At 72.7% G+C, this 57,671-nt stretch carries 47 protein-coding genes; 23 read left to right on the forward strand and 24 right to left on the reverse strand.

Features of this window, described 5'->3' with window-relative positions:
- The first annotated feature begins 158 nt into the window (after nt 1-158).
- Nucleotides 159-395, forward strand: a complete 237-nt coding sequence (locus BUE45_RS08470; protein WP_073377193.1) for a DUF397 domain-containing protein — start codon at nt 159-161, stop codon at nt 393-395.
- A 280-nt stretch (nt 396-675) separates the two neighbouring features.
- Here BUE45_RS08470 and BUE45_RS08475 read toward each other — a convergent pair whose 3' ends face one another.
- On the reverse strand, nt 676-2,037 hold the full coding sequence (locus BUE45_RS08475; RefSeq protein ID WP_084737030.1) for a KamA family radical SAM protein: 1,362 nt from the start codon (nt 2,035-2,037) through the stop codon (nt 676-678).
- Between the two features lie 397 nt (nt 2,038-2,434).
- Between BUE45_RS08475 and plsX the strand changes: the two genes are divergently transcribed.
- From plsX to BUE45_RS08490, 3 genes are all read left to right on the forward strand, one after another.
- Complete coding sequence (gene plsX, locus BUE45_RS08480) at nt 2,435-3,541, forward strand: phosphate acyltransferase PlsX (RefSeq protein ID WP_073377196.1); 1,107 nt, start codon at nt 2,435-2,437, stop codon at nt 3,539-3,541.
- Between the two features lie 51 nt (nt 3,542-3,592).
- Entirely contained in the window at nt 3,593-5,338 is a 1,746-nt protein-coding gene (gene argS / locus BUE45_RS08485) for an arginine--tRNA ligase (protein WP_073377198.1), read from the forward strand.
- 264 nt (nt 5,339-5,602) lie between these two features.
- Nucleotides 5,603-6,205, forward strand: a complete 603-nt coding sequence (locus BUE45_RS08490; protein ID WP_073377200.1) for a YceI family protein — start codon at nt 5,603-5,605, stop codon at nt 6,203-6,205.
- A 61-nt stretch (nt 6,206-6,266) separates the two neighbouring features.
- Here BUE45_RS08490 and rbsK read toward each other — a convergent pair whose 3' ends face one another.
- On the reverse strand, nt 6,267-7,166 hold the full coding sequence (gene rbsK, locus BUE45_RS08495; protein ID WP_073377202.1) for a ribokinase: 900 nt from the start codon (nt 7,164-7,166) through the stop codon (nt 6,267-6,269).
- Nucleotides 7,163-7,996, reverse strand: a complete 834-nt coding sequence (locus BUE45_RS08500) for an exodeoxyribonuclease III (RefSeq protein ID WP_178378479.1) — start codon at nt 7,994-7,996, stop codon at nt 7,163-7,165. The genes rbsK and BUE45_RS08500 overlap by 4 nt, the downstream gene beginning before the upstream one ends.
- Nucleotides 7,997-8,448: 452 nt before the next feature.
- Between BUE45_RS08500 and BUE45_RS08505 the strand changes: the two genes are divergently transcribed.
- The gene (locus BUE45_RS08505) at nt 8,449-9,675 is read left to right on the forward strand and encodes a winged helix-turn-helix domain-containing protein (RefSeq protein ID WP_073377495.1); all 1,227 of its coding nucleotides are present in this window, start codon (nt 8,449-8,451) and stop codon (nt 9,673-9,675) included.
- Between the two features lie 61 nt (nt 9,676-9,736).
- Here the strand turns inward: BUE45_RS08505 and BUE45_RS08510 are convergent, their stop codons facing one another.
- Nucleotides 9,737-10,879 carry an acetyl-CoA C-acetyltransferase gene (locus BUE45_RS08510; protein ID WP_073377204.1) on the reverse strand — a complete coding sequence of 381 codons (1,143 nt, stop codon included), beginning with the start codon at nt 10,877-10,879 and terminating at the stop codon, nt 9,737-9,739.
- A gap of 148 nt (nt 10,880-11,027) precedes the next feature.
- Between BUE45_RS08510 and BUE45_RS08515 the strand changes: the two genes are divergently transcribed.
- The gene (locus BUE45_RS08515; RefSeq protein ID WP_073377206.1) at nt 11,028-11,327 is read left to right on the forward strand and encodes a hypothetical protein; all 300 of its coding nucleotides are present in this window, start codon (nt 11,028-11,030) and stop codon (nt 11,325-11,327) included.
- Between the two features lie 260 nt (nt 11,328-11,587).
- Here the strand turns inward: BUE45_RS08515 and BUE45_RS08520 are convergent, their stop codons facing one another.
- The gene (locus tag BUE45_RS08520; RefSeq protein WP_073377209.1) at nt 11,588-13,615 is read right to left on the reverse strand and encodes an MDR family MFS transporter; all 2,028 of its coding nucleotides are present in this window, start codon (nt 13,613-13,615) and stop codon (nt 11,588-11,590) included.
- Between the two features lie 176 nt (nt 13,616-13,791).
- On the opposite strand from BUE45_RS08520, the gene BUE45_RS08525 reads away from it, so the two are divergent.
- Complete coding sequence (locus tag BUE45_RS08525; RefSeq protein ID WP_073377497.1) at nt 13,792-14,934, forward strand: acyl-CoA dehydrogenase family protein; 1,143 nt, start codon at nt 13,792-13,794, stop codon at nt 14,932-14,934.
- Between the two features lie 36 nt (nt 14,935-14,970).
- Nucleotides 14,971-15,138, forward strand: a complete 168-nt coding sequence (locus BUE45_RS32435; RefSeq protein ID WP_178378480.1) for a hypothetical protein — start codon at nt 14,971-14,973, stop codon at nt 15,136-15,138.
- 151 nt (nt 15,139-15,289) lie between these two features.
- Here BUE45_RS32435 and BUE45_RS08530 read toward each other — a convergent pair whose 3' ends face one another.
- From BUE45_RS08530 to BUE45_RS32440, 8 genes are all read right to left on the reverse strand, one after another.
- A complete protein-coding gene (locus BUE45_RS08530; RefSeq protein WP_073377211.1) occupies nt 15,290-16,054 on the reverse strand; it encodes an NPP1 family protein in 765 nt (254 codons plus the stop codon).
- A 222-nt stretch (nt 16,055-16,276) separates the two neighbouring features.
- On the reverse strand, nt 16,277-17,059 hold the full coding sequence (locus tag BUE45_RS08535) for an amino acid ABC transporter ATP-binding protein (protein ID WP_084737032.1): 783 nt from the start codon (nt 17,057-17,059) through the stop codon (nt 16,277-16,279).
- Complete coding sequence (locus BUE45_RS08540; RefSeq protein WP_073377213.1) at nt 17,056-17,904, reverse strand: amino acid ABC transporter permease; 849 nt, start codon at nt 17,902-17,904, stop codon at nt 17,056-17,058. Before BUE45_RS08540 ends, BUE45_RS08535 begins: the two co-directional genes overlap by 4 nt.
- A 1-nt stretch (nt 17,905) precedes the next feature.
- The gene (locus BUE45_RS08545) at nt 17,906-18,769 is read right to left on the reverse strand and encodes an ABC transporter substrate-binding protein (RefSeq protein WP_073377215.1); all 864 of its coding nucleotides are present in this window, start codon (nt 18,767-18,769) and stop codon (nt 17,906-17,908) included.
- A gap of 226 nt (nt 18,770-18,995) precedes the next feature.
- On the reverse strand, nt 18,996-21,275 hold the full coding sequence (locus tag BUE45_RS08550; RefSeq protein ID WP_073377217.1) for a SpoIIE family protein phosphatase: 2,280 nt from the start codon (nt 21,273-21,275) through the stop codon (nt 18,996-18,998).
- Nucleotides 21,276-21,418: 143 nt separating this feature from the next.
- Nucleotides 21,419-22,120 carry an iron-dependent transcriptional repressor DtxR gene (locus BUE45_RS08555; RefSeq protein WP_073377219.1) on the reverse strand — a complete coding sequence of 234 codons (702 nt, stop codon included), beginning with the start codon at nt 22,118-22,120 and terminating at the stop codon, nt 21,419-21,421.
- A 361-nt stretch (nt 22,121-22,481) separates the two neighbouring features.
- Entirely contained in the window at nt 22,482-23,135 is a 654-nt protein-coding gene (gene pdxH, locus BUE45_RS08560; RefSeq protein ID WP_073377221.1) for a pyridoxamine 5'-phosphate oxidase, read from the reverse strand.
- Between the two features lie 58 nt (nt 23,136-23,193).
- Entirely contained in the window at nt 23,194-26,628 is a 3,435-nt protein-coding gene (locus tag BUE45_RS32440; protein ID WP_073377223.1) for a hypothetical protein, read from the reverse strand.
- 232 nt (nt 26,629-26,860) lie between these two features.
- On the opposite strand from BUE45_RS32440, the gene serC reads away from it, so the two are divergent.
- Nucleotides 26,861-27,982 (forward strand): phosphoserine transaminase, encoded by a 1,122-nt coding sequence (serC, locus tag BUE45_RS08570; RefSeq protein WP_073377225.1) that lies wholly within the window; start codon nt 26,861-26,863, stop codon nt 27,980-27,982.
- Nucleotides 27,983-28,111: 129 nt separating this feature from the next.
- On the forward strand, nt 28,112-29,146 hold the full coding sequence (locus BUE45_RS08575; RefSeq protein WP_073377228.1) for a glycerophosphodiester phosphodiesterase family protein: 1,035 nt from the start codon (nt 28,112-28,114) through the stop codon (nt 29,144-29,146).
- Between the two features lie 123 nt (nt 29,147-29,269).
- On the opposite strand, the gene BUE45_RS33770 is transcribed toward BUE45_RS08575, so the two are convergent.
- The gene (locus tag BUE45_RS33770) at nt 29,270-29,401 is read right to left on the reverse strand and encodes a hypothetical protein (RefSeq protein WP_281256333.1); all 132 of its coding nucleotides are present in this window, start codon (nt 29,399-29,401) and stop codon (nt 29,270-29,272) included.
- Nucleotides 29,402-29,523: 122 nt separating this feature from the next.
- On the reverse strand, nt 29,524-30,615 hold the full coding sequence (locus tag BUE45_RS08580; protein ID WP_073377230.1) for a lytic transglycosylase domain-containing protein: 1,092 nt from the start codon (nt 30,613-30,615) through the stop codon (nt 29,524-29,526).
- A gap of 361 nt (nt 30,616-30,976) precedes the next feature.
- Here BUE45_RS08580 and BUE45_RS34060 point away from each other — a divergent pair, with 361 nt between their 5' ends.
- From BUE45_RS34060 to BUE45_RS08625, 9 genes are read left to right on the forward strand one after another with little or no spacing between them, the layout of a single operon-like run.
- Nucleotides 30,977-31,402 carry a DUF6668 family protein gene (locus BUE45_RS34060; protein WP_394328511.1) on the forward strand — a complete coding sequence of 142 codons (426 nt, stop codon included), beginning with the start codon at nt 30,977-30,979 and terminating at the stop codon, nt 31,400-31,402.
- Between the two features lie 19 nt (nt 31,403-31,421).
- Nucleotides 31,422-31,727 carry a hypothetical protein gene (locus BUE45_RS08590; RefSeq protein ID WP_073377232.1) on the forward strand — a complete coding sequence of 102 codons (306 nt, stop codon included), beginning with the start codon at nt 31,422-31,424 and terminating at the stop codon, nt 31,725-31,727.
- A 19-nt stretch (nt 31,728-31,746) separates the two neighbouring features.
- Nucleotides 31,747-32,496 (forward strand): DUF8175 domain-containg protein, encoded by a 750-nt coding sequence (locus BUE45_RS08595; RefSeq protein ID WP_073377234.1) that lies wholly within the window; start codon nt 31,747-31,749, stop codon nt 32,494-32,496.
- Between the two features lie 39 nt (nt 32,497-32,535).
- Nucleotides 32,536-33,987, forward strand: coding sequence for a TrbL/VirB6 family protein (locus BUE45_RS32445; protein WP_084737033.1), 1,452 nt, complete (start codon nt 32,536-32,538; stop codon nt 33,985-33,987).
- 4 nt (nt 33,988-33,991) lie between these two features.
- Nucleotides 33,992-35,479 (forward strand): SCO6880 family protein, encoded by a 1,488-nt coding sequence (locus tag BUE45_RS08605; protein WP_178378482.1) that lies wholly within the window; start codon nt 33,992-33,994, stop codon nt 35,477-35,479.
- Complete coding sequence (locus BUE45_RS08610; protein ID WP_073377236.1) at nt 35,476-37,065, forward strand: ATP/GTP-binding protein; 1,590 nt, start codon at nt 35,476-35,478, stop codon at nt 37,063-37,065. Before BUE45_RS08605 ends, BUE45_RS08610 begins: the two co-directional genes overlap by 4 nt.
- Nucleotides 37,062-38,741, forward strand: a complete 1,680-nt coding sequence (locus tag BUE45_RS08615) for a type IV secretory system conjugative DNA transfer family protein (RefSeq protein ID WP_073377239.1) — start codon at nt 37,062-37,064, stop codon at nt 38,739-38,741. Before BUE45_RS08610 ends, BUE45_RS08615 begins: the two co-directional genes overlap by 4 nt.
- 47 nt (nt 38,742-38,788) lie before the next feature.
- Nucleotides 38,789-40,132: a hypothetical protein gene (locus tag BUE45_RS08620; RefSeq protein ID WP_143173295.1), complete on the forward strand. Its 1,344-nt coding sequence runs from the start codon at nt 38,789-38,791 to the stop codon at nt 40,130-40,132.
- A gap of 38 nt (nt 40,133-40,170) precedes the next feature.
- Nucleotides 40,171-40,581 (forward strand): DUF4913 domain-containing protein, encoded by a 411-nt coding sequence (locus BUE45_RS08625; RefSeq protein WP_084737035.1) that lies wholly within the window; start codon nt 40,171-40,173, stop codon nt 40,579-40,581.
- A 92-nt stretch (nt 40,582-40,673) separates the two neighbouring features.
- On the opposite strand, the gene BUE45_RS08630 is transcribed toward BUE45_RS08625, so the two are convergent.
- The 3 genes from BUE45_RS08630 to BUE45_RS08640 form a co-directional block, all read right to left on the reverse strand.
- Entirely contained in the window at nt 40,674-41,996 is a 1,323-nt protein-coding gene (locus BUE45_RS08630) for an ICP22 family protein (protein ID WP_073377244.1), read from the reverse strand.
- 114 nt (nt 41,997-42,110) lie between these two features.
- Entirely contained in the window at nt 42,111-44,123 is a 2,013-nt protein-coding gene (locus tag BUE45_RS33250; RefSeq protein WP_245832894.1) for a MinD/ParA family ATP-binding protein, read from the reverse strand.
- A gap of 475 nt (nt 44,124-44,598) precedes the next feature.
- Nucleotides 44,599-45,153 (reverse strand): hypothetical protein, encoded by a 555-nt coding sequence (locus tag BUE45_RS08640; protein WP_073377246.1) that lies wholly within the window; start codon nt 45,151-45,153, stop codon nt 44,599-44,601.
- A gap of 393 nt (nt 45,154-45,546) precedes the next feature.
- On the opposite strand from BUE45_RS08640, the gene BUE45_RS08645 reads away from it, so the two are divergent.
- Nucleotides 45,547-47,622: a hypothetical protein gene (locus BUE45_RS08645; RefSeq protein WP_143173296.1), complete on the forward strand. Its 2,076-nt coding sequence runs from the start codon at nt 45,547-45,549 to the stop codon at nt 47,620-47,622.
- A gap of 42 nt (nt 47,623-47,664) precedes the next feature.
- Here BUE45_RS08645 and BUE45_RS08650 read toward each other — a convergent pair whose 3' ends face one another.
- Nucleotides 47,665-47,940, reverse strand: coding sequence for a hypothetical protein (locus BUE45_RS08650; RefSeq protein ID WP_073377250.1), 276 nt, complete (start codon nt 47,938-47,940; stop codon nt 47,665-47,667).
- Nucleotides 47,941-48,330: 390 nt separating this feature from the next.
- Entirely contained in the window at nt 48,331-49,410 is a 1,080-nt protein-coding gene (locus BUE45_RS08655) for a hypothetical protein (RefSeq protein WP_073377252.1), read from the reverse strand.
- A gap of 108 nt (nt 49,411-49,518) precedes the next feature.
- Between BUE45_RS08655 and BUE45_RS08660 the strand changes: the two genes are divergently transcribed.
- A complete protein-coding gene (locus BUE45_RS08660) occupies nt 49,519-50,244 on the forward strand; it encodes a 3-keto-5-aminohexanoate cleavage protein (RefSeq protein ID WP_073377254.1) in 726 nt (241 codons plus the stop codon).
- A 140-nt stretch (nt 50,245-50,384) separates the two neighbouring features.
- Here the strand turns inward: BUE45_RS08660 and thpR are convergent, their stop codons facing one another.
- The 3 genes from thpR to BUE45_RS08675 form a co-directional block, all read right to left on the reverse strand.
- Nucleotides 50,385-50,978, reverse strand: coding sequence for an RNA 2',3'-cyclic phosphodiesterase (gene thpR, locus BUE45_RS08665; RefSeq protein WP_073377512.1), 594 nt, complete (start codon nt 50,976-50,978; stop codon nt 50,385-50,387).
- A gap of 499 nt (nt 50,979-51,477) precedes the next feature.
- Nucleotides 51,478-52,866 (reverse strand): MFS transporter, encoded by a 1,389-nt coding sequence (locus BUE45_RS08670; RefSeq protein WP_084737036.1) that lies wholly within the window; start codon nt 52,864-52,866, stop codon nt 51,478-51,480.
- A 239-nt stretch (nt 52,867-53,105) separates the two neighbouring features.
- Nucleotides 53,106-54,566 carry an NCS2 family permease gene (locus tag BUE45_RS08675; RefSeq protein WP_084737038.1) on the reverse strand — a complete coding sequence of 487 codons (1,461 nt, stop codon included), beginning with the start codon at nt 54,564-54,566 and terminating at the stop codon, nt 53,106-53,108.
- Nucleotides 54,567-54,787: 221 nt separating this feature from the next.
- On the opposite strand from BUE45_RS08675, the gene BUE45_RS08680 reads away from it, so the two are divergent.
- Both BUE45_RS08680 and BUE45_RS08685 read left to right on the forward strand, forming a co-directional pair.
- Nucleotides 54,788-55,072, forward strand: a complete 285-nt coding sequence (locus BUE45_RS08680) for a DUF2530 domain-containing protein (protein ID WP_073377258.1) — start codon at nt 54,788-54,790, stop codon at nt 55,070-55,072.
- Nucleotides 55,073-55,133: 61 nt separating this feature from the next.
- The gene (locus tag BUE45_RS08685) at nt 55,134-56,630 is read left to right on the forward strand and encodes a DUF7059 domain-containing protein (RefSeq protein ID WP_073377260.1); all 1,497 of its coding nucleotides are present in this window, start codon (nt 55,134-55,136) and stop codon (nt 56,628-56,630) included.
- Nucleotides 56,631-56,814: 184 nt separating this feature from the next.
- Here the strand turns inward: BUE45_RS08685 and BUE45_RS08690 are convergent, their stop codons facing one another.
- On the reverse strand, nt 56,815-57,477 hold the full coding sequence (locus tag BUE45_RS08690; RefSeq protein ID WP_073377515.1) for an SRPBCC domain-containing protein: 663 nt from the start codon (nt 57,475-57,477) through the stop codon (nt 56,815-56,817).
- Nucleotides 57,478-57,671 lie beyond the last annotated feature (194 nt).

A 57,671-nucleotide genomic window follows, 5' to 3' on the forward strand; every position in this document is an offset into this window, starting at 1 on the left:
CTTTGGGCGCGCACCGGGGACGGAACGACTCAATGGGGAAGATCTCTCCCCAAACCCCCACCCGGCCCGTGGCTCCGGCACGCATGACCCGACGTGCCGGTGGCCCCCCGCGCGTGGACACCCCGCTCACACGTCCCCCGAAGTTCCAGGAGGTCGAGATGCATTCCATCTACAACGGCGTTCCAGCAGGCCGTTTGCCCAAGGTCGAGTGGACCAAGAGCAGCTGGAGCAATCCGGATGGGAACTGCGTCGAGGTGGCGACCCTGCCCGGAGGGGAGTTCGCGGTGCGCAATTCGAGGGACCCCCAGGGGCCGGTGCTGGTCTACACCCACGCCGAGCTGGAGGCCTTCGTCCGCGGTGCCAAGACGGGCGACTTCGACGCCCTCCTGAGGTAGCCGCCCCCCGAACCCCGCCCGGTCCACGCCGGCGCCGCGCCCCCGGGCCGCGGACGGCGCCGGACCGGGGGAACACGACCCTCCCGGAAAGCCGTCCGCACCGATGGCCACCGCACCGGACCCCGGCCGCGCGGTGACCGCCTTCCGTCCACGGTGCGGGCGCACGGGGAGCCCGGCGCCCCTCGCGGGGTGCCGGGCTCCTCGTCTTGCGGGACGGGTGGCGGGAACGCGGATCAATGCCCTGCGCGGGCTCGGGAGTGCCCCGCCGCCCCGGGACCCGCTACAGGCGGGTGGGGTCCACGCCGCCGCCCGCGCCCACCGGGGGCGTCTCCCACGGGAAGTGGGTGGCGCCCAGCGCGGGCTTGAGGTCGAACAGCCACGCCGCCTTCTCGTCGTACTTCGCGAAGAACGGCCGGCCCACCAGGTCGGGGTCGCGCGCCTGGATGAAGTGCAGCGCGAACACCTTCTCGCCGGCGATCTCGGTGACGCCGTCCACGCACACCTTGCCCGGGGTCGCCGACATGGACGGGCCGCGGACGGTGCGGGCCAGGCCGGAGACGTTCGTGTAGGCCCCGCGGAAGATGTCGTAGGCCTCGGCCAGCGGGACGGCGAAGTAGTCCTGCGGGCCGGTGTCGCGCTCGACGAACATGTAGTACGGGACCATCCCGTGGCGCAGGTGGGTGCGCCACATGCTCTCCCACGTCGCGGAGTCGTCGTTGATCGTGCGGATCAGCGGCGCCTGGGTGCGGATGACCGCCCCGGTGGCGCGGATGCGCCGCACGGCGTCCTGGACGATCTCCGGCTCCATCTCCTTGGGGTGGGAGAAGTGCGCCATGAACGCCAGGTTCTTGCCCGAGGCGACGACCTTCTCGAAGAGCCGGAGGGTGTCGTCGGCGTCCGGGTCGGTCACGAAGCGCTGCGGCCAGTAGGCCAGCGCCTTGGTCCCGATCCGGATGGCCTCCAGGTGCTCGATCTCCAGCAGCGGCTCGATGTACTTGGAGATCACCCCCTCGCCCATGATCATCGGGTCGCCCCCGGTGAACAGGACGCTGGTGACCTCCGGGTGCGAGCGGACGTACTCGACCAGCTGGTCGATCTCGCTGGAGGCGAACTTCAGGTCGGCGTCGCCGACGAACTGGGCCCAGCGGAAGCAGTACGTGCAGTACGCGTGGCAGGTCTGCCCCTGCTTGGGGAAGAAGAGCACGGTCTCCCGGTACTTGTGCTGGAGGCCGGGGATCGGCTCCTCGCCCACCTTGGGGACGTTGAGGTCCATCTGCCCGGCGGGGTGCGGGTTGAGCCGCGCGCGGACGGCGTTGGCCGCCTCGTTCAGCTCCTTGCGCGCCGCGCCGGCCTTGATCAGGTCGGCGATGCGCGCCACGTCGCCCTGCGGAAGCATGTCCGCCTGCGGGAACACCAGCCGGTAGATCGGGTCGTCGGGCGCGGCGTCCCAGTCGATCAGCTCGTCAAGGACATAGGCGTTGACCCGGAAGGGCAGGACGGTCGCCACCGCCTGTACCGCGAGCCGCTCGTCGGCGGCGAGTCCGGCACGAGCGGTGAGCTCGTCAATGTGCTTCGTCGTGTAGGCACGAAACCGACGTCCGGTGGTGGACGGGGACAGTGCCGCCTCTGGCGTAACGCTCACGCCTCTCCTCTCCTGCACGTGGTTCAGGGCCCCCGCGCGGGGTCGTGAGGGCAGCCCTGATCCGGGGGTTCCGGCCGAGGACGGCCGGGGGACCTCCGGAAACGGAATTCGTGTTCGGTTGTCACATGTACCCGGAGCGTCAGCACCCGGGCCAGCGAGCGGATATACCCCTACTAGGGGATTTGTACCCAGGTGAAGCAAAATACAGCCCTGACCTGGACATACGGGAAGTATCCTCGCATGTGTGGATGAATGTCCCGGACCGCGGGGCTTTCCGCGTCACCCGGTACGGTGTTCGCAGACCACCCGCGCACCCGTCGGCGTGTGCCCGCACCGGCGCGGGGACCTGCACCGACGGCGTGCGTCCACCGCACCACCACACCGTGAAGGACGCCACGTGACAGGCACCTCCGACGCGGACGCACCCGTCGCACTCCGCCGCACCTCGCCGCCGATCATCGCCGTCGACGCGATGGGCGGCGACAACGCCCCCGAGGAGATCGTCAAGGGCGCCGTCCTGGCCGTGCGCGAGATGGGCCTGCGGATCGTCCTCGTGGGCCGCCGCACCGAGATCGCCTCCCTGCTCGCCGAGCACGACGCCCTGCGCGCCATCCCCGTCGTCCACGCCGAGGACAGCCTCGCCATGCACGAGGGCGCCCTGGCCAGCTGGCGGCGGCCCCGCTCCAGCGCCGCGGTCGCCTGCCGCCTGATCCGGCGCGGGGACGCCGACGCCCTGGTCTCGGCCGGGTCCACCGGCGGCGTCGTGGCCACGTCCACCGTGCGCCTGCGCACCCAGCACGGGGTGCTGCGGCCCGCCCTGGCGGTCACCCTGCCCACCGGCGAGACGCCGACGGTCATGGTCGACGCCGGGGCCAACGCCGACGCCAAGCCGGAGATGCTGGTGCAGTTCGCCCACCTGGGGTGCGCCTACGCCCAGACCGCCTTCGGCGTGCAGCGCCCCCGGGTGGGGCTGCTCACCATCGGCTCGGAGCCGGGCAAGGGCAACAAGCTCGTCCGCCGGACCGCGGAACTGCTGTCCGCCGCCGCCGAGGACTCCACCGTCATGGACTACCGGGGCAACATCGAGGGCCACGACCTGCTCGCGCGCAAGGTGGACGTGATCGTCACCGACGGGCACACCGGGAACGTGGCGCTCAAGACCGTGGAGGGGACGGCGGCGTTCGCCATGGACGCCGTCCGCACGGCGCTGACCTCGTCCGTGGCGGCCAAGGCCGGGGCCGTGCTCCAGCGCCGGGCGCTGCGGGGGCTGCGCGAGCGCCTGGACAGCGAGACCTACGGCGGCGCCGCCCTGCTGGGGCTCAACGGCACCGTCGTGATCGCCCACGGCGACAGCCGGGCGCGCGGCATCGCCCACGCCTGCCGGCTCGCCCACGACCTGGCGGCCGGGGACATCGGCGAGCAGGTACGCCGCCGGGTGCACACGCGCCCCTCCGGGTGGCTGCACCGGCTGGCCCAGTCGGAGGGGCCCGCCGAGGGCCGCTGAGGCCTCCCGGAACCGCTGAGAACACTCCTGCGGGCTCGGTACGCTTGGGGCATGGCCGACCCGCAGGAAGTACTCTCGCGACGGGTCCAGTCCGCTCTCGGCGCCGCCTTCGGCCCCGAGTACGGCGACACCGACCCCGTCATCCGCCCGTCACAGTTCGCCGACTACCAGGCGAACGCCGCGCTCGCACTCGCCAAGCGCCTGGGCCGAAAGCCGCGCGAGGTGTCCGCGGCGATCATGGAACACCTCGACGTCGCCGACGTCTGCTCCGCCGTCGAGGTCAGCGGACCCGGCTTCATCAACCTCACCCTGCGCGACGACTGGATCTCCGGGCGGACCCGCGAGCTGCTGGACGACGAGCGCCTGGGCGTGCCCGCCCAGGAGCGCCGCACCATCCCGCTCGACTACTCCGCGCCCAACGTGGCCAAGGAGATGCACGTCGGCCACCTGCGCACGACCGTGGTCGGCGACTCGCTGGCGCGGACCCTGGAGTTCCTGGGCCACCACGTCATCCGCCAGAACCACATCGGCGACTGGGGCACGCCCTTCGGCATGCTCATCGAGCACCTGCTGGAGGTGGGCGAGGACTCCCCCGAGGCCGGCCTGCTCACCACCGACCCCAACGCCTTCTACCAGGCGGCGCGCACGAAGTTCGACTCTTCGGGCCCGGGCCCGGAGGAGTTCGCCGCCCGCGCCCGACGCCGGGTGGTCGCCCTCCAGGGCGGCGACGGCGAAACGCTGCGCCTGTGGAACAAGCTCGTGGGCCTGTCCAAGGTGTACTTCAACAAGGTGTACGCCAAGCTGGGCGTCACCCTCACCGACGACGACCTGGCCGGCGAGAGCACCTACAACGACCTGCTCGCCGACGTGTGCGACGAGCTGGAGGCCAAGGGCATCGCCGAGATCAGCGACGGCGCCCTGTGCGTGTTCCTGGACGGCTTCACCGGCCGCGAGGGCAGGCCGGTCCCGCTGATCGTCCGCAAGAGCGACGGCGGCTACGGCTACGCCACCACCGACCTCGCCACGGTCCGCTACCGGGTGGACGACCTCAAGGCCGACCGCATCCTGTACGTGGTGGGCGCCCCGCAGGCGATGCACTTCAAGATGGTGTGGGCCGCCGCGCGCGAGGCGGGCTGGCTGCCGGACTCCGTCGAGACCACCCACGTGCAGATCGGCAACGTGCTGGGCGCGGACGGCAAGATCCTGCGGACCCGCAGCGGCGCCCCGGTGCGGCTGATGGCGCTGCTGGACGAGGCGGTCGAGCGGGCGGCCGCGGTGGTCCGGGAGAACCGGCCCGACCTGGGCGAGGAGGAGCAGGCGGAGATCGCCCGCCAGGTGGGCATCGGCGCGGTCAAGTACGCCGACCTGTCGGTGGCGCACGACACCGAGTACACCTTCGACTTCGACCGCATGCTGGCGCTGACCGGCAACACCGGCCCCTACCTCCAGTACGCGCAGGCCCGGATCCGGTCGATCTTCCGCAAGGGCGGGCTCTCCCCCGAGGGCGCGCGGGCGGACATCGCCGTGGGCCACGGGGCCGAGCGCGCGCTGGCGCTGAAGCTGCTGGAGTTCGGCCCGGTGGTGGCGCAGGTCGGCGATCTGCTCCAGCCGCACCGGCTGTCGTCGTACCTGTTCGAGCTGGCCCAGTCGCTGACGGCGTTCTACGAGCACTGCCCCGTGCTGTCCGCCGCGACCGGGGCCGAGCGCGAGTCGCGGCTGACGCTGATCGCGCTGGCGCTGCGGGTCCTGGTCCAGGGCCTGGACCTGCTGGGCGTGGAGGCCCCCGAGCACATGTAGGCACTCCCCGGGGGGCCGGAACGCGATGGCGCGTTCCGGCCCCCTTCCGTGTGTCCGGGGCCGCCGCCGGGCCCGGACCGGTCACCGTCCGAGAGAACTCTCACAGCGGACGAATTCCCTTGCACGCTAGGTTTCTCCGCGTTCCGGAACGGAGCGAGTCCGATCTCTCGCCCTCCCGCGTGTCCCGGGCCCGGACCGGAACAGGACACCGGACCTAGGCTGGACGGACAAAAGACACATTGCGGACATAAGGGAGAAGTAGGTATGGAATCCACACCGGTCGGTCCGGAGCCGGGCCTCTGGCACCTGGACCCCCTGCACTCCAGCCTCATCTTCGTGGCCCACTACCTGCGCTTCGGCCGGGTCCAGGGCACGTTCGGCCGGGCACGGGGCCGCGTCCTGGTCGCCGAGGACCCCGCGGCCTCCAAGGCCGAGGTGGTCATGGACGCCGCCAGCGTCAACACGGGTGTGGGCGCACGCGACGCGCACCTGCGCTCCCCCGACTTCCTCGACGTGGAGAACCACCCCGAGCTGCGGTTCGTGTCCACCGGCCTGGAGCCCGGGGGCCGCGGCCGCGACGCCTTCCGGCTGCACGGCGACCTGACGGTGCACGGCACGGCCGCACCCGTCACCCTGGAGGCCCGGTGGGTGGGCGAGGCGCCCGACTACGCCCGGCCCGACGACGTGCACGGCCACTTCTTCTCCGCCGCCACCCGCATCCGGCTGTCCGACCACGGCGTGGGCGACGGCGGCGCGGTGCCCTGGGGCGGACGGATGGTCGGGGACGAGGTCGACGTCGTCCTGGAGGTGCGGCTCCAGAACCAGGACCCGGCCCCCTTCCTGCGGCAGATCGGCCACGAGTCCTGAGGACCCCGCCGGCACCGGAACGGCGCGGGGGGCGGCGCGGAGCCGCCCCCGCCGTACCGGATCAGCCCCGGAGCAGGTCCTCGACCTCGGCCCTGGCCGGCATCGAGGAGCTGGCCCCGCGGCGCTGCACGGACAGCGCGGCCGCCGCCGCCGCGAAACGCATCGCCCCGGCCGGGTCGGCCCCCTCCGCACGGGCCACCGCGAAGGAGCCGCAGAACGTGTCGCCCGCGGCGGTGGTGTCCACGGCGTCCACCTTGAGCGCCGGGACGTGCACCGGCGCACCCGAGCGCGTCCCGTGCAGGGAGCCCTCGCCGCCCAGCGTGATGAGCACCTCCGGGACGCGCTCCAGCAGCGCCGCCAGGGCCTCGCGGGGGTCGGTGCGGCCGGTGATGGCCGCGGCCTCGTGCTCGTTGGGCACGAGCACGTCCACCGACTCCAGCAGCTCGTCGGGCAGGTCCCGGGCCGGGGCCGGGGTGAGGTGCACGCGGACCCCCTGCTCGCGGCCGGTGCGCGCCGCGGCCACGACCGCCTCCATCGGCAGCTCCAGCTGGAGCAGGAGGGCGTCGGCCCCGCCGATCAGCTCACGGTCGCCGGGGACGGTGCCGGTGACCCCGCCGTTGGCGCCGGGCACCACGATGATCGAGTTGCCGCCGCGGCCGTCCACGACGATGTGGGCGATCCCCGAGGGGCCCGGGACGGTGCGCAGCCCGGTGGTGTCGATCCCCGCGGCGACGAGGTTGTCCCGCAGCTCCGTGCCGAAGGCGTCCCCGCCGACCGCGCCCAGGAACACCGTGTCGGCCCCGGCGCGGGCGGCGGCGACCGCCTGGTTGGCGCCCTTGCCGCCGGGGACCTGCCGGAAGGCGGTACCGGTGACGGTCTCACCGGTGGCGGGAGCGGTGTCCGCGTAGGCCACCAGGTCCATGTTGACGCTGCCGAAAACGGCGATGCGCGGGGTGCTCACGCCCCGTCCTCCTTCTTCTTGTCGCGGGGCAGGCCCTCGTCCCCGTCCAGTCCCACGATGACCGGCGCGTGGTCGGAGGCGCCCTTGCCCTTGCGCTCCTCCCGGTCGATGCCCGCGCCGCTGACCCGGGCGCGCAGCGCCGGGGAGGCCAGCACGAAGTCGATGCGCATGCCGCGCCTCTTGGGGAAGGCCAGCCCCTTGTAGTCCCAGTAGGTGTACACGCCGGGGCCGGGGGTGCGGTCGCGGACGACGTCCTCGAAGCCGGCCTCGCCCAGGGCGCGGAAGGCCTCCCGCTCGGGCCCGGTGACGTGGGTGAGGCCGTCGAAGGCGGCGATGTCCCACACGTCCTCGTCGCGGGGGGCGATGTTGAAGTCGCCGCCGTAGGCGATCTGCGCGTCCGGGTCGGCGGCCAGGGCCGCCGACCCCGCCTCCCGCAGGGCATCCAGCCAGCGCAGCTTGTAGGCGTAGTGGGGGTGGTCGACCTCGCGGCCGTTGGGCACGTAGAGGCTCCACACCTGGACGCCGCCGCAGGTGGCGCCGATGGCGCGGGCCTCGGCCTCCTCGGGGTCGCCGTAGCCGGGCTGGCCGGGGAAGCCCACCTGTACGTCCTCCAGGCCGACCCGGGAGGCGATCGCGACGCCGTTCCACTGCGAGAGCCCGTGGTGGGCGACCTCGTAGCCGCGGTCGGTGAAGACGGAGGCGGGGAACTGGTCGTCCCTGGCCTTGGTCTCCTGGATGGCGAGGACGTCGGCCTCGCTCCGGTCGAGCCAGGCGCCGATCCGCTCGGCCCGGGCCCGGGCACTGTTCACATTCCAAGTCGCGATACGCACAGCGCCAGCCTAGGGCTTCGCGGCGACACCCGAGGTGAGCGCGGGGCGGGGAGGGCGGCGGGAGGGGCCGGGCGGTGCGGTGCGGCGGCCGGAAAGGGGTGGGCCCCGGTGCGGCCGTCCTCCGCACCGGGGCCCGACGGGACTCCCAGCACATGCCCGGTTGTTTCCGTCGCGCCCATTAGGACGGCCGAGGGGTCCCCCCGGTTCGCATTTCGCCCAAGGTTTTTTTCGGAGGCGTCACTCTCCGGGGTGGCCGGTCGGCACACCCCTTTTGTCGTGCGTCGATACAGAAGTCCCCGGACAGCACTGTGATACAGGCCACATAAGGCACCCCGGCCGAACGAGGCGACGACCGCCTCCCCGGCCGCTCCGGGGCCCCCGGCCGGGGGCGGCCCGTACCGCGGGACGGGCGGGGCCGCGGATCGTCGTCGGCGGGGGCTACCGTGTTCGGCATGCCCGAACCGCACCCCCGCCGCGACGCGGAACTGTCCCTCGCCCAGGCACGCCGGATCGCGATCGCCGCCCAGGGGCTGGCCGAGCCCCGGCCCGCGGGAACCCCGAACCTGGGCCACCTGGGCCGGGTGGTGAGCCGCCTGGGGATCCTCCAGATCGACAGCGTGAACGTGCTCGCCCGCAGCCAGTACCTGCCGGTGTTCGCCCGGATCGGCGGCTACGACACCGCGCTGCTGGACCGGGCGGCCACCACCGCCGCCAAGGCGGCCCCGGCCCGCCTGGTCGAGTGCTGGGCGCACGAGGCGAGCCTGGTGCCCCCGGCCACCCGGCAGCTCATGCGGTACCGCATGGAGCGCAACCGGGCCCGGTCCGGGGCGGGCGGGATGAGCGCCGTCCGGGAGGAGAACCCCGAACTCGTCAAGGCGGTGCACGAGGAGGTCGCCCGGATCGGCCCGGCCACCGCCCGGGAGGTGGAGGCCGCGCTCGCCCACGACGTGCCGCGCGCCAAGGACCACTGGGGGTGGAACTGGTCCGAGGTGAAGAAGTCCCTGGAGTACCTGTTCTGGGTCGGCGACCTGACCTCCAACGGCCGCAACTCCCAGTTCGAGCGCCGCTACGACCTGCCCGAACGCGTGCTGCCCGCCGGCGTGCACGCCGCACCACCGCTGAGCGGGGCGGACGCCCACCGGGAGCTGGTGGCCATCGCCGCCCGCGCCCACGGGATCGCCACCGAGCCCTGCCTGCGCGACTACTTCCGGCTCAAGAGCGCCGAGTCGCGCCCGGCCGTCGCCGACCTGGTGGACTCCGGCGAGCTGGTCCCCGTCCGGGTCCGGGGCTGGGACCGCCCCGCCTACCTGCACCGGGACGCCCGCGTCCCGCGCAAGGTGGCCGCGCGGGCGCTGCTGAGCCCGTTCGACTCGCTGGTGTGGACCCGGGACCGGGCCGAGGAGCTGTTCGGCTTCCGGTACCGGATCGAGATCTACACCCCGGCTGCCAAGCGGGTGCACGGCTACTACGTGCTGCCGTTCCTGCTGGGCGAGGACCTGGTGGCCCGGGTCGACCTCAAGGCCGACCGCGCCTCGGGCACCCTGCTCGCGCAGCGGATCACCCTGGAGGACGGCGCCCCCGGCGACACCCTGCCCCGGCTGGTGGAGCACCTGTCCGAGATGGCCGCCTGGCTCGGCCTCCCCAACGGCCCCGGCGGCCCCGCCCTGGCGGCGCGCTGAGCCGCCGCTCCCCCGGGACCGCGCGGTCCCGGGGGAGGCCGCGCGGCGCGGGGGGCGCGGGTCAGACTCGCTCGATGACGGTGACGTTGGCCTGGCCGCCGCCCTCGCACATGGTCTGGAGGCCGTAGCGGCCGCCGGTGCGGTGCAGCTCGTTGACCAGCTTGGCCATGAGGATGACGCCGGTGGCGCCCAGCGGGTGGCCCAGGGCGATCGCGCCGCCGTTGGGGTTGACCGTGGCGGGGTCGGCCCCCAGCTCCTCGATCCAGGAGAGCGGGACCGGGGCGAACGCCTCGTTGATCTCCGTGACGTCGATGTCGCCGATGCCCAGGCCCGCCTTCGCCAGAGCGGTCCTGGTGGCGGGGATCGGGGCGGTGAGCATGTAAACCGGGTCGTCGCCGACCAGGGAGAGCTGGACGATGCGGGCCAGCGGGGTGAGCCCGTGCCGCTCGACCGCGGCCCCGGAGGCGATGAGGACGGCGCCGGCGCCCACGGAGATCTGGCTGGCCACCGCCGCCGTCAGCTCCCAGCCCTCGCGCAGCGGCTTCAGGCCCGCCATCTTCTCCAGGGTGGTGTCGGGGCGCACGCCCTCGTCCCGGGAGACTCCCGCGATCGGGGCGATCTGGGAGTCGAAGCGCCCGTCGTCGAGTGCCTCGGCCGCGCGCCGGTGGCTCTCCAGGGCGTACTCCTCCAGCCGGTCGCGCTTGAAACCCCACTTCTCGCACATGAGCTGGGCGCCGCGGAACTGGGAGATCTCCTGGAAGCCGTAGCGCTCGGCCCAGCCCTCGCCGTACAGGCCCAGGCCGTTGTCGAGGGCGTACTGGACGTTGGAGCCCATGGGGACCATGCCCATGTTCTCGACGCCGGAGGCCACGACCAGGTCCTGGGTGCCGGACATGACGCCCTGGGCGGCGAAGTGGACGGCCTGCTGGGAGGAGCCGCACTGGCGGTCGATGGTGACGCCGGGGACGCTCTCGGGCAGCCCGGCGGACAGCCACGCGGTGCGGGCCAGGTCCAGGGCCTGGGGGCCGACCTGGCTGACACAGCCCATGATGACGTCCTCGACGGCGGACGGGTCCACGCCGGTCCGCTCGACGAGCGCCTTGAGCACGTGCGCGCCGAGGTCGGCGGGGTGGACGGCCGCCAGCGCGCCCTTCCTCGTCCCGACGGGGGTGCGGACGGCGTCGACGATGTATGCCTCGGCCACGGGTCCTCCAAGGGCCTGGGTGGTGTTGTCCTGTGAACCGAACTGTATTCGGTTTTGGTGGTCCGGCAAGACCCCGGCCCCCTTTCATCCTCCGATTCCCGCCCGTTCATCCCGGTGTGCTGCCCTGGAGGGGACGAGAGGAGACACGATGAGCGGGTTCGTCCTCGCCCTCGGCGCGGCCGCGGGCATGGTCCTGTTCTTCCTCACCTTCGCCTCCGGTCGCCGCGCCCTGGCCTGGGCCGTCGGCGGGGGCGCGCTGGCCGCCGGGTTCGTCGGCGCCGGGCTGCTCGGCGGGACCGCCCCCTGGGCCGCGCCCGCCGCGACCGCCTTCGCGGTGCTCCTGTGGGGCTGGATCCACCTGGCCTCCCGCTGGGTGGACGCGGACGAGGAGGCGGCCCGCCACTACCCGGAGTTCTCCTCCGGGGGCGTCGGCGCGGGCGTCGACTGACACGCCGCCGCACCCGGGGCGCGCCGGGCGGGGGCGCCCGGCGGGTACGGGGCACCGCCGGGGCGGACACCGCGGAACACCGAGGGCCTTCCGGCGACCGGGGCGGACCCCGCGGTCCACACCGGCGCGGCCGGCCCCGTCGGAGGGGCCCGGGCGCCCGGCGGGCACGGGATACCGTGGCGGCGAAAGCAGCGGAACACCCGAGTACCGGCGCCCCCGCCACCCGCGTCGAACGGGACGGGTCCGGGCCCGGCGCGCCTCTAGGGGCGCCCGTCCTCCCGGACCACGCGGCCCGCGTCCCCCTCGTCGCCGAGCGTCTCGGCGGTCATCCGCTCCAGGGCGGCCACGACCTCCGGGTGCGCCCGCGGGTCGTAGTCGTGCGACAGGGACTCCAGCGCCTCACGCTGCGCGTCGAAGACGCGGCGCGCGGCGGCCTCCCCCGCGGGGCCCAGCTCCCAGGGCTCGCCCTCCCCGGTGAGGTACCCCGCCTCCAGCAGCTCCCGGTGGACCGCCTCCCAGCGGTCGTCGGGCAGGCGGGACATCTCCGCCAGCTCGGACACCCGCAGCGGCCCGGTCACCGCCAGGTGGCTCAGCGTCCAGCAGGCGCGCGGCGAGATCTCCAGCCCGGCGGCGGAGCGCAGCCGGGCGTACATCTCCCGGGCCCCCTCGTGGCCGCAGGCGCGGTAGATCTCCCGCTCGACGGCCTCGATCGCGGTGCGCCCGCCCGAGGCCACCGGCGGGAGGGACTCCCCCAGGTCGGCGGGCTGGGAGCCCACCGTGGTGCGCAGCGGCACCTGCGGCAGGAACACGGCGAGCGCCAGCCCGACCAGGGCCACCGGCACCGCGCACAGGAACACCACGTCGATGGCGTCGGCGTAGGCCTGGAGGAACATCGCCTGCTCCTGCGGGGGCAGCGCGTCCAGGGCGCGCGGGTCGCTCTCCAGGCTCGCCGCGTCCACGCCCGGCGGCAGCCCCGACCCCCCGGCGCGGGCCGCCAGGTTGCCCGCCAGCTGCCCGGAGAACACCGCGCCGAACACCGCCGTGCCGAACGACCCGCCGATGGACCGGAAGAACGTGGCCGCGGAGGTGGCCGCGCCCAGGTCGGCGTAGTCGGCGGCGTTCTGCACGACCACCACCACGACCTGCATGACCAGCCCCAGCCCCACGCCCAGCACGAAGAACGAGCCCCACATCCGCAGGTCGGACGTCTCCGGCCCCAGACGCGACAGCAGGAACAGGCCCAGCGACGTCACCGCCATCCCGGCGATCGGATACGGCTTGTACCGGCCCGTGCGGGTGACCAGCCGCCCGGAGGTGATGGAGGTGAGGAAGAGCCCGAGCACCATCGGCAGCAGGAACAGCCCCGAGGCCGTCGGCGACTGGCCGTGGACGATCTGGAGGAACAGCGGCAGGAACGCCATCGAGCCCATCATCGCGAACCCGACGCACAGGCCGATGGCCATGGCGACCGCCACGACCGGGTTGCGGAACAGCCCCAGCGGCATCACCGGCTCGGCCGCGCGCCGGGCCGAGAGCCACCAGCCGAACCCGAGCGCGACGCCGGCCAGCGCCAGGCCGACGATCTGCGGCGATGCCCAGGCGTAGACCGCGCCGCCCCAGGAGGCGACCAGTGTGAGGCACACGGCGGTGGCGGCCAGCAGCACGATCCCGGCGTAGTCGATGGTCCGCCGGCCGGTGGGCCGGGTGGAGGGGAGCACCGCCACGACCGTCGCGAACGCCAGCACGCCCAGGGGCAGGTTGACGTAGAACACCCACCGCCAGGAGAGGTGGTCGACGAACAGGCCGCCCAGCAGCGGCCCGGCCACGCTGGAGACGCCGAAGACCGCGCCGAACAGCCCCTGGTAGCGGCCGCGTTCGCGGGGGGAGACGACGTCCCCGACGATCGCCATGGACAGCACCATCAGACCGCCGCCGCCGATGCCCTGGAGTCCGCGGAAGAGGATGAGCTGGAACATGTCCTGGGCCAGCCCGCACAGCGCCGAGCCGGCCAGGAACACGGCGATGCAGACCAGGTACAGCGGCTTGCGGCCGAACTGGTCGCCGAGCTTGCCCCACAGCGGGGTGCTGGCGGTGACCGCGAGCAGGTAGGACGTGATGACCCAGGACAGGTGGTTGAGCCCGCCCAGGTCGGAGACGATGGTCGGCAGCGCCGTGGACACGATCGTCTGGTCGAGCGCGGACAGCAGCACGGTGAGCATGAGCGCGGCCATGATCACCGCGATCCGCCCCCCGCGGTGGTCGCGCCGCTCCCTCTGGGCCTGGGCCATCGGCTCCGCCTTCCGTCCGCCGGTGCGGTCACCTTAGAAGCGGTCACAGGTCGCGAAAGGCGCGGAACACCCGGGCAGACGGGAACTTTGCCGCCGCTTGGACCACCCCCTTCAAAACCGAATGCGGTTCGGTTACTGTGGCGGCAACCGTGATCCACGACACCCCGGAGCAGAGCATGAAGCGGGAACTCTTCGACGCCGACCAGGACCTCTTCCGCGAGGCGGTGGCGGGGTTCCTCGCGCGGGAGGTCGTCCCCTTCCACGACGGGTGGGAGAAGGACGGCATCGTCCCCCGCGAGGTCTGGGCGAGGGCGGGCGAGGCGGGCCTGCTCGGGCACGGCGTCCCCGAGGAGTACGGCGGCACCGGGGTGCGGGACTACCGGTTCAACGCCGTCGTCAACGAGGAGGTGTGCCGGGCCCACGCCAGCGGGCTGGGCTTCACGCTCCAGAACGACGTCATCGCCCCCTACCTCATCAACCTCACGAACGACGAGCAGAAGCGGCGCTGGCTGCCGGGGTTCGCCTCCGGCGAGACCATCGCCGCCATCGCCATGACCGAGCCCGGGACCGGGAGCGACCTCCAGGGCATCCGCACCTCCGCGGTCCGCGACGGCGACACGTGGGTGGTCAACGGGTCCAAGACCTTCGTCACCAACGGCGTCAACGCCGACCTGGTCATCGTGGTGTGCCGGACCGACCCGGACGCGGGCGCGCAGGGCTTCTCCCTCCTCGCCGTCGAGCGCGGCGCCCCGGGCTTCGAGCGGGGCCGCAACCTCGACAAAATCGGCATGAAGGCGCAGGACACGGCCGAGCTGTTCTTCCAGGACGTGCGGGTCCCGGCCGCCGACCTCATCGGGCAGGAGGGGCAGGGGTTCATCCACCTGCTCCAGAACCTGCCGCAGGAGCGGCTGTCCATCGCCGTCTGCGCCACGGCGTCGGCGGAGTACATGCTCCAGCACACGATCGAGTACTGCCGGGAGCGCACGGCGTTCGGCCGCCCTATCGGACGGTTCCAGAACACCCGTTTCGTCCTGGCCGAGTTGGCGACCGAGGTGGACATCGCCCGTACCTACGTGGACCGGGCGGTCACGCTGCTCAACCGGGGCGAACTCACCGTCGAGGACGCCGCCATGGCCAAGTGGTGGACCACCGAGCTGTGCAACAAGGTGATGGACCGGTGCCTGCAGCTTCACGGCGGGTACGGGTACATGATGGAATACCCGGTGGCACGGGCCTGGCAGGACTCCCGCGTGCAGACGATCTACGGTGGCACCACCGAGATCATGAAGGAGATCGTGGGACGCGGTCTGGGCCTGTAAGCCGGTCAACCCCCGTTCGGAAGGGTCGAGTCGGTCATGAGCGGTGCGTGGGACGGCCTCATCGTCATGGGCCTGCTGGTCGTACTGCTGGTCATCGGCGTGCGCAAGCTGCGGCCCCGGGTGCACATCCCCTGGACCACCGGCGGGATCGTGGTCTTCTTCATCTTCCTGTGCCTGCTCCTGTGGGCCTGGTCCTGGCGCTGACGGGCCCGCGGCCGCGACGGCCCGCCCCGCCCCGGGGGCGCCCCGCGGGACGCCCCCGGCACGCCGGAGCCCGTTCTCCGGCCGCCCCGCCGGGGCCGCCGCGGGCGACGGGCGCGGACCGGGGCGGGGCACGGGTCCCGGGGAACGGCCCCTAGGCCCAGGGGTCGAAGTCGATGCCGTCGGGGAGCGCCTTGTCCAGCGCCCCTGGGAACGAGCCGTCCCGCAGGTCGAGCTGGGCGCTGCCGAAGTCGGCGGAGGTGAGGATGTCGCGGATCCCCGGCGGGTAGTGGTCCCAGCCCACCAGGTCCGGGTACTGCCAGACGCCGTAGTGGTTCTCCGGCGGGTCGTCGTGCCCGGCGGCGAACCGGAAGGCGTGGGTGGACGCGCCGTCCTTGTGGTAGACGATCTTGGGGTGGGTGCCCTCCCACAGCACCTGGTCGGCCGGGCGGGTGTCGTAGTCCCCGTGGGCCGAGGCGGACACGTAGCGGGCCTCGTCGCCGAACACCCACACCACCACGTGCTCCAGGTCGTGCCGGTGGCCGCAGCAGCCCGGCAGCACCTGGTCCTTCTCGAAGTAGAGCGCGTACATGTACGCGCACCAGCCGCTGTCGTCGCACTTGGAGCGGGAGTAGGAGTTGGTGTTGTCCAGGTCGGACCGGTCCCGGCAGTTCCCGTTGAGGGCGCCGGTGGTGTTCAGGCCCTCGGCGACGGTGCCGTCCGGGCCGATGGCGGGCGTGGAGTAGCAGCCGTCGGTGTCGTAGTCGAAGGCCGGCTGCCACCGGCCCTCCTCCGCGCCGTGGGCGGCGGGCAGCGCCGCCGGGGGCGCGGCCAGGGCGATGCCGGGGGTGATGACGACCAGGGCGGCGGCCAGGGCCAGGGCCCGGCGCGCGATGCGGGAGGGTGCGCGTGGCGGCAAGGGGGTTCTCCTCTCGGTACCCGGCACAGGGGGCGTGCCGGCGACCGGGACACCGCACGGGGGTCGTGCGATCACCCTGGGTGAACAAGCGGGGCGCGGGTGTACCCGGTCGGATTCGATGACACCAGCCGGCGCTCCCGCGCGCAACGGGGGCTGCCGAGAGTTCCCCGCGCGTTCGGAACGGGAGGGAGGAGTTCCCCGCGCGTTCGGCGCGGGGAACGTTCAGAGGCGGCCGGAGTCGATGATCCGCTGGAGGAACCTGCGCGTCCGCGGCTCGCGCGGGTCGCCCAGCACCTGTTCGGGCGGCCCCTGCTCCAGGACGCGCCCGCCCTCCAGGAAGCACACCGTGTCGGCGACCTGCCGGGCGAACCCCATCTCGTGGGTGGCGAGCAGCATGGTCATGCCGTCGTCGCGCAGCCCGCGCACCAGGTCCAGCACCTCCCCCACCAGCTCCGGGTCCAGGGCGCTGGTGATCTCGTCCAGCAGGAGCAGCCGCGGCCCGTTGACCAGCGCGCGCACGATCGCCGCACGCTGCTGCTGGCCGCCGGACAGCCGGTCGGGGTACTCCCCCGCCTTGTCCGCCAGCCCCACCCTGTCCAGCAGCTCCCGCGCCCTCTCCTCGGCCTCCCGCCGCTCGCGGCGGTGGACCCGGCGCGGGGCCAGGGTGACGTTGTCCAGCACGGTCATGTGCGGGAACAGGTTGAACGACTGGAACACCATGCCGATGCGGCGGCGCACCCGGTCGGGGTTCACCCGCGGGTCGGTGATGTGCTCGCCGTCCAGGTGAATGGTGCCGTCGGTGACCGGCTCCAGCAGGTTGGCGCACCGCAGCAGCGTGGACTTGCCCGAACCGGAGGCCCCGATGAGCACCACCACGGCGTGTTCGGGCACGTCCAGGTCCAGCCCGTCCAGGACGGTGTTCCCCCGGAACTCCTTGCGGACCCCGCGCAGGCGCAGCACCGGCGCCGGGCCCTCGATCCGGGCCTGCCTCTCCAGCTCGCTCACCGGGCCCCCTCCGCCGACTGGCGCCGCGCCGCCCGCAGCGTCACCTGGTCGGTGATCGCCACCAGCGGGATCGCCATGAGCACGAACAGCACCCCGGCGACGATGTACGGCGTGAAGTTGTAGGTCTGCGCGGTGGCGATCTGCGCGGCGCGGATCGCGTCGATGGGGCCGGCCAGCGAGATCAGGCCGACGTCCTTCTGGAGCGCCACCATGTCGTTGAGCAGCGGCGGCGACACCCGCCGCACCGCCTGGGGCAGCACCACCCAGCGCATCGCCTGCGGGTAGGTCAGCCCCAGCGAGCGGGCCGCGGAGATCTGGCTGGGGTGCACCGACTCGATCCCCGCGCGGAACACCTCGGCGATGTAGGCGCCGTAGGTGATCACCAGCGCGATCCCGCCGAGCACGAGCACGCTCGGCGTGTTCTCCAGCCGCAGGCCGGGCACCCCGAACGCCATCAGGTACAGCACGATGATGAGCGGGGCGCCCCGGAACCCGTACGTGTAGGCGGTGGCCAGGGCGCGCAGCGGGAAGAACACCGGGCCCCGCAGGGTCCGCAGCACCGCGGCGAGCAGGCCCAGGGCGAGCGCGCCCAGGGCGCAGAACACCAGCAGCCGTACGTTGAGCCAGAGCCCGGTGAGCACCGCGGGCAGGACCCGCACCGCCACCCCGGGGTCGAAGAAGGTCTCGCGGACCCGCTCCCAGCCGGGCGAGCCGACCAGGACGGTCACCAGGACGGCGCCCAGCACGGCGGTGGAGGCCGCGCCGACCAGCACGGAGCGGACGCTCTGGCGGCGGCGCAGCGCGACCCGCTCCGCCTCCAGCGGGCTGGGGACGTGTTCGCCCACGTCAGCCCAGCTCGGGGGCGTCCGCGGCCTCGGCCAGCCACTCCTGCTCCAGCTCGGCCAGGACGCCGCGCTCGCGCAGGGAGTCCACGGCGGAGCCGACGCAGTCGGTCAGCGGCGAGTCCAGGTCCAGCACCAGCCCGAACTGCTCGGCGGACTCCTCGCCCAGCGGCAGCTGCCCGACGATGACGGCGTCCTCCAGCTCGGCGGCGGTGATGTAGAACGCGGTGGGCAGGTCGAAGACGACCGCGTCCACCTGCCCGTTCTCCAGCGCCTGCTTGGCGTCGTCGTTGTTGTTGTAGACCAGCGGCTCGGCCTCGGGGTCGACCGCCTCCAGCAGGGTGTCGTAGCTGGTGGTGCCGACCTGCGCGCCGATGGTCAGCCCGGCCAGGTCGGCGGTGGAGGCCGCGTCGGCGGCCTCGGAGCCGGCCAGCGCCACGACGGCCTGGCGGACGTCGTAGTAGGGGCTGGAGAAGTCGACGGCCCGCGCCCGGTCCTCCGTGATGGAGAACTGGTTGATGTCGAAGTCGAACTCCTTGGGACCGGGCTGGATGGCGCTGTTGAACGGCACGGTCGTCCACGTGACCCGGTCGGCGCCGTAGCCGAGCTCCGCGGCCACCGCGTAGGCCACGGCCGCTTCGAAGCCCTCCCCGTTGGAGGGGTCGTCGTCGGAGAACCACGGCGGGTAGGCGGGGCTGTCGGTGCCGATGGTGAGCTCGCCCGCGGTGAGGGTGGGCAGGCCCTCGGGCGTGCACTCGACGGTGCTCCCGGCGTCGGGTGCGGCCTCCTCGGCCGGGGAGCAGGCGGTGGCCAGCAGGACGGCTCCGGCGGCGAACGCTCCGAGCGCGGACAGGGGTCGGGAGGTCATCGGCTCGCTCCACGTGAAGGGGGACGGAATGCCGTACAAATTACCTACCTGACCGGGGGTGAATCCAGGTCTTTTGCGTCACGGAACACTGCGCGAGCGCGCGGTCACGCGGTTCGGGTGTCCGGCGGCCCGCCGGACACCGCCCCGGGGCGCCCGCGCACCGCACCGCGCGAGCGGGCACCGGGCGTCCGGGGCGCCGCGGGCGCCGCCCCGGGCCCACGGCCGCTCACACGAAGGGCTCGCCGTCCTCGTCCTCCCCCTGGGGGAGCATGGGCATCTCGAACCAGACCGCCTTGCCGTCGGGGGTCGGCCGCGAACCCCAGCGGGTCGCCAGCTGCTCCACCAGGTACAGGCCCCGGCCGCCCTCGTCGTCCGCGGCGGCGCTGCGGATGCGGGGCAGCCGCAGGTCGTGGTCGAAGACCTCGACCCACACCCGCGAGGCCCCCTTGCGCAGGCGGAGCAGGAACTCCTTGTCGTCGTCCTCCGCGTCCGCCTCGTCGGCCTCGGCGACCTCGTCCAGCAGGTCGCTCCAGTCCTCGTCGAACTCGTCGAAGGAGGGGGTCCCGTCGAAGGGCGTCTCGGAGTCGCGCACGCCGGTGTCGGTGAACTCCCGGTGCACCGGGTGCGGGGTGGCGTGGATGACGACGTTGGTGACGATCTCCGAGACCAGCAGGCAGGCCAGCTCCGCCTGGTCCCGGTCCATCCCCCACTCCTTGAAGGTGTTGGCCGCCAGGTGGCGGGCCTCGCCCACGGTGGAGGCCTCGGAGGGGAACCAGCCCTCGCGCAGCGCCAGCTCGTCGGAGTCGGTGCGCACGACCAGCAGCGCGGTGTCGTCGTCCAGCTCTCCCGGAACGCTGTGCACCGCCGCCTCGGCGATCTGGACGACGTCCTTGTCGGCGACCTCGGAGACCCGTTCGGTGAGCCGGTCGAAGGCCCGCTCGGGGTCGCGCCCGCCGCCGATGGGGGTGCGGTCGACCAGGCCGTCGGTGTACAGCAGCAGGGTGGCCCCGGTGGGCAGCCGCAGCTCGGCCTGGTGGTAGACCACGTCCTCGCCCGCGCCGCCCTTGACCCGGGTGCCGAGCATGCGGTCGTGGACCTCCAGCTCCAGCGCCTGGGCGGAGTCCGAGGTGATGAGCAGGGGGGCGGCGTGTCCGGCGTTGGCGTAGGACAGCTCGCGCGACCAGGCGTCGTAGACCATGTACAGACAGCTGACGCTCGGGATCAGGGTGCCGCCGTCGCCGTCGGGGCGGCCCAGGCGGCGCACCCACTCGTCGAGTTCGCGCAGGATGTCGGCGGGTTCGCGGTCGGCCTGGGCGAAGGCCCGCAGGGCGGCCCGCAGCTGGCCCATGACGGCGGCGGCGTGCGGGCCGCGGCCCTCGACGTCGCCGATGACCAGGCCCACCCGCCCGGCGGAGAGCGGGATCACGTCGTAGAAGTCGCCGCCCACCTGGGTCTGGATGCCGTGGCCGTGCGCCTGGGTCGGCCCGGCGGGCAGGTAGCGGGAGGCGATGGTGAGCCCGTCCTGCGGCGGGAAGTCGCTGGGCAGCAGGCTGTTCTGGAAGGCCAGGGCGGTGCTGCGCTCCTCCTCGAACAGGCGGGCGTTGTCGATGGCCAGGGCGACGCGGGAGGCGATGGCGCCGACGAGGTCGCGGTCGAAGCCGCCGTAGGTGCTCTTCTGGCGCGGGGACAGCCCGGACAGGGCCAGGGTGAGCACGCCCAGCACCTCGCCGCGGGCGCGCAGCGGGGCGGCGATCGCGGAGGTGACCCCGACCTGGCGGGAGACGCGGTCGGAGCGGTCGTTGGGGGAGTTCTCGAAGAGGTAGTCGCCGCTGACGACCGTCTCCAGGCGGCGCAGCGCCTGGGTCACGAAGTGGCGTTCGGGGTAGCGGACCTCCTCCCCGACGTCGAACCAGCTCCGCGGCGGGGGCGTCCAGCCCTCGGCGTGCACGGAGACCCGTCTGACCAGCCGGTCGCGCTCGTAGAGGTCGATGAAGCAGTGGTCGGCGAACTGCGGCACCAGGATCCCGGCGACCCCGCGCACCGTGGAGTCGAACTCCAGGGAGCTGGCCAGCCGGCTGCCGATCCGCTCCAGCAGCCCGTACTGCTCCTCGACCCGGCCGCTGCGCAGCGCCTCGCGGGCGATGAGGGTGATCCCGTCGATCTCGCCGTCGTCGTCGCGCATGGGCACGGCCTGGGCGCGGACGTGGATCCAGGTGGAATCGCCCTTGAGGACCGCGAACGTGCCCTCCCAGGGCTCGCCGCGCAGGACGCGGCGGGCCAGCTGGGAGGCGTGTTCGCGGTCGGACTCGTGGATGCCGATGTCGAGCAGGGAGAGGCCGACGTAGTCGCGGCCCCCCACGAAGCCGAAGAGTTCGCGTGCGAAGGGGTTCCAGTAGCGCAGCAGGCTGAACCGGTCGATGACGACGATGGCGATCTGCGCCCGGTCCACGACGGCGGCCGTGGCGAGCGCGTCGCCTTCGCGGAAGGGCTCACCCCACCGTGTCATCTAGCCGCCACCTCGCCGTCATGAACTGCAAGCATGCCCGCCCCGGGTCACCCGAACGACCGCACCTTGCAGCGAGCGTAGCAACACCGTCAACGTTCTCGCAGCGCAATGTGACAATCCTGATGAGCAACGGATCCCCGTCGTCACGGCTTGGCGACGAAGATGTGCCCGGCGATCGCCGAGGTGAGGTCGGTGCCCCCGCCGTCCTCGGCCAGCACCCGGACGCCCTCGTCGGTGGCGCGCAGCACGACCTCGCGCTCGGGCTGCACCCCCGCCTCGCGCAGGGTCCGCATGATGTCGGCGTCGGACTGGATCTGCTCGCTGATCCGGCGCACGGTGACGGTGGTGTCCGGTCCCGACGCGACGTCGACCATCGGCACGATGGACTCGTCGGTGAAGGGCTCGGGCGAGTAGTCGTCCAGGCCCAGCTCGTCGAGCGCCGGGATGGGGTTGCCGTGCGGGCACACCGAGGGCGCGTTGAGCAGCGTCACCAGGCGCTCCTCCACGGCCTCGGAGATGACGTGCTCCCAGCGGCAGGCCTCGATGTGGACGTCCTCCCAGGGCAGCCCGATGACGTCGACCAGCAGCCGCTCCGCGAGCCGGTGCTTGCGCATGACGTGGGTGGCCAGCCTGCGGCCCTCGGCGGTCATGACCAGGTGCCGGTCGTTCTCGACCCGCAGCAGGCCGTCGCGCTCCATGCGGGCCACGGTCTGGCTGACGGTCGGGCCGCTCTGGTGCAGTCGCTCGGCGATCCGCGCCCGAAGGGGGACGATGCCCTCCTCTTCGAGCTCGAAAACCGTCCGGAGGTACATCTCCGTGGTGTCGATCAGCCCGTGTGCGGTCAAGACTCCCCTCCCATGACTCTGCGCCCGGCGCGCGGTCACGGCGGGCACGGCAGGTCTCTCACAACACGGGCCGGGGCGGTGCGATTCCCGGGAGCCGAGTGGGGACCGGGGTGTCCGCACGACCGCGGGAGCGACCACCGATACCGCAAGCATATCGTGACGGCAAGGACCCGGAATTCCATGGCCTCCCGGCCCTTGGACCCTACCCCGCCGCGCTCCCGCGCGCTCCGCTCCGCGACCCGCGCGGACCCCGCCCGCGCGGGTCCGGGCCGCCGGCGCCCGCGGGGCCGCCCGGGGCCCGCGGATGTGACCGATACCGCTCCGGGGGCGCCCGCGGCGCTCCCCCGCCGGGCCGGTCGGGTCAGGGCGCGAGGCGGGCGATGTCCCAGGTGTCGTCGGCGCCGCGCAGGTAGCGGAAGCGGTCGTGCATGCGGTCGGCGCCGCCCTGCCAGAACTCGACCTCGCCCGGGACCAGCCGGAACCCGCCCCAGTAGGCCGGGCGGGGGATCTCGGCGTCGCCCTGCCAGACCTCCTCGAACCCCCGGTACAGGCGGTCCAGCTCGTCGCGGTCGGCGACCGGCTGCGACTGGCGCTCGCTGGCCCAGGCTCCCAGGCGGGAGCCGCGCGGGCGGGACGCGAAGTAGCGGTCGTTCTCTGCGTCGCCCAGGCGCTCCACCCGGCCCGCGACGAGCACCTGGCGCCGGACGGGGTGCCAGGGGAAGACGACGCTCGCCCGGGGGTCGGCGGCCAGCGCGACGCCCTTGCGGGAGGTGTAGTTGGTGAAGAAGCGCAGACCCCTGCGGTCGTAGCCCTTCATCAGCACCGTGCGGGCCCGCGGCATGCCGTCGGGCTCCGCGGAGGCCAGCACCATCGCGTTGGGCTCGGCCAGGCCCGCCTCGCGGGCCTCTTCGAACCACAGGTGGAACTGGGTCATCGGGTGCGCCGCGAGGTCGGCGCGGCGCAGGGGCGCACCCGGGTACGGTTCGCGCAGCTCGGCGGGGTCTGTACGGTCCACAGGGGGCATCTTCTCTCGCCGGGGCCGCCCGCGCCACCCGCCCCCGGCGCCGCGCGCGTCACACGCACCCCGGACCGGGATCGACCTCGGACGGACTGATCTCCCCGCAGGCCGCTATGACGTGCTGGTGCTCCCCGTTCTCCCCCCTGGGCCCGACGACGACGAGCTGCACCATGCGGTCGTCGTACCAGTTGCCCTCGGCGGGTTCCCCGAACTCGATGCGCCCGGAGACCGCGGACAGCCCCGACGTGCCCTGCACGTGCTGCACGAGGGCGTCGCGCTCGGCCTCGTAGGCAGGGTCGTCGGCCAGGAACCGCGGAGCGCCGTCGGCGGGGGCCGGGCGGTCGACGTCGGACAGCGCCCGGGTGAACACGGTGAGGGCGTCGGCGGCGAGCACGGCGTGCGCGATCGAGGGGAGGCCCTCGTCGCCGTCCGCGGCGGGCGTCTCCCCGCCCCCCTCCTCGGCGCCGTCTCCGTACAGCGCCTCCTCCAGCTTCGCGGCCTGGGGGTAGAAGCTCCGCTCCTCCAGGCCGGTGAAGGCCCAGCTGCCGCTGGCGGCCAGCGGCGTGTAGAAGACGGGGTACCCGGGGGCCTGGCTGATGCGCTCGGCCTCGTCGGTGACGTACTTGGCGATGTCGTCCCCGCCGAGCACGGTCACCTCGTCGTCCACACAGCTCCCCTCCATCTGCAGCTGCTGGTGGAACTTCTCGAAGTCGGTGGAGCGCCCCGCGAAATAGATGAGGTCGGGCGGCTCCTGTTCGCACACCCGCTTCAGGTGCGCGGCCATCGCCGGCTGGTCCTGGTAGAGCAGCACGCCGGGAACACCCGTCCCCTCGGGCGGGACGGAGCCGTCGGCGGCCTCCCAGGGCTTCCCGCGCCGCAGCGTGAACTCCTCCATGAACCGCTCCGCCAGGTGCGGACCGTAGCTCTCCCCCTCCCGGTCGTCGGCGATGACCACGGCGGTCTCCACCGGGTCGAAGCGCGGTCTCGGCTCCCCCTCCGCCAGCCCCTCCCCGTCCCACGTCGCCCCCCTGACCGCCCATGCGGCGGCCTGCGCGGCGATCCGCGAGTTGGACGGGGCCAGCGGGAAGAAGTACTGGCCGTACTTGCCCGACTTCTCCCGGGCGATGTGGTCGAAGGTCGCGGTGGTGCCGAGGACCGGGATGCGCGCGGCGCCCAGCACCCGGATCGCCTCGGTGGTGCCCTGGAGGCTCTGTCCGAACCCGACCGCGGCGATCGGCCGGTCCATCCGGTCGCGGGTGCGGCCGGCGCGGGTGACGACCATCCGCGCCGCCTCCTCGGCGTGGGACCAGCCCTCTCCGGCGCCCACCAGCAGGACCTTGATCCGGGGCAGGGAACCGCCGGCCGACCTGTTGTGCTCGGCCTGGCGGAGGGCGATGCCGAGCAGCTCGCCCTGCACCCCGGCCAGGGTGAGGTCGGACTCGGCGGTCGTGGTGAGCGCGCCGAAGTAGGCGACGGTCACGTACGGGGTTCCCCGCGGGGCGGCGTCGACGGCCTCGTTCTGGTCCCTGATGCGCCGGGTGACCTCGGCCAGGCGCGGATGGAACTCGAACCCTCCGAAGGTGACGCCGTAGCAGTCCTTGCCGTCGTGTTCGATGCCGATCGGCTCCCACAGCCAGTTCTGGACGCAGGGGTTGAACGGTTTCATCGCGATGGGTCCGAGCGCCCAGGCGAGGGGGAGGGCGAGCACGAGGACGAGGCTCGTGCCGGCGGTCCAGCGGCGGGCGAGTGCCGCCGCGGTGAGCACGGTCCGGTCGGCCGGGCCGTGGGCGGCGGGGTCGGCGGGGACCCGGGGAACGGCGAGCCGCAGGGTGCGGGAGACGCCCAGGACCCCGGCGGCGTGGCGGGCCCGCCCCCACAGGGACACCTCCGCCTGGCGGTCGGTGGTCTCGGTGCCCGGCAGGGACGGGTAGCGGGTGACGTCGACGGCCGAGGGGACGGCGGAGGGCGTCTCGGGTCCTCGGACCTGGACGATGAGCAGGGGGTCGGGCAGGGCACGGCGCACCCGCTCGTCCTCGATGAGACGGACGAGGTAGCGGCCGACCCGGTCCAGGCGGTCCTGGTCGACCAGTAGCACGGGGCGCAGGGTGCGGCCCCGGACCGGCCTCAGGGGCCGGTGGACGCCGCCGTGGGTGTCGGCGAGGTCGTCCAGCAGGGCGTTGACGGCGAGCCGGTGGACGGCGGGCAGGGGCCCGTACTCGCGCGCGCCGGCGGAGGGCGCGGGGTGCGGGGCGGTGGCGGCGGCCGGGGGCTCCTGCGGCTCCTTCGGGGGGAGCAGGAGCACCTGTTCCCACCAGGCACGCGGCGGGGCCGACGCGGGCGGGGCGGCGGGGGGCGGCGGGTCCTCGTCCCTGTGCAGCCCGCCCACCCGCCCGGCCTCGCGCTTGAGCAGGTTGAGGACGTGGATACCGCGGTCGCGGTGCCCGCGCAGGTCCACCCTCTCCTCGTAGTCGGCGTGGTCGTCGAGCCACCGGTAGGCACGCCAGGGCAGGATGAGGAAGGGGGCCAGCGAGGCGTACACGACGAGCAGCAGGAGCGCGGACGCCCCGGCGATCCAGGTGTTCACCCCCTGGAGCGTCGGACCGACCAGCGTGTCCAGGCCCAGGGCCGTGGCCAGTCCGAACGCGCCCAGCAGGGGCGGCACGACCGCGCCCAGGACGCCGATGACGAAGGAGACCGGGGTGAGCAGCACCGCGTCCAGACGGCCGAAGGTGATGCGGGTGCCCAGTCCGGCGAGCCGGATGGCGCTCTCCCGGGCGATCCGCACGTAGGCGGCGAGCCAGCGCGGGACCGCGCGGTGCCTCTCACGGCGCGAGGCCGCGCGCAGGCGGCTCAGCGCGGCCACCACGTGGATCTGGGTGCGGCGGTCGGTGTCGAGTTCGAGGTCGCCCTGGCCGGCGACGCTGCCGCGCATCGCCTCGTGGATGGCGCGGCGGTCGCAGGCGCGCAGGCGCAGCAGGGAGCGCAGGCGCGCGAACCGGGGCGGGGGCGGCGCGGTGAGGTTGCCCTCGACCGGGGGGAAGGCGTCGTCGGCGTCGCGCAGGAGCCGCTCCACCAGGTCGTACAGCTCGTCGGTGGTGGCCCACGGCTCCTGGGCGCCGGCGTCCGGCACCGCGGCGGGGTCCGGCGGGGCGGGGCCGGAGGCGACGGGCAGCCGCAGCGGAGGCTGGTTGCCGCAGCGCTCCACCAGGGCGTCCAGCAGGGCGCCGCGGCCGGCGGGGTCGTCCAGGACGAGGTCGAGGGCGGGCGGCGGCTCGGCGAGGTCGCCGCGCTGGACGCCGTCGCGCACGCGCACCGGGCGGCGGCGGGCGGCGCGCCGCTCCATCCGGGCCTGGCGGCGCCGGTGCCCGGGGCCGGGGCGCCTGCGCAGGGCGTCGAAGACGGCGAGGAGGCGCCGTTCACCGTACCGGTCCGCGGCCCCGGTGCGGTCGGCTTCCCCGGGGGCGGCGGTGGGTCCGGTGGGATCGGGCACGCGCGGATACCTCTCAGCGGTGATCGTGTGTCTGCGGTCGCTCCCCCCGAAGCGCACTCATTAGACAACAGGGGACACCCGCATTTCACTCGATTAGACCTAATCGTCACCGTCCCGTACCGGCCACCTCCGGGGGGTTGTGTTCCGTTTTGTCCTCACTCACGTTTTTTCGCGCGCGTGAATAACACCCCTGACCGGCGGCATCACCGCCGTCACCACTACCCTGGGGTCCGTGACCGAGATCCAGATTCCCGCGAACCTCCTGCCCGCCGACGGCCGATTCGGCAGCGGCCCCTCCAAAGTCCGCCCGGCCCAGCTGGAGGCGCTGGCCTCCTCCGGGCCCCGCTACCTGGGGACCTCGCACCGGAAGAAGCCCGTGAAGTCCCTGGTCTCCCGGGTCCGCTCGGGGGTCGCCGACCTCTTCTCCCTGCCCGAGGGGTACGAGGTCGTCCTCGGCAACGGCGGCACCACCGCCTTCTGGGACATCGCCGCGCACGGCCTGCTGCGCGAGAAGTCCCAGCACCTGTCGTTCGGCGAGTTCTCCGGCAAGTTCGCGAAGGTCGCCCAGGGCGCCCCCTGGCTGGCGGAGCCGACCGTCCTGAAGACCGAGCCCGGCTCGCACGGCGAGGCCGTCGCCGAGGCCGGTGTGGACGCCTACGCGCTCACCCACAACGAGACCTCGACCGGTGTGGCCGCGCCCATCGCGCGGGTGGCCGGGGCCGACGGGGACGCCCTGGTGCTGGTCGACGCCACCAGCGGCGCCGGCGGCCTGCCGGTGGACATCGCGCAGACCGACGTCTACTACTTCGCCCCGCAGAAGAGCTTCGCGGCCGACGGCGGCCTGTGGCTGGCCGTCATGTCGCCCCGCGCACTGGCCCGGGTCGAGGAGATCGCCGCGAGCGGCCGGTACATCCCCGAGTTCTTCTCGCTCACCACCGCCGTGGACAACTCCCGCAAGGACCAGACCTACAACACCCCGGCCGTGGCCACCCTGCTGCTCCTGGCCGAGCAGCTGGAGTGGATCAACGGGCAGGGCGGGCTGGACTGGTCGGTGGCGCGCACCGCCGAGTCCTCCTCGATCCTGTACACGTGGGCCGAGAAGTCAGCGGTCGCGACGCCGTTCGTCACCGACCCGGCCAAGCGCTCCCAGGTCGTGGCGACCATCGACTTCGACGCGGGCGTGGACGCCGCGGCCGTCGCCGCGGTGCTGCGGGCCAACGGGGTCGTGGACACCGAGCCGTACCGCAAGCTGGGCCGCAACCAGCTGCGCGTGGCGACGTTCCCCGCCGTCGAGCCCGCCGACGTGCAGGCCCTGACCGGCTGCATCGACTACGTGCTCACGCAGCTCTCCTGAGCCGTTCAGGCGCCGTCCCCCTCCCGGCCGCGCCGCGCTCCCGTGAAGGGGCAGAATGGAGGCCGGTCCGCTCCGCGCGGGCCGGCCTCCCCTTTTCTCCTTCTTCCGGACTTCCAGGACGGGTCGACTGTGCGCAGGAACAAGTTGGATTCCCCCATCAAGATCATCTCCCACCGGGGTGCGTCGGGGCACCGGCCCGAGCACACCCTGGCCTCCTACGAGCTGGGCGCCCGGCACGGCGGCGACTTCATCGAGGTCGACCTGGTCGCCACCTCCGACGGGCGGCTGATCTGCCGGCACGAGGCGGAGATCGGCGGGACCACCGACGTGGCCGACCGCCCGGAGTTCGCCGACCGGCGCACCACCCGGACCGTCGACGGCCGGGAGACCACGGGGTTCTTCGCCCAGGACTTCACCCTGGAGGAGATCAAGTCGCTGCGCGCCAAGGAGCGCCTCCGGGACGTGCGCACCATGAACGCCCTGATGGACGGCGCCTACGAGGTCCCGACCCTGGAGGAGGTCATCGCCCTGGCGCTCTCCCTCACCGCGGAGCTGAAGCGGCCGGTCGGGATCTACCCCGAGACCAAGCACCCCTCCTACCACGCCTCCCAGGGCCTGGAGCTGGAGCCGCCGCTGATCGCCGCGCTCAAGGCGGCGGGGCTGACCGGCCCGGAGCCGCGGGTGCCGGTGTTCCTCCAGTCGTTCGAGGCCGAGAGCCTGCGCAAGCTCGCCGAGACGGAGCTGCCGCTGATCTTCCTCCTGGGCACCGAGGAGCACTGGCTGCACTACACCACGCCGGACGGACTGGCGGAGGTGGCGTCGTTCGCGCACGGGATCGGCCCCGCCAAGGCGCTGATCGCGCCGGTCGGCGACGACGGGGACTTCACCGAGCCGACCCCGCTGGTGGACGACGCGCACGAGGCGGGGCTGCTGGTGCACCCGTACACGTTCCGCAGCGAGAACCACTTCCTGCCCCCGGCGCTGCGCTCGGACGGCGGACCGGGCGACTACGGCTCGTTCGCGGCGGAGTACGAGCTGTTCTTCGAGCTGGGCGTGGACGGGGTGTTCACGGACTTCTCGCGGCACGCGTTCCTGGTGCGCGAGCACTACCTGGACGCCGGCCGGGCCGCACAGAACGGCCAGGGCCCCAAGAAGGACGGCTGAGCGGCGCCCCGCCCGGCGGGGGATTCGGGCAGGGCCCGCCCGGACCGCCCGCCCGCGGCGGGCGGGGCACCCCGCGGGCCGACCGGAGGAGGTCCGGACGGGACCCCTCCCGGGACCGCCCGCTCACCCGCGGCGGGCGAGCAGGACGATGCCGCCGATCAGCAGGGCGGCCACCAGGCCGCCGCCCGCGATGAACGGGACCGCGCTCCCCCGCTCCGTTCCACGGCCGCGGACGCGCAATGCGGGGAAGGGCACCGGAACGGGCGGGGAAAGGGCGGGGATTCGCGCGGCTCCGTCCGGGCGGCGACCGGGAGTCGCCGGCCGCGGCGGAAAGGCTCAGGCCCTCCGACACCCCTTTTCCGCCGCGGCGGCCGGCCTCACTGCATATCGCCCGGTCCAGCCGCGAGGTGGATGTGGTCGTAGTGGTTCTGCGTGGGACTTCCGCGGTCGCCCATCGGCCGGCTCACCTGCAGCCAGTCCCCGTCTCCCACCGGGTCGAACTGCGCGTTCCAGATGCGCTGCTCGTAGATCATCCCCTTGATGCGGAGCCGGTCCTTGTTCTTGATGACGTATTTGATGACCTGAAGGGCCATGGCGTGGTTCCCCGGAGTGGGGTAACCGCCCAGCGGCGCCACCATGTAGTCGATCGCCATGCCCGAACCGTGGTCGCTTCCCGCTTCGTTCCGGTAGCCGCCGGCGGAGAGGTAGAAGGCGCCGAATTTGTCGTTCAGGTCGTCGTGGACCGCGCACATGTCCGAGTGCAGCTGACCGAGGTTCGCGCAGGGGACCATGGCCCCGCCGCCGGTCGGGCCGCCCGGCTGCACGTGCAGGGAGTCGTAATGCTCCTTGCGCTCCATCACCGCGTTGACGTATTCACCGGAATTGTTGTACCCCCTGATGGCCCGACGCATTTTCTCGTCGGTCGTCAGGTCGTTCCCACCGCTTCTGCACAGGTGCACCACGGCCGCCGCCGCGGCGTCGAAGATATTGTGCGGGTCCTTCTCTCCGTTGCCGTCCCCGTCCTGGCCGTATATCGCCCAGGAGCCGGGGATGAACTGCATCGGGCCGACCGCGCGGTCGTACTCCTCGTCGCCGTCCATCTCCCCGTCGTCGGTGTCCAGGATCTCGGCGGTGTCCCCGCTGCCGTCGAGCTGCACCCCGATGATCTCGGGGCGGACGTTGCCCTCGTCGTCGACCTCGGCGCCCTCGTACGTGCCGTGCTTGCTCTCCACATAACCGATCCCGGCCACCAGCGACCAGGTCATGCCCTCGCACCCGGAGGACAGCTCGCCGGCGCTGGCCGCCGCGGCGGCGTAGGCGAGCAGGACGGCGTCGGGGATGCCGGGCACGGAGTCCGGGAACTCGGAGAACGACCCGTTGTCCTCCTCGACGATCACACTGACCAGCAGCAGGACGAAGACCAGGATGAAGGCGATCAGGGCCAGGGGAATGTAAAGCAGTGTCTTCACCTGCGCAGACTCCCCGGCGACTCTATCGGGTCCGGCTTTCCGCGTTTCTCCTCACGGCGCACAGGTCGACCCTTTCATGATTGCAAACACGTCCTGAATGTAGTATGTGTAGGCGCCGTAACTCAGGATCACGTCCATCAAGGAAAGCGGTCCCGCCTTGTCCGAACCCTATAACCCCTGGACAACACCCGATCAGGATGACGCGGAGGCGGCACGAAAGGCCACTGCCCGAGAATCCGGCCAGGCGGATGATACTCATACCACGATCACCGGACCGTCTTTCCCCCACCCCGGCGTCCGGGCACCGGAGGGGAGGGGCCTCCCACTCCGGAATTTTTCGGAAAACCCCAGCGTGTGGTGGGTGGGAACGCACGGGGGGTCGGGGGAGAGCACTTTCGCGACACTGCTCTCCGAGTCGCTTGAGAGTCACCACACATGGCCACAATCGGCCAGTCCTCCGCCCGGGGGAATTCCTGTGGTATTGACGGCAAGGACCAGTTTTCACGGCCTGGAGTCCGCCCGGTCCGCCCTCACGCAATGGGCCGCCGGCGCTGTTCCCGGGGTGGAACTCCTGGGCCTCGCCCTGGTGTCCGACGCACCCGGTAAGCTTCCGAAACCCCTGAAGGACTTCGCGCATCTAGTAGAAGGGGGAGCCCCCCGCACCTGGCGCGTCCCCTGGATAGAACAATGGCGGACCGATCCGCCCACCGCACCAGATCAGCGCGGCATGCCCACTGAACTGCGGAAACTCATAAAAAGCGTGCAAGCCCTGATCCTGAAACGCTAGAGAAAAGACCGAAGACCCGATGAACGAAGCAGTTGTCTTCGCAGCTGACGCAACGTCCCTCCTCCAACCCCTCGCACTCGGCATCGACGAGGTCACCAGCCAGGCGCCCCCCGGGCTGGACGGCGGTTTCCTCACCATCCTGGGATGGGCCAAGTGGGTCGCCCTGGCGGTCTGCGTCCTCGGCCTCATCGTCGCCGGCGCTGTGATGGCCATCCAGTCCCGGCGGGGTGAGGGCGGCGAGCACATGAGCAAGATCGGCATGGTCCTCGCCGGTGTCATCGTCATCTCGGGCGCGACGAGCCTCGTCTCGTTCCTGGTGAGCTGATCGCGGAGAAGCACAGACGATGAGCGACGAGAACCCCTTCAGCCGGCCCTCCTTCATCTTCTCCGCGGGATTTCTCGCCGCGCTCGTGCTCTCCGGGGTCCTGATCGCCGTCTGGCCGGACGACGAGGCGGAAGGGGGCCCGGCCCCCGACGCCGCCCCGGCCTCCTCCGGGCCCGGGGCGACCCCCTCCCCCGAGGAGGCACCGGCCTCCCCGGACGACCGGGACAGTGTGTGCGGGCTGGAGGCGCACACCGCCGAGTTCGACATGCTCCTGCCCCTGCTCGACACCACCTGGACCTCGATCGGCGGCATGCGCGCTCCGCAGACGGCGGAGCACGGACCCGGCGTGGTCGAGGACGGAGGGGTGCGCCACTGCTACTCGCGCACCCCCGAGGGGGCCGCGCTCGCCACCGGCAACTTCCTGGCCCTGGCCAACGCCGGGGGCGACCGCATGGGCTCCCGGTGGGAGCTGATCGTGGCCCCGGGGCCGGGACGCGGCGCCTTCATCGCGGAGATGGAGGCCGCCCCGGAGTCGGAGGAGGGCGTGGGGGGGCAGATCGCCGCAGCCAAGGTCGTCTCCTACTCCGAGGACGAGGCCCGCATCAGCCTCGCCCTGATGGCCCCCGACTCCGTGTACGCGAGCATGACCTTCGACCTCGTGTGGGTGGAGGGGGACTGGAAGGTCGTGGTCGACGAGAGCGGAGAGAGCGACCCCCTTTTCACCGTCCTGGAGGATCTGGGCGGTTACACACCTTGGGCGGCGATCTAATTGTGCGGAATCAATATCGCATGTCACTTCGACAACGCGGTGACCAGCATCATGGATGAGATCAAGCAGCAGTTCGCCGACGAGGTCGAAGACGTCGTCTCCACCATGCTGACCTTCTGGATCGAGAGCCCCACCCGGGAGCTGGAGTCCGGCGAGGCCTCGGCCGCGAACGGGATCACCTCCCCGAGCGGGACCGCGGGGGAGGTGAGCGAACTCCTCGGCTATGTCACCTGGATCGGACTCGGTGTTGCCGTGCTCTCCCTGATCGTCCTCGGGGCGATGCTGGCCCTGGCCAGGTCCCGGGGCGAGGGCGGCCAGTACCTCGGCAAGATGACCCTGGTCATCGGGTCCGTCGCGCTCATCGGCGGTGCGGCCTCGGTCGTCTCGACGCTGATCGGGGCGATGGGCGGTTCCTCCGCCGGAGGGGCCGCCGGGTTCCTCCAGAGCCGCCTGATGTTCTACGTCGGGGTCGCGGCGATCATCTCGGTGATCGTCGGAGCCGTGAAGATGGCCTGGGAGCAGCGCGCCCAGCCCGGCAAGGAGCTGCTCAAGTCGCTGCTGACCCTGGTCGTGGTCTCGGCGACCTGCGTGACCTTCGTCAACATCCTCATCGGCCTGGGCGACGAGTTCTCGACGTGGATCCTGGCGGAGGGCCTCGGCCAGTCCGACCTCGGCGAACTGGCCACGGAGTTCCTGCTCCTCATGGGCGTCAGCTCCTACTTCGGCGGCGGCGGACTCCTCATGGTCATCGTTCTCGGACTGGTCATCATCATCATCGGCCTGATCCAGATGGTGCTGATGATGATCCGTGACGGCATGCTCATCCTCCTCACAGGCGTGCTGCCCCTCACCGCGGCGTTCACCAACACGGAGATGGGCAGGTCCTGGTTCCAGAAGGCCGTCTCCTGGCTCGTCGCCTTCCTGCTCTACAAGCCCGTGGCGGCGATCATCTACGCCCTCGCGTTCGTGCTCCTGCAACGGCCCGAGGGAGAGGCCGGGCTCCAGGACGTGATGCTGGGCGTCACCATGCTCGCCTTGGCCCTGTTCGCCCTCCCCGCCCTGATGAAGTTCGTGACGCCCATGGTCGGCGCCACCGCGGGCAGCGGTGGTGGAGCCGCCGACGCCGCGACCTCGGCGCTCCCCACCGGTTCGGCGAGCGGCGGAGGCGGAGGAGGGGGCGGCGGTGCCTCCGGCGGAGGCGGCGGCGGAGGGAGCGGCGGAGGCGCCACGGGCTCCTCCAACACCAGCGGCGCCCGGACCGGCGGCGGCGCGGGCGGCGGGGCCGGAGGCGGGGCCGTGACCGGAGGCGGAGGAGGCGGCGCCATGGCCAGCGCCGGCAGCGGCGCGGGCTCGGCCGCGATGAAGAGCAACCCCAAGACCGCCGCCGTCTACGCGGCCGCCAAGGCCGTCAAGGCCGTCGGCGAAGCGAGCAAGAAGGCGGTCGACGAGACCGCTTCCGGAGGCGATGGGCCCAGTGGCAGCCGTAAATGACGACATGACCCGCACCGTGCGCACGTACGGGAACTGGCGGGTCCCCGCGTCGGCGGGGCTCATGGGCCTGGGGACGCTCGGCACGGTGTTCCTCCTCGGGAGCCTGGTGCTCATCGTCTTCGTGGTGATGATCGCCGGGCTCCTCCGGGGAGCCATCGCCGGTGCCGTGCTGTCCGTCGTCCTCCTCACCGTGCTCACCAAGGACAAGCACGGCAAGAGCACCATGTCGAAGATGGGAGTACGGATGCTCTGGTGGAAGGCGCGCTCCCTGGGCGCCCACCTCTACCGTTCCGGCCCTCTGGGCCGGGTGCCCTGGGGCCGCTACCAGCTCCCGGGGCTGGCCGCCCCGCTGCGGCTGAGCGAGCAGCAGGACTCCTACGGCCGCCCCTTCGCCCTCCTGCACCTGCCCGCCAACGGCAACCACTTCTCCGTCGTCGTCGCCACCGAGCCCGACGGCGCGGCCCTGGTGGACATCGAGCAGGTCGACTCCTGGGTCGCCGAGTGGGGCCACTGGCTGGCCAACCTGGGGGACGAGCCGGACCTGGTCGCCGCTTCGGTGACCGTCGAGACCTCTCCGGACACCGGTACCCGGCTGCGCCGCGAGGTCGTCGGGCAGATCGACGAGCAGTCCCCCGAGTTCGCACGGCAGGTCCTGCTGGAGACCGTGGACGCCTACCCGCACGGCTCGTCCCTGGTCCGGGCCTTCGTGGCCCTGACCTTCTCCCCCGGCCGCGACAAGAAGATCACGCCCGAGGAGATGGGCCGGGACCTCGCCGCCCGGCTCCCCGGCCTCACCCAGGGCCTTTCCAGCACGGGGGCCGGGGCCGCCCGGCCGCTGCCCGCGCACGAGCTGTGCGAGGTCATCCGCGTCGCCTACGACCCGGCCGCGGCCGTCCTCATCGACGAGGCGCACGCGGCGGGCGAGGTGCCGGAGATCGAGTGGACGGATGTGGGACCCACCGCCCACCAGGCGGGCTGGGACAAGATCCGGCACGACAGCGCGCTCTCCGTCTCCTGGACCATGACCGCGGCACCGCGCGGCAACGTGCAGTCGAGCATCCTGACCCGGCTGCTCGCGCCCCACCCCGACATCGCGCGCAAGCGCGTCACGCTCCTCTACCGGCCGCTGGACCCCGCGCGGGCGGCCGGCGTGGTGGAGGCGGACCTGCGGGCCGCCGAGTTCCGGGCCACGTCGAGCGCCAAGCCGACGGCACGGGACATGCTGGCGACCCGCTCGGCCCGGGCCACCGCCGCGGAGGAGGCCGCGGGGGCCGGTCTGGTGAACTTCGGGATGATCGTCACCGCCACGGTCGAGGACCTGGACAAGGAATCGGACGCGCGGGCGGCGGTCGCCAACCTGTCGGCGGCGTCGCGGCTGCGGCTGCGGCCCGCCTACGGGGCGCAGGACTCCACCTTCGCGGCGGGCCTGCCCCTGGGCATCGTCCTGCCCATGCACCTGAGGATTCCCGTGGAGATCAGGGAGCAGATGTGAGTCGCGGACAGCGCAAGAAGGGCGGGGACCGCTTCCGCAGCCGTCCCGAGGCCGTCGAGACGCCCAAGGTGCAGCCCCGGAGGCCGGGCCCGCGCGGCTGGTCCTCCTACGGCGCGGGCGAGTCCACCATCGTGGAGATGGCCCCGGAGTGGCGCGGGACGACGGTGCAGGTGTGCGGGCTGTGGCCGTTCTCGGTCGGCAGCGGCACCCCGATGGTGGGCGTGCCCGTCGGGCGCAACATCATGACGGGGGCGACCCTGTGCTGCGACCCCATCTCGTGGTTCCAGCGGGCCAACCTGATCTCGAACCCGTCGATGTTCGTGCTGGGCAAGCCCGGCCTGGGAAAGTCGACCATCACCCGGCGCATGGCGACCGGCCTGTCGGGCTACGGCGTGCAGCCGTTCATCCTGGGCGACCTCAAACCCGACTACGTCGACCTGGTGGAGGCCCTGGGGGGCCAGGTCATCAGCCTCGGCCGCGGCCAGGGCCACCTCAACGTCCTCGACCCGGGCCAGGCGAGCGAAGAGCTGGACCGGCTGCCCGCCGAAGCCCGGACCAAGCTCGTGGCGGACATCCACGGGCGCCGGCTGACGATGGTCACCGCCCTGCTCACCATCATGCGCTCCGCCCCGGTGAGCGACCGCGAGGAGACGATCCTCGACCGCGCGCTGAAGGTGCTGGACGAGCGGCACCAGGGCACCCCGGTGTTGAGCGACCTCCTCAAGTGCGTCCAGGACGCGCCCGAGGCCGTGCGGCAGGTCGCCCTGGACCGCGGAAGCCTGACGCGCTACCAGGAGGTCACCGACCACCTGGAGGCCTCGCTGATCGGCCTGGTGGGCGGAGGCCGGCTGGGAGAGACCTTCTCCCGGCCCACCACCACCCCGATGAAGCGCGACCGGCCCGTCGTCTTCGACGTGTCGGGCATCGACGACACCGAGATGGACCTTCAGGCGGCCGTGCTGCTGGCCTGCTGGTCGACCGGGTTCGCGACCATCAACCTCTCCCACGCCCTGGCGGACGCGGGACTGGAGCCGCGGCGCCACTACTTCGTCATCCTGGACGAGCTGTGGCGCGCTCTGCGGGCCGGGCACGGGATGGTCGACCGCGTCGACGCCCTCACCCGCCTCAACCGCCAGCGGGGGGTGGGCATGGCGATGATCTCGCACACGATGAGCGACCTCATGTCGCTGCCGAGCGAGGAGGACCGCAGCAAGGCCAAGGGGTTCGTGGAGCGCTCGGGCATGGTGGTGTGCGGCGGTCTGCCCCGGGCCGAGATGCCGATGCTGTCCTCCGTCATCCCCTTCTCCCTCGCGGAGCAGGAGATGCTCGGCTCCTGGCAGGACCCGCCGGCCTGGGACTCCCACTCGGGGACCGAGAGCGCGCCCCCCGGACGCGGCAAGTTCCTCGTCAAGGTCGGCGGCCGTCCCGGCATCCCCGTGCAGGTGCAGCTGACCGAGGCCGAGAAGTCCATCAACGACACCAACAAGCTCTGGCACAGCGTCTCCCGGACCGGCACGGTCCCGGGGGCCGGGGACGCCGGGGAGAACTTCGGGGCCGCTGAACCGGTCGAGGAGAACACAGGATGAACAGAGCCAGCAAGACCCCGACCGGGATGAACACCGAAGCGGTGCTCATCTGGGTCCTCATCGCCACCGTGCTGCTGGCGCTGGGAACGGTGTGGGTGGCCGTACGCGTCGGCACCGGCGCCGAGACCCCGGTCAACCCCTTCGACGTCCTCTTCGGCGTGCTGGGCGGCCGGATCGCCTGGGGAATGCCCCACACGGTCGTCCTGGTGGGACAGTGGATCCTGATCGTCCTGGTCTTCACCCTCGTCCTTTTGATGCGCCGGAGCTCACGGGCGCGGGTGGACTCCTCCGCAGCCCACATGGGCCGCGGGGACGACCTGGGACGGCTGTCGGAGAAGGGCGCCAGGGCCAAGGCCGCACGGCTCGGGGTGGCGGGCTCACCCGGGGTGCCCATCGGACGCTCCGTCCGCGACGGCCGCATGCTGTACGGCTCCTGGGAGGACATGCACGTCGACATCTGGGGCCCTCGTACCGGCAAGACCACCTCGCGCGCGATCCCGGCCATCCTGGAGGCGCCCGGCGCCGTCCTGGTGACCAGCAACAAGAGGGACGTGGTCGACGCGACCCGCGGGGTGCGCGGGGCCTCCGGGCCGGTGTGGGTCTTCGATCCCCAAGGCATCGCCCTGGAGAAGCCCGACTGGTGGTGGAACCCGCTGTCCTACGTCACCGACGAGGTGAAGGCGGCCCGGCTCGCGGGCCACTTCGTCGCGGGGTCGCGGGACGCCGACGCCAAGACGGACGCCTTCTTCGACGGGGCTGCCCAGGACCTGCTGGCGGGCCTGCTGCTCGCCGCGGCGCTGGACCGCCGGTCGATCCTCCAGGTGTACACGTGGCTCACCCGGCCGCACGACGACGAGGCCGTGGGCATCCTCTCCGGACACGGGTACACCCTGGTGGCCGACAACGTCTCCGGGGTCGTCAACTCCCCCGAGAAGCAGCGCGGCGGCGTGTACGGGACCGCGATGCAGATGGTGTCGTGCCTGATGAGCCGACAGATCGGGCCGTGGATCTCACCGCAGGGGGAGGAGGACGTCCGCGCGCACTTCGACCCGCACGAGTTCGTGGCGGCGGGCGGGACGCTGTACTCCCTGTCCAAGGAGGGCAAGGGCAGCGCGGGCCCGCTGGTGACGGCCCTGACGGTCGCGGTGGTCGAGGCGGCGGAGGAACTGGCGACCACCCAGCGGGGCGGCCGGTTGGGCACACCGCTGCTGGGTGTGCTCGACGAGGCGGCGAACGTGTGCCGCTGGAACGACCTCCCCGCCCTGTACTCCCACTACGGCTCCCGCGGGATCATCCTGATGACGATCCTCCAGTCCTGGTCCCAGGGGGTGGACGTGTGGGGGCAGAGCGGCATGCGCAAGCTCTGGTCCGCCTCCAACATCAAGGTGTACGGCGGCGGCGTTTCCGAGGTGGAGTTCCTCAACGAGCTCTCCCAGCTCATCGGCGACCACGAGGTCGACCGGGCCTCGGTGTCGGGGGGCAGGCAGGGGCGGTCCGTCTCCTGGCAGGTGGACAGGCAACGGACCATGGAGGTCTCCGACCTCGGCTCCATGCCGCCGGGCAGAGCCGTGGTGATCGCCTCCGGCACCCCGCCGACCCTGGTGGAGACGGTGCCCTGGATGTCGGGGAAGCACAAGGAGAAGGTGCTGTCCTCGCTGAAGACCTACGAGCCCTGATCAGCTCCAGTCCCATTCCCTCACTTTTCGACGAACGAGGACCGATCATGCCCGATGAACGCTCGCATTCCTCCTTCTGGAAACACGGGGCCGCCCTGGCAGCCGTGGCCGTGCTCGCCACCGCCTGCGGCGGCGGAGGGGGAGAAGGCGACGGCGGCGAAGGCGGGGACGCACCCGAAGACGCCGTGACCCAGGAACCCCTGGCCGGGGAGGGCATTCTCGGCATGGACTGCTGGGAGGGCGCCGTCAACGCCTACCGCTTCTCCGACCAGGACGGAAGCCTTCTGGCGCAGCACTCCTACAACCCCAGCGGCGCCACGGCGACGGAGGAGCCCCGGCAGGGCGTCGGGCGGGCGCCCGAGGGCGAGTTCACCGTGGCCCTCCCCAGCTGCGACATCAACTACGAGGACGGGCAGGACGGCTCCGACTCCTGGTGGCCGCTCAGCCGGAACCAGGCCCACGAACTGGCCGGGCTGCTCATCCCCGAGACCTCCCAGCTGCTCGTCACCCTCGACGAACAGGCCGGGAGCGCCCAGATCACCACCATCGGCGCCATGTCCTCGGACGGCACCGTCGAGGCCCTGCTGCCCGCGGAAGAGGGCTCCGGCTTCAGCGACACCCTCGGCCGGTTCTCCCCTCGCTACAGTCACGGCGACGGCCTCGTCTACTACCTGGAGAAGACCCCCGAGAGCGACGAGGGCACCGTCAAGAGCCTGGACCCGTCGAGCGGGGACGTTCAGGAGGTCGGCTCCTGCACCGATTGCGACCGCATCATCCTCGACCCCTACAGCGGCCGCGTCTACGCGACCAACTTCCTCCCGGTCGACTCCCCGGAGTACGAGGGCTCGTGGGAACGGAGCGTGACGGGGGGCCGGGAGTACGTCAGGCACTTCTCCAACCGTGAAGGCACCCTGGTCGGGCACTTCTACGTCGAGACCGGGACCGGCTGGCTGTGGACCCGAGCGGGGGGCTCCGGGGCGGGGGCGGTGTCCACGGAGCTTCCGACGAACGAACTCAGGCCGCCGGACGGCTGGGTGAAGAAGATCGAGCACTACGAGGACGACCCCGAATCCGTCCTGGGCGCGCGGCGACCCGCCTTCATGGTCGGCGAGCACGAACTGCTGCTGGAGGGCGACAACCTCACCGTCGTGGGTTTCGATCCCCAGACCCTTGAGCTGAACCCGGAGCCGGTACGCGACCTCATCCAGGGCGGAAACCGGACGAACACCACCCCGATCCTCTCCTCCGACGGCACAAAGGTCCTGTTCCGGTCCACCGCGGGGGACGGCTCCAGCGGCTGGTACTCCGTCCCCGTCGACGGCGGCGCGGAGCCCACGGAGATCGGTGCGATCGGCCCCGAGCACAGCGAGGTCTTCCCGGTCCGCTGGTGACGGCGGCCGGCACCGGGGCGAGGAAAGGAATCGAGGGCATGGCCGGTAACGAGGACTGGCTGGACGAATTGAACGAGTACGCCAACGACAGCGGCGAGGGCGGCGACCCCGAGGGGCTCCACCACAGGAACGCGGTCGACTTCTTCGAGAACTACTTCCGCCACGTCTACAAGCGCCGTGTGGGGGTCCGCAACCAGTACCGCTGGTCCGCGCGCTGGTGGGAGAACGCCGAGGCGCTCATCCGGATCGACGCCATATGGCGGGCGTGGGAGAGCCTGCGCAACGACCCCTCCACGGGCATCAGCACCTGGCTGCGCGACCACGCGGACTACCACATGGGCATCCTGCTCTCACCCGACGGTCCCATGGCCACGGCGGAGGACGCCAACGGGCGCGGCGAGCCCCTCCCGCACGACCCGCCTCCCCCGGGGCACTTCCCCGAGTACTGAAGGCGTCCGCGCCGCCGCGTGGGCGGCGCGGGGCCGAACGCGGAACGCCCGGCCGGTGGCACCGGCCGGGCGTTCCGCTTGCACGGGGACCGTCAACGGCCTCCCCTGCCGTTGTCCTGCCCGGGGCCGCGGTCCAGGTGGCTGCCGCGCCCTCCCCTGGCGGGGGCCGGCTCCTGCGGGCCGGAGGACGCCCCCGGCCGGGCCGCCCCCGTGGTCCGGGTGAGCAGGTTGCGGCTGTCCGTCGTCGCCGGTGCCGCCGCGGCCTCCGGCTGTTCCCGGCCCGGGTCGGCCGCGGTGGAAGGCGCGTCCTCCCGGGCCTCCTCCTGTCCCGCGGACGTGCCGGGGCCGACCTGGGGGCGCTCCTGCGCCGGGTCGCCGCCCGCGCCGGCGGCGGCGGGCTCGTCCTCCCCGGGCCCCCCGGCCTCCCGGTCCTCCTCGGCGCCGGGACGCCCAGCGGCGTCCTCACGGGCGCCCTCGGGAGATTCGCGCTGCTCCTCGACAACCGCCTCGGAGGACTCGACGGACTCCTCCCGCTCCTCCTCCGACGCCGCCTCCGGACCACCCTCCACCCCAAAAGACTCGACGGACTCCTCCCGCCCGGACTCCTCCCCGGCGCCGGGACGCCCAGCGGCGTCCTCACGGGCGCCCTCGGGAGATTCGCGCTGCTCCTCGACAACCGCCTCGGAGGACTCGACGGACTCCTCCCGCTCCTCCTCCGACGCCGCCTCCGGACCACCCTCCACCCCAAAAGACTCGACGGACTCCTCCCGCCCGGACTCCTCCCCGGCGCCGGGACGGGATGCCTCCCCCTCCTTGTCCGCCTCGTTCCATTCGCGCTCCTCCGCACCCAACGGCGGCAGCCCCAGCCGCTCACGCAGGTAGTCGATCTCGCGCGACATGCGCTCCAGCTCGTGCCGGAGCTCCTCCAGGCCGCGCTGCTCCTCCTGGGTGCGCGGAGCCAGCCCTGCGAACCCCTGGGCCATGACCTGGTTCCCCACCGCATGGTGCGGGGACTGCGGACCGAAGACCTGCACGGTCTGATCCAGGTTCACTCCGGTGCGCTGCCGGTAGCGCAGGTTCATCAGCCAACCGGCCAGGCGCGCCCGCAGGCTGTTGCCGCGGTGGCGCTGGATCGCCGACGACGCGTCCGCGATCTTGGCCGGGGTGGCGTCGCTCCACCAGGACGCCCGGCCGACGCCGGCGAACTTCCCCCGGTCCTCGCGCCACTGGGCACGCCGCTCCCTGCGGGTCCGTGGCTGCGTCCCGGTCGGCCCGTTCTCCCGCGGGAGGTCGCGGAACCGGTCCATGACATGCCGGTTCGCCTCCCGGCCGAAGGTCTGGGCGATACGCATCTGGAGGTGGATGGCCTGGAGGAGGGCCTCCTGGGCTCCGTCCGATCTCTGATCTATCTCCACCCTGGACCTCTACTCTTCCTCGTGGGGGTTGGCGGGGGCGGGGACCCAACCGGGACCGCCCCCGGCGCGGGGAGCACTCCGCCGCCGAGGCGGGCGGAGCACTCCGCACACGGTTCACACACCCGATCTCTGCATGTGCGCGAGCCCCTCCACGCTGTGCAGCGCCATGTGGGCGCACGCGTTGCGCGTGGACTCGTGCAGTTCCTGGAATCTGATGACCCTCCCCCACGAGAGGTGCTCGTCGAAGGGAATTCTCACGACAGCCCTCACCATCCCGCTGAAATGGGCTTCGAGGGCCTCGGTCTCGGGGGACGAGGCGGATTTCCGATCGACCTTGGAAATGACGACGACGGCTCCGGCGACGAGGGCGGCGTGGCCGTTCCTGCGCAGCCATTCGAAGGTCGATTCCGCGGCCCGCACCGAGTCGGAGGCGGGTTCGAGGACGACCACGACCTGATCGGCGAGATCCAGCACCTGCCGCATCCCGGGATTGCCCATACCGGTGCCGCAGTCGTTGAGGACGATGTCGTAGTAGCGCTCCAGGAGACCGGCCACGACGCTGTAGCCGCCCTGCCCGTCGAGCTCCCGGAAACCGAAGACGCCGTCACCGACGAGGGCGTGCATCCGCTCCTCGTTCGAGGAGACGTAGCCCCGGAGGTCGGTGAACCCGCTGATGGACCCGGCGTTGTGGAAGAGGTCCCGGACGGTGAGCCCGGTCTGCAGGGGGACCCGGTCGCGCAGGGTTCCCATGTCCCGGTTGACGTCGACCGCCACCACCCGGCTCTCACGCTGGGCGGCCATGAGGGAGCCGAGCAGGACGCTGGTGGTGGTCTTGCCCACGCCGCCCTTGAGGCTCAGGACCGCGACGCGGCGGTGTCCCGCGATGGGCACCTGCATACGGGCGTGGAAGTTCTCCGGAGGAGCGGACCATTCCGGAACGCGCAGGCCCAGCAGTCCGCCGAAACCGAATCTGCGGCGCCGGGAGGGCTTGGGCCGGGAGGGCGCGGGAGGGGCGGCCCCGGGATCGGGGAGCGGCCGCACGGGCGCCTCCGCCGTGGTGCGGGTGCCGCGTTCGCTGTTGATCTCGTGGATGACCGTGTTCCACAGCTCGGCCGACTCCGAAGGGCCGGTGAGGGTGGCGGGAGGGCCGACCTCCCCGGACCACCCTCCCCGCGGGCCCGGCCGGGGCAGGGGGGCGGGGACGACCGGCGGCTGCGCCGCGGGGGTCCCGTGCGTGTACCCCGGCGGGGGCTGGGGAGCGTACACCGGAGGAGCCGGAAGCGGCCCGGACGGAACCCCGTGCGGCGGGGTGGACCGGGCGTCCTCCGCCGTGGGCTGCGGAGCCGGGCGGGGGAGGGCCGGCGGCCGCGGAACGGACTCCGGAGGCGGCGCGGGGGCCGTCCGGTCCGGGGCGTTCCCGCTCCCGTCTGCGGCGGCACCGGAACCGGGTGGGGAGAATCCGGCTACGGGGAGGTGCGCAGGCGCGGGGGTCTGCGCCGGCGGCTGCGCGGTGTCGTCGGGCCGGCCGGTCGGACGGGGCTCCACGGCCGGGTCGCGGTTCCGCCCGGCGGACAGCGCCCTGTCGCGTTCCTCAAGGCTCTGCACGACCATCTCGAACAGCGAGGGCGCGGCGGGACGCGGCGGAGCGGGCTCCCGCCCGGTTCCCTGTGCTTCGGGGGCGAGGGCCCGCTGCCGTGGTTCCACCGCAGGGCCGGGGGGTGCCTCGCCCGGGACGGGCGTGTCGGCCGCCGTCGGACCCCCGGGCGCGGGCTCCCCTTCGGTGCCGCGCGGTACGGCGGCGCCCCGCGCCTTCGACGCCCGGCCCGCCTGCTTCTTCCTCCCCTTGCGCTTACCGGGGTCGACGGTCGTGTCGCTCTCGACGACCCCGTCCGGGTAGACGACGAGGGGCCATTCCTCCCCGCCTTCGACGGTGAGCGCGCGGACCGGGCGGCCGAGTCGTTTCGCGGTGAGCGAGATCAGCCGGACGACCTCGGCACGAGTCGCGTTGAGGTCGGTGCCGGTCACCGAGCTGGCGATGCCGCTCACGGTGACCCTGGCCGTCACCTCGTCGAGGATCTCCGCGGAGATCCTCGGAAACGAGGGGACCGTGCTGTGGTCTCTGCGCATGCCCTCTCTTCCTTCGCTTGGACGACCCCGTTCACGTGTTGACAAAGGTCAATTCGGACAAATGTGCCACCGGAGGTACAGTACTCCATCCCTGAGACAGGGATTGTGAGTGTTCTTCCTGTGTGATTCACACGAAGGCTGTCCGGTTCGTTTCCATTCCCGAATCCGAGCAGAAGGTCATCACCGCAGGTGAAGGCCTCGAAATTCGAAAAGCCGGGAGAGGGGCCACCGCGGCGGAAGGCGGACGGCGCCCGGCAGCACCCGTACGGCGGCCGACGCGGAGCGGACACCGACGGGACCGGACACCTCCCCGGCTCCGTTCGGGCCCACGCCCCGGCCGCTGCGGGCGGTCCCGCACCGCCCCCGGGGCGGGGGACACCCCGGCCGGAGCATCCCCGCGCACGAGCGGACCCGGCCACCCGCAGGGGGTACGGACCCGAGCGACGGGCGTTCCGGCGGCGCGTTCCCCGGAAGGTCAGTCCACCGGGTCGGCCCCGGGCAGGTGCCGGTGCAACAGGTCGACCAGGTCCTGGATCTCGTGCTCGATGCGGTCGCGGACGAACCGGTCGGGGTTCCTCAGGTAGGAGGCCCTGCCGACCTCCGAGACGATCAGTTCAGCGGGGACCCGGTCCTCGGCCGGGGGGATGAACTTCGGGACCTCCGCGAGCGCGTGGATCGAACGCCGGAGAAGAATCGCGACTTTCTCATATTCGCCGGGAACCGCCTGCTCAACGGCGTCACGGGCCAGGGCGAAATACACATCCGAGGCCGCGTGGAACTCACCGGGGTCCATGATCTTGGAGGGCTCGGTCCCACCGAGGGGACCGGGCGGGAACGGCTCGCGGGGCATCAGGAACTCCCATTGCCTCTGGGCGCCGCAGGAAGAGCACGAAACCGAGTAGACGGCCACCGGGCGGTCCCCAAGAGTCCTCAGGGAGTGCTGCGACCCGTCCCACCGCAGGTTGCAGGTCTCGCAAACCTGAATCTCCAGGTAGAGGTGGGCTTCGGCAATCGAACGCGCTTCGAGCATGGTCCGGACTATAGCAATGCCCCACGGGGTGAGTCACAACGGGACTATATGCTCCTCACGTATTCACGATCCGAAATGCCGCCCCCGGCCTAGGAGACCGCAGACGTGACCGACCTGTTCCCCGACCCCCTCAGCAGCGGACGCAGGAATTCGACCCCGGACCGGGAAAGGGTATTGCAGGAGGCCACGGCCGCTCTTCCGGTTCTCCTCCAGGACATCCACGGGTGCACACCCGTCCCGGTTCCCGAGGGCCGGCGGCAGGCCCCGGATGACGTTCTCTTCGCTTTCCAGGACCGGGAGGGCTCCCCTTTCACCCTGCGGCTGGACGCCGTTCCGCTCCCCCGGGGGGAAGTCGGGCGGGTCCACGTCAACTCCTTTTCCCAGAACCACGTCGTGCAGCTCGCCCAGGACATGCGGGCGGACGACGTGGGGATGTCGCTCGCCTATGAGGCCGGAGAGCTGTTCCAGGTCAGGGAGGACACGGCGGCGGGCCTGTCCGCCCGCCGGGACTCCTTCTTCCACTCCCTCGACCGCTCCCGGGACGCCCGGTTGTCCCTGGACGACGCGGGACGTATCGGAGAACTCAACTGGCTCGCCCACATCTCCCACCTTCCCGACGCGTCACCCGAACTGCGCCGGGCGGCCCGGGACGGGTTCTCGAACCGGCTCGACGCGCTGGCCCTGCGCGAGGACTCCCCCGGGTGGAACAGGGCCTCCTTCCCCGGGTGGGAGCGGATCGCGAACGGGCACGCGCTGTCGGCCCGGGCCCACGCGATGTACCGCGAACTGGGCGGCCCCCTCCGCACCCTCCCGGAGCGGGACGCCGCGGCGCTGCGTGCTTTTCGGGAAGGGCGGGAGCAGACCCCCGGCCGGCTCCCCGGCTCTCCCACGTCGTCCGCGGTCCTGCTGGACCCGACCGGCTCCCGGCCGGGCAAGCGGGACCTGGCGGAACTGGCCCGGCGCTCGGGCGAGGTGCGCTCCGGGAGAAGCGACCAGACGGTCGAGGCCCTGCGCAGGAACGCCGCGTCCCTGCCCGAGGGCTCGTACCCGCGGGTTTCGCTCATGATCGGCGGCGGTGCCGCACTGGCCGGCCGCTCCCCGGACCAGCTGGTCGTCGACGGGCGGGGGCGCTGGCATGTGGACCCCATCATGGGCATCGTCCAGTCCGCCGAGCAGGTGCGCCACCTGCCCAAGAGCGGGTTGGGGGACCCTGCGGCCTTCGTCGGCCCGAACGACCGGGTACCGCTGGACGCGATCCGGCTGTGGGAGAACGAGGCGGCGGTGAAGGGGCCGGTCATCGACGGCCACGCCGCGCTGTCCGTGGACGACCGGGGACGACTGCTCGCGACGATCGCCCCGACCGGCGATCGGGACGGCCCCGTCACCGTCGAGGTCAAGGGGGCGCCGGTGGTGGCGACCGGTGTGCCCCCGGAGATCATCCCCGGGGCCTCGCGTGACCTTCCGACCTTCCCCGAGTCCGCGCGGATAGTGGCGGACGAGATCAGCAGGGGCGGCGACCGGGAGTCGCTGGCCGCGGCGGAAAGGCTCAGGAGACTCCCCGACACCCCGGGGAGTGTTCGGGAGGTCCTCGACGCGGCGGAGAGGTTCGGTGTGGACCCCGATCCCGATGGGGATCCGGGGCAGGCCGTGCAGACCCTGAAGGCGTTGGACACCTGGAACCGCGCGGCCCAGGCCGCTCCGGGGCGGCTCCTCATCGGTGACGACGTGGGAGACGGGGACTACGATCCGAGCGTCACCGACGAGTGGCTGATCGGCGGGGCGGGGGGAGCCGCGATCGCCAACGCGGAGATCATCCTGGAGGCGAATCCGAACGCCCGGGTGACCATGGTCGGCGGTCGGGCACCCTGGGTCCTGTCCAACGACGCGCAGTATCTGGAACTGCGGCAGAAACACGACAGGGAACACGGTGGCGACGGCCGGCTTTCCGTCCATGACGCCCGCCTGGGGGCGGTGGAGATGAGCCATGCCCCGGACGGCTCTCCCCGCTTTCACGCCGCGGGCCACACCGGTGGCGCCTACGTCGCCTGCCTCGGACGTGTTTCGCGGGCTCCCAAAGTCCTGGACCCGGTACAGGACTGGTGCCGCGAGAACGGAGGCGAAGTCGCAGGACGGCTGGTCACGAACGACACAGGCCAGTACCTCGGCTACGAACTCGAGTACAGGACCGAGGAACGTGAGATGAAAGCCCTGGTCACCGGCGCCTCCTCGCGCATGCTCCCCACCGATGTCTTCTCACCCGCGCAGCAGAGAGAGGTGAACCTCATGGGCGAGGTCGAGGCCCCCGCGGAAAGCGGGAACGTCGCCGCGGGGTTCATGGCCACCGCGATCCAGGGAGCCAACCTGAAGCAGAGCCGACACCAGGCCGACGGCCCTCCCCAGCCGGACCCCTCTCCTTCGGCACGACGGGTTCCAGGAAACGGAAAACGTCCTTCGATCGAGAGGGAATAAGGCGCCCCGGACCCAGGGTTTCAAATCCTGGGTCCGTTTTCGCTACGACTCTCCGCGCCTATTCTTTACCTTCCGAACCACCGAAGAAGAATCCGGACCAAGGCAATATCTGCCCTGGAATCCACTCACCAGGTCCTTCTCCGTCAAGGTTGCCAACGCCTCTCCGATCGCCTCGACATCCGTGGTCAGGTCCGAATACCCGCCGATCTCCGAAGGCCAGAAGAAGTTCACCGTCGGCTTGTTCTCGTACTCCAAGGCGGCCAGAGAGATCAGAACGTCCTCTTCCACTTTGGTCAAAGAAACCTCAGAATCACTCATGCACCCATCCTGCACTACGCCGCGTGCCCTGAAAAGGTCGGGTCCGGGGGCGGGGCAGGCGATCCGACGACACCGTGGCCGGTTCCGGCCACCCCGTGCCCCTGGGGGACGGCCCCGCGGACGGAATGCGAAGAACGGAACCGCCCCGCACCGGTGATCGGACCTATTCCCGGAGCCGCCCCGCGGACCGGCCGCCCACCCGTGACGGGCGCGCAGGACGCCGGCCGGGCCGCACAGAACGGCCAGGGCCCCAAGAAGGACGGCTGACCGGCGCCCCGCCCGGCGGGGGATTCGGGCAGGGCCCGCCCGGACCGCCCGCCCGCGGCGGGCGGGGCACCCCGCGGGCCGACCGGAGGGGGTCCGGACGGGACCCCTCCCGGGACCGCCCGCTCACCCGCGGCGGGCGAGCAGGACGATGCCGCCGATCAGCAGGGCGGCCACCAGGCCGCCGCCCGCGATGAACGGGACCGCGCTCCCCCGCTCCCCGCCGTCCTCCGGGGGCTCCCCCGCGGACTCCGACGGGGACGGGGACCCGGCCTCCTCCGCGTCCTCCGCGTCCTCCTCCGCCTCGGCCCGACCGGTCCGGTAGCGGTCCTCCAGCGGGACGCGCCACACCGGCGCGTTCAGCCCCTCGGTCCCGGCCATCAGGGCGGTGCCGTCGGGGGTGAAGGCCACGGACTCGCCCTGGTCCGACTCGGGCAGGTCGAACGCGCCCAGCGAGGTGCCCGGCACCCCGTCGGTCGAGTCGTAGACCGTGGCGCCCCAGTAGGTGCGGATCACGTACCGCGTGCCGTCCGGGCCGAAGGCGGCGTCGGTGGCGAACAGCGGCGCCGAGTCGACGCGCTCCAGCGTGTTGACGCCCTCGGGGTCGATCTCCGCGGGCGCCGCGTACAGCCCGCCCGCGAACTCCTTGGACACCACGTACAGCCGCCCGTCGCGCGGGTCGATCATCATCGACTCGGCGTCGCGGCCCCCGTCGGCGTAGGAGAACGTCAGCACGGCCGGGTCCAGGGTGGTGTCGGCCAGCACCTCGGGCTCGGGGAACCGGTACACCCGCACCTCGCTCCAGCTCCCGCCGAAGTTGTCGCCGATGTCCCCGATGTGGACCGCGGGCTCCCCGTCGGGCCCGGGGGCGACGGAGACGGCCTCCCAGTCGCGCCGCTCCAGGGCCAGGGTGACGGTGGCGAGCGTGGCGCCGTTCTCGTCCACCGCGTACACCTCGGTGGGGTGCTCGCCGCTGTCGTTGTGGGTCCACCAGACGCCCTCGTGCCGCAGCGAGGGGGCGATGCCGCTGGACTCCGAGATCCGCGGGTCCTGGAAGGTGAAAGCGATCTCCGACCCCTCCGGCCCCTCGCCGCCGCGCGGGTAGTCGAGCCCCGTCCCCCCGTCGGGGACCTCCGGCTCCGCCAGGGCGGGAGCCGGGAGGAACACGGTCAGCGCGGCCACGGCGCACACGAGCGGTCGTCTCATGACGGACATCCTGCCAGGGGGCGGCGGCCGGGGAACGCAGCCGGGACGGCTTTTGCACAGCGGCGCGAACGGGCACATTCGGCTTACGGAGTGCCGTGAGGAGTATCCATGAGGATCGTCGCCTGCCTGAACGGGGACCGCCGCCCCGGAGCTCACCCCGCCCTTCCCGTCTCCGTGGACCAGCTGCTGGCCGACGCCCACGCGGCGGTGGCCGCGGGGGCGACCGCCCTCCACGTCCACCCGCGCGACCGCCAGGGGGCGGAGTCGCTGGAGCCGCAGGTGGTCGGGCCGCTCATGGAGCGGCTGCGCGCCGAGGGGCCCGGCGTGCCGGTGTCGCTCACCACCGCCCTGTCCGCCCAGTCCGACCCGTGGCGGCGCTACGACCTGGTGCAGCGCTGGGCGTCGTCGGCGCTGCCCGACTCGGTGACGGTGAACCTGCACGAGGCCGGGTCGGTGGACCTGGTCCACCTGCTGGACGACCGCCGCGTCGCGGTGGAGGCGGGGGTGTGGACGGTGGACGCCGCCCGCATCCTGGTCGCCGCGCGGGTGCCGGCGGAGGCGGTGCTGGTGGAGCCCACCCAGGTCGCGGTGGAGGACGCCCGGCGCAACGCCGGGGCGGTGCTGTCGCTGCTGGACCGGGCGGGCGTGCGGGCGCCGCGGCTGCTGCACGGTTCGGACGCGACCGCCTGGCCGATGCTGGAGGACGCGCTGGAGGCGGGGCTGGACGTGCGGATCGGCCTGGAGGACACCATGCGGATGCCGGACGGGTCGGAGGCCCGGGACAACGCGGCGCTGGTCGCGCACGCGGTGCGCCTGGCGTCGGCCCCCGCCTGAGCGCTGCCGGTCCGGGGCGCGGCGGCCGGCCGGGCCCGCGGCGGCTCAGTCCAGCAGGGCGCCGAGCAGGACGAGCAGCATGATGGCACCGAGCACCACGGGCAGCAGCCACCGCTGTTTGTGGTTGTTGGTGAGCATGCTCATGCCGTGCTCCGCTCTGGCGGTGGTCCCGGGTCGGTCCTCCAGCCTAATGCCCAGGTCCGCACGGTCGTGTAGCGGTCCTCCCGTTCGGGCCGGCTCTCGACGAGGTGCACGTCGCGGACGGGCCAGGGTGCCCGGGGGCCGCTTCCCAGCTCGGTGAGCAGGCCGTCCAGGTCGCGGGGAGGGCGGCTGCGGGCGACGGTGAGGTGCGGCACGTAGGCGCGGTCCTCGACGGGCAGGCCGACGGCGGAGGCCGCGGCCCTGAGGTCGGCGGCCAGGCGGGCCAGGGCCCCGGTGTCGCCGCCGACTCCCGCCCACAGGACGGAGGAGCGGTCGCGGTGCGGGCCGGGGAAGACGCCCCACCCTTCGGCGGTGAGGTCGAAGGGGGCGTGGCCGCCGACCGCCCCGTCGAGGACCCCGGTGAGGACCGGCAGCAGGTCGTCGGGGACCTCGCCGAGGAAAACGAGGGTGAGGTGCCACTCCGCGGGAGGGGTCCAGTGCAGGTCGGGCCTGCGCCCCGGCCCCGGTTCGCGGGCGTCCCGGACGGCGTCGACGACCTCGGGGGGCGGTGCCAGGGCGGCGAACAGTCTCATGGGGGCATCCTCGCATCCGGCCGCGGGCCCGGGCAGGGTCGGCGGGTCCCGCTCCCGCCCCGGCTCCCCGGGAGAAGGCGGCCCCGCGTGCCGGTGCCCGCCGGTGTGCTCCTCGTCCCGGCCGGGGGCGTCGTTCGCCTCGGCGCGGACCGGCGGGCCGCCGGTGGCGGCGCTCCGGGGAGCGGGCCGGGACCCGCGGGTGCGGCGCGCCGCCCTGTCGGTGATGTTCGCCGCCACGGGCACGGCGTCCCCGGCCGGTTTCGCGGTGAGCGGTCCGCTGACCAGCGGGATAGGGTCCCTGCCACCGCTCACGGGGCGCCGCCGGCGGGGGCGGCGGGCGGCGAGAAGGTGTTCCCCCGGCCGGGCGGCGGGCCGTTCCGCCGCGCGGTGCGAAGACTGTCGGCGGTCGGCCCGGTGCCGGTCCCGGTGCGCGGCGACCGCCCGGGCCCTGGCGTCCGGGGGCGCGGGGCCTCCCGGACGCGCGGGCCGTCGGCGGTCCTCAGCGGGCGCGGGGCCCGGTGAGGTCGTCGTGCCTCCCGGGCGCGGCGGGCGTCTCCGCGGCGCCGTTCCCGGCCGCGGCGCCGGCGTCCGGCACCGCCTCCCCCGCCTCCGGCTCCCCGGCCCGGGCGGGCTCCCGGGCGACCGGTGCGCGTCGGCGTCCGGGCAGCAGGTCGCGCACGTGCACGCCCTTGACCCGGAACAGCGGGACGGAGAGCGCGCCGACCACGAGCATCGTGAACACGCCGCCGATGACCATGCTGGTCTGCGGCCCGAAGGTGTCGGCGAGGAAGCCCACCACCGGGGCGCCGATCGGGGCCACGCCCATGAACACCAGCAGGAACATGCTCATGACCCGTCCGCGCATGCTCGGGTCCACGGTGAGCTGGAAGGTGGCGTTGAGCGTGGTCACGTAGGTCATGAAGGCGATGCCCATGGGCACCAGCACCACGACGAACGCGAGGTAGGTCGGCATGAGCCCGGCGACGAGCTGGCCCACGCCGAAGGCCATCGCGCCGACGAGGACGAGCCGCAGCCGTGGCCGGTCCCGCCGGGCGGCCAGCAGCGCGCCGACGAGGGCGCCGACCGCCAGGCAGGCGGCGGCCACTCCGAACGCGGCGGCCCCGGTCTCGAACACGTTGTTGACCACCAGGGCGATCTGGGTCTGCCCGTTGGCGCCGAAGAACTGGGTGGACGCGGCCAGCAGGAGCAGCAGCACGAGGTCGCGCCGGCCGCTCACGTAGGCCAGGCCCTCGCGGATCTGCCCCTTGCCCCGGGGCACCGGCTCGGTGGGGTTGAGCTCCGCGGTGCGGATGAGCAGCAGCGCCAGGATGGTGAACCCGAACGAGGCCCCGTTGAGGAGGAAGACCGGGCCGCTGCCGATCCAGGCGATGAGCAGTCCGGCGATGGCCGGGCCGGTCACCCGGCCGAGCTGGAAGCTGGCGCTGTTGAGCGCGATCGCGTTGGTCAGCAGGTCCCGGTCGACCATCTCGGGGACGAAGGCCTGGCGCCCGGGGTTGTCGAGCACGGTGATCAGCCCGAGCCCGAACGCGAACAGGTACACGTGCCAGACCTGCGCGGCCCCCAGGGTGGCCAGCACGCCCAGGGCGACGGCGAGCACGCCCATGGCGCCCTGGGTGAACACCAGCAGGCGGCGCTTGTTCAGCCGGTCCACGAGGGCGCCGCCCCACAGGCCGAGGAACAGCATGGGGAGGAACTGGAGGGCGGTGGTCATCCCGAGCGCGATGCCGCTGCCGCCGCTGAGCTGGAGGACCAGCCAGTCCTGGGCGATGCGCTGCATCCAGGTGCCGGGGTTGGAGAGCAGTTGTCCGAGCGCGTACAGGCGGTAGTTGCGCACGGACAGTGAGCGGAACATGGCGATACGCCGCATCAGTCCCTCCCCTGTACGGGGGGAGGGACTGATGCGGTCACCGGGATGTTCCGGGCGAGAAAGGGTAAACGGCGTTGACTCATCACTGGGCACAACGTCGTCCACCGCCGTGGGAATTCCCGCGGCGCGGAGCCGGCGGGGCGCGCGCCCCGGGGCCCCTACCCCGTCCGCCCCGCACGGGGGACGGCCCGGCCCCGGGGCCGGGCACCGCGGCGGGTGCGGGTGCGGGAGGACGCGGTCTAGCCGATGAGCATGTAGATCGGGTGCTCGGCGAAGTGGACCAGGAAGACCAGCGAGATGACCCACATGAGCGGGTGGACCTGGCGGCCCTTGCCCTCGACCAGGCGGACGAAGGTGAAGACGATGAACGCCATCCCGATGCCGTTGGCGATCGAGTAGGTGAACGGCATGATCACGATCGCGAAGAACGACGCCAGGCCCACGGCCGGGTCCGCGAAGTCGATCTTGCCGACCGGCACCATCATCATGAAGCCGACGATGATGAGGACCGGGGTGGCGGCCTCGAAGGGCACGATGGTGACCAGGGGCGCGAAGAAGGTCGCGACGACCATCATCAGGCCGGTGACGATCGGGGCGATGCCGGTGCGCGCGCCCTCCGCGACACCCGCGGCGGACTCGGCGTACACGGTGGCGATCGAGGACGAGGTGAGGCCGCCGAAGATCGTGCCGAAGGAGTCGATGGCCAGGACCTCGCGGGTCTTGGGCAGGTTGCCGTTCTCGTCGGTCAGGCCGGCCTGGTGGGCGACGCCCACCATGGTGCCCATGGTGTCGAAGAAGTCGGCCAGCATCAGCGTGAACAGCAGCATCACGACGGTCGCGAGGCCCACGTCGGCCCAGCGGGAGAAGATGTCGAAGCCGCCGTCGGCGAACAGGCCGATGAGGGAGAAGTCCGGCAGGGCGACGATGTCGCCGAGGGAGGTCGGCAGCTCCGGGGTGTACATCGGCAGCTGCCAGCCCAGGCCCTCCTCTCCGCGGTCGCCCCACACGGCCTGGACGGCGATCGCCAGGGCGGTGGCGACCACGATGCCCAGCAGCATCGCGCCGCGGATCTTGCGGACGTAGAGGGCGACGGTGACCAGCAGGCCGACGACGAAGATCAGGATCGGCAGGGTGTTCAGGCCGTTGTCGCCCAGGCTGACGATGGTGCCGCCCTCGCCGCCGATGAACCCGGCGTTGACGAAGCCGATCATCGTGAGGAACAGGCCCACACCCACGCCGATGGCGATCTTGAGTCCGCCGGGGATCGCGGCGAAGACCGCGGTGCGGAACCCGGTCAGGACCAGGATCGTGAGGATGACGCCTTCCACGATCAGGAGCAGGAAGACGTCGGCCCAGGTCATCATCGGGGCGATGGTGAAGGCCACCACCGCGTTGAGGCCCATGCCCGCGGCCAGCGCGAACGGGTACCGGCTGACGACGCCCATGAGGATGCTGCTGATCGCCGCCACCAGAGCGGTCACCGCGACGAGCTGGGGGACCTCCAGCGTGTCGCCGTTGACGTCCTGCGCGCTGCTGAGGATCAGCGGGTTGAGGACGATGATGTAGGCCATGGCGAAGAAGGTCGCCAGACCGCCGCGGATCTCGGTGCCGAGCGTGGAACCGCGCTCGGAGATGTGGAAGAAGCGGTCGAGGGGCCCGCCGGACCCCTGGGTGGCGGGGGATGTGGTCGGTACGTTCACGATGTCAGCCTGACCTGGTCGCGTTTATCCGGACAACAAGGATTCTGGGCCACATTAGTTGCAGGTTCATACAACAGCCCACCCTCGTTTCACCCCCGTTTCGTAGAAAACGCCATGTGTCCGGATGATCCGCTCACCCGATGTGATCAACCTTTCCCTGCTCAGCGCACATGCCGCCCCGCTCCGTGGAGCGGCCCCGGGTCTGCGGCTAGCCTGGAGCCGTGCGCAAACCTCGACGGCCGGACCCGGAAGTCCACGAAAGCGATTACCGCGTCCCCGCGGCGCTCGGAACACTCGCCTGGGCGGTCGCGCTGGCCGTTCTGCTGCTGATGGGCGACGGCCTGCCCGAGACCGAGCGCTGGTGGATCGGCGTGTGCGCGACGGGCACCGCCCTGGGCGTGTTCGGCTTCCTCTACATCCCCCGGCTGCTGCGCAAGCGGTCGGAGGCCGAGGGGCGCGCGGCCGAACGCCGCGACACCGCGGCCCACGACCGGCCGGCGCCCTGATCGGGGCCGCGCGGACCCGGCCCCGAACGCCCTGGTGGGTCCGGTGACCGATAATGGACGGGTGCCTGAGACAGCCTTCCCGCGCGGACTCGCCGAGCGACTGCGCGCCATCCTCATCGACGCCGACTACACGGTGTCCGGCGTGCGCGACCGGCTGGGCGACGCCGCGGCCCGCGCCCTGGCCCGCGAGGAGCTCGTGCCCGCGCTGCGCGCCACCGGCGGCGACGAGCGGCTCGGCCTGCTGCTGCGCCTGTGGTGGCTCCAGAGCCCCATCCCCGCCCGGGCCGCCCGGGCGGTCCTGCCCGTGGACGAGCTGGCCGCGGCCGGGCTGGTCCGCGTGGACGAGCGGCCCGACGGCCCCGTCGTGCGCTCCCTCGTCCACCTGGGCCCCTGGGAGCTGGAGGAGGGCCGGCCCGGCTTCGTCGTCTCCGACCCCAAGGTGCGCCCCGGCCGCGGGGAGGTGCCCCGGGCCGACCACGTGGTGGGGGCGGGCGGCGCCTCGGCCACCCTCTCCCGGCTGATCGTCGACGGCCCGGCCGAGCGCGCCCTCGACGTGGGCACCGGCTGCGGCGTGCAGGCGCTGCACCTGGCCTCCCGCTCCCGGGAGATCACCGCCACCGACCTCAACCCGCGTGCCCTGCGCATGGCCGCGCTCAGCACGGCCCTGTCCGGGGTGCCCGACGTCCGCCTGCTCCCGGGCTCCCTGTACGAGCCGGTGGCGGACGAGCGGTTCGACCTGATCGTGTCCAACCCGCCGTTCGTCATCACCCCCGACGCCTCCCGCTACACCTACCGGGAGTCCGACCTGCCGGGCGACACGGTCTGCGCGGAGCTGGTGCGCGAGGCGCCCGCCCACCTCACCGAGGGCGGCTGGTGCCAGATCCTCGCCAACTGGGTCCACTCCGACGGCGACGACTGGGAGGACCGGGTCGGCGGCTGGATCACCGGGACCGGCTGCTCGGGCTGGGTGGTCCAGCGCGACGTGCAGGACCCCGCGGAGTACGTGGAGCTGTGGCTGCGCGACTCCTGCGAGCACGGCACCCCCGAGTACACCCGCCGCTACGACGCCTGGCTGGACTACTTCGAGCGCGAGGGCATCAAGGGCATCGGGTTCGGGTGGATCAGCCTGCGCAACGACGTCGCGCAGGACGCGACGGTGCGGGTGGAGCAGCTGCGCCACGACATCGAGCAGCCGGTGGGCCCCTACCTCCCCTCCGTGGTGGACGGGGCGATGACGGCGCACCGGCTGACCGACGCCGCGCTGCTGTCGGCGCACGTGGCCCTGGCCCCGGGCGTGGTCGAGGAGCGCGTCGGCGTCCCCGGTGCCCCCGACCCGGAGAAGATCGTGCTGCGCCAGCGCGACGGGCTGCGGCGGGTGGCCCGGGTGGGCACCGTGGAGGCCGCGCTGGCCGGGGTCTGCGACGGGACGATGCCGGTGGGCCCGCTGTTGGACGCCATCGCCCAGCTCATCAACGAGGACCCCGCCGCGGTGCGCGAGCGGGTGCCCGGCGCGCTGCGCACCCTCATCTCCGAGGGCTTCTTCACCGTCACCCGCTGACGCCGCGCCCCCCCCCCCCGGGCCCGGCCCCGCGGGGCGGCTTCGGAGGAACAGGCTCCCGCCCGCCGGGCGGGTCGGCCCTGCCCGGACACCTCGTCGAACGCCTCGTCCCCGGGACCCGGCGCCCCCGGGCGCGGTAACGGGCCGCCCCGGTCCAGCGGGGCGGTGCCGCAGGTCCGGGCGGTCAGCCCTGCCCGGACGCCTCGCCGGACGCCTCGTCCGGGGCCCGGGTGTAGGCGGCGATGGTGCGCTCCGCGCAGGCGCGCACGGCCTCCGGGTCGGCCCCGGCCGCCAGATGGGCGGCCTCCCAGGCGCGGCCGCTCCGCTCCATGAAGGCCAGGGCCTCGGCCGAGGTCCCCCACCCGGTGAGCTCCAGGGGGACGTCGGAGCCGGTCTCCAGGTGCAGCGTGAGACCCAGGACGGACAGGTCCCAGCCGACGCCCCCCGCGCCCGGGCCGTACTCGTCCCAGAAGGCGCCGAGCGGCGACGTGTGCGCCAGTTCGAAGCGGGTGCGCTCCCGGCCGTCCTCGGCGGGCAGCGGGGTCAGGGTGACGTGCACGTCGCTGCGCGCCCCCTCGAACTCCCAGCTGACGTGGAAGGACTTCGGCGGGTCGCAGGCCAGCACCCGGCCGCTCGCGTTGCCCTCCACCCGGTAGGCGCCGCCCGGGCGCAGGTCCCCGCTGACGGGGGCGAACCAGCGCGAGAGGCGGCCGGCGTCGGTGCAGGCGTCCCAGAGGTCCCCGACCCCGGTGGCGTAGTCGTGGGCGATGGTGACGGTGGCGGCGTCCCCCTCGCCGTCGACGGCGACGGTGCGCCGGGTGTCGTCGATCCGCCTCTGAACGTCCATGGTCCGCTCCCCTGTCGTGTCCGGTCCCCGGCCGGCGTCGTTCCGGCCCGGGTCACCGCGGCCGCCTCCGGCGGTCCCGCTCTCCAGCGCCCCCGGGTGCGGCTCCGGGCGGGCGGCGAACCGCCGCGGACGGTCGCCGTCCCCGCGCACGGTGGCGGAGCCGTTCTCCCGCGGTACCCGCGGGTACCGCGGGG

The sequence above is a fragment of the Nocardiopsis flavescens genome, assembly GCF_900141985.1.
Classification (GTDB): Bacteria; Actinomycetota; Actinomycetes; order Streptosporangiales; family Streptosporangiaceae; genus Nocardiopsis; species Nocardiopsis flavescens.

Excerpts from the sequence above, each read along its gene's own strand:
- BUE45_RS08470 (WP_073377193.1), top strand. The coding sequence starts at position 159 with ATGCATTCCATCTACAACGGCGTTCCAGCAGGCCGTTTGCCCAAGGTC.
- argS (WP_073377198.1), top strand. The coding sequence starts at position 3,593 with ATGGCCGACCCGCAGGAAGTACTCTCGCGACGGGTCCAGTCCGCTCTC.
- BUE45_RS08490 (WP_073377200.1), top strand. The coding sequence starts at position 5,603 with ATGGAATCCACACCGGTCGGTCCGGAGCCGGGCCTCTGGCACCTGGAC.
- BUE45_RS08505 (WP_073377495.1), top strand. The coding sequence starts at position 8,449 with ATGCCCGAACCGCACCCCCGCCGCGACGCGGAACTGTCCCTCGCCCAG.
- BUE45_RS08515 (WP_073377206.1), top strand. The coding sequence starts at position 11,028 with ATGAGCGGGTTCGTCCTCGCCCTCGGCGCGGCCGCGGGCATGGTCCTG.
- BUE45_RS08520 (WP_073377209.1), bottom strand. The coding sequence starts at position 13,615 with ATGGCCCAGGCCCAGAGGGAGCGGCGCGACCACCGCGGGGGGCGGATC.
- BUE45_RS08525 (WP_073377497.1), top strand. The coding sequence starts at position 13,792 with ATGAAGCGGGAACTCTTCGACGCCGACCAGGACCTCTTCCGCGAGGCG.
- BUE45_RS32435 (WP_178378480.1), top strand. The coding sequence starts at position 14,971 with ATGAGCGGTGCGTGGGACGGCCTCATCGTCATGGGCCTGCTGGTCGTA.
- BUE45_RS08545 (WP_073377215.1), bottom strand. The coding sequence starts at position 18,769 with ATGACCTCCCGACCCCTGTCCGCGCTCGGAGCGTTCGCCGCCGGAGCC.
- BUE45_RS08550 (WP_073377217.1), bottom strand. The coding sequence starts at position 21,275 with ATGACACGGTGGGGTGAGCCCTTCCGCGAAGGCGACGCGCTCGCCACG.
- BUE45_RS08590 (WP_073377232.1), top strand. The coding sequence starts at position 31,422 with ATGAACGAAGCAGTTGTCTTCGCAGCTGACGCAACGTCCCTCCTCCAA.
- BUE45_RS08595 (WP_073377234.1), top strand. The coding sequence starts at position 31,747 with ATGAGCGACGAGAACCCCTTCAGCCGGCCCTCCTTCATCTTCTCCGCG.
- BUE45_RS08605 (WP_178378482.1), top strand. The coding sequence starts at position 33,992 with ATGACCCGCACCGTGCGCACGTACGGGAACTGGCGGGTCCCCGCGTCG.
- BUE45_RS08615 (WP_073377239.1), top strand. The coding sequence starts at position 37,062 with ATGAACAGAGCCAGCAAGACCCCGACCGGGATGAACACCGAAGCGGTG.
- BUE45_RS08620 (WP_143173295.1), top strand. The coding sequence starts at position 38,789 with ATGCCCGATGAACGCTCGCATTCCTCCTTCTGGAAACACGGGGCCGCC.
- BUE45_RS08625 (WP_084737035.1), top strand. The coding sequence starts at position 40,171 with ATGGCCGGTAACGAGGACTGGCTGGACGAATTGAACGAGTACGCCAAC.
- BUE45_RS33250 (WP_245832894.1), bottom strand. The coding sequence starts at position 44,123 with ATGCGCAGAGACCACAGCACGGTCCCCTCGTTTCCGAGGATCTCCGCG.
- BUE45_RS08640 (WP_073377246.1), bottom strand. The coding sequence starts at position 45,153 with ATGCTCGAAGCGCGTTCGATTGCCGAAGCCCACCTCTACCTGGAGATT.
- BUE45_RS08650 (WP_073377250.1), bottom strand. The coding sequence starts at position 47,940 with ATGAGTGATTCTGAGGTTTCTTTGACCAAAGTGGAAGAGGACGTTCTG.
- BUE45_RS08655 (WP_073377252.1), bottom strand. The coding sequence starts at position 49,410 with ATGAGACGACCGCTCGTGTGCGCCGTGGCCGCGCTGACCGTGTTCCTC.
- BUE45_RS08660 (WP_073377254.1), top strand. The coding sequence starts at position 49,519 with ATGAGGATCGTCGCCTGCCTGAACGGGGACCGCCGCCCCGGAGCTCAC.
- thpR (WP_073377512.1), bottom strand. The coding sequence starts at position 50,978 with ATGAGACTGTTCGCCGCCCTGGCACCGCCCCCCGAGGTCGTCGACGCC.
- BUE45_RS08670 (WP_084737036.1), bottom strand. The coding sequence starts at position 52,866 with ATGCGGCGTATCGCCATGTTCCGCTCACTGTCCGTGCGCAACTACCGC.
- BUE45_RS08690 (WP_073377515.1), bottom strand. The coding sequence starts at position 57,477 with ATGGACGTTCAGAGGCGGATCGACGACACCCGGCGCACCGTCGCCGTC.